The organism is Acinetobacter sp. YH12208, assembly GCF_013418055.1.
Classification (GTDB): domain Bacteria; phylum Pseudomonadota; class Gammaproteobacteria; order Pseudomonadales; family Moraxellaceae; genus Acinetobacter; species Acinetobacter pseudolwoffii.
Map to the genome: position 1 here is coordinate 57,672 of NZ_VPCT01000008.1, position 57,671 is coordinate 115,342.

The window sequence follows — 57,671 nt, forward strand, 5'->3', positions numbered from 1 at the left end:
AAGATTTCTGCATCAAGCTGGCTTTGAAATACTTTCTTGTATTCCCCGACCTGCTGAACAGAATGAGGTGTATATTGAATCGAGATTTCAAGTAAGCCATTTTCAGGATTCTTGCTGACATGTACGGCAATAATATGCTGGCTATTTAAATAAAAACCATCTTCAATTTTCACTAACATATCTTAAATGACCTCCAGTAAGTGGATCTCTAAGATCCTTTTACCCTGCTTACAGCTTAATAAATCAGTACTCTTGTCCGTATAGCAATACTGTACACGCTTTGGTTGCCACATAGTGCATCAGCGTATTTCAAATGTATCTAAACCGGCCATTTAAAATCAAAACAGATAAAAAACCGGATCTTGATGATCCGGTTTTTTGATAGAGACTGAATTTTATATACTTAGCATACTATTTAATGTCTCAGACACATTTTTAGATTTGACCAGTGGCTTCAATACTTCAAGTTGCGCCTTGACTTCACTGCGTTGCGGCTCAGCAAGGGTGTACCAGCGTGACAATACTTGCAGCAGACGTGAGCCCACAATTGGGTTTTTCTGATCTAGATATTTCGCCAGACCAATAAAATGCTGCACACCAAAGCTCCAGGTATTCACCGGATTGGCATTCAGACCGCCGCTCACAGCACGGATCCGGTTTGGTACAGCCAGATCATAATCAGGATGCTGGGTCAGATAGGCAATGGTTGCATCGGTTGCTTTTGGATGCGCTGCCTGCACCATAAACCATTGATCTAAAGACAGAGCCTCGTCTTCAAAGCGGCTATAAAAGTCTGCCAAAGCTTCTTCTGCTTGTGGTGCATCGTTCCAGACCAGAACTTTCAGGGCGCCCAAACGTTCAGACATATTACCTGTGTGATATTGCTCATAAGCCAAATCAAAGGCAGATGTATCTCCCTGACGGGCGATCATCGTCAACATGATGTTTCTTAAAGCACGTACACCCATCGCTTGCGAGAATTCAGATTGCAGATCAGGATCCAGATCAAGATACGTCTCTTTGGCTGTTTCACCAAAGGCACGTGCCAGCGTATGCAGCAAAGCCTCACGCTTTTCCTGAATCATGACCGGATTATAGTCCTGATCAATACGGCTGCCCAAATAACCTTCAGACGGCACATCAAACAGACGTGATGCCAACAGCGGATCTTTTTCAATCACACCCGGCAAGGTATTCAACATCGCCGCGATATAAATATCCGCAGGCTGATCATCCAGCAAGATACGCTCTAATAACGTTTGAGTGGCTTGCCACTGGTTAAAACCATTGGTCTCATATTGCAGCAGGAAGGCCAATTCTTGTTCTGAATAGTCAAAGTCCAGATTGACTGGCGCAGAAAAATTACGCAGCAAGGATACCACCGGTTTTGCTGTTACCCCACTAAATTCAATCGTGGCTTGTTCCTGATCAAACAGATACACCCCATCTTTCACGCCATTTTCAAAGAGTGCTTCAGAGTTTAGCTTCAACTGCTCACCGGTTTCGGCATCAAACAGCGCCAAAGCCACTGGAATAGGTACCGCTTTCAGATTCGGATATTTGGCATGGGTTTTCAGGCTTTGCTTCAAGCTGAGACGATAAATTTGTGTCTCTATATCATATTCAGCTTTTGCTTCAAGTTTAGGCGTACCCGGCTGGTTATACCAGGTCAGGAAGTTGGATAGATCCACCCCTGAACCTGCGGTGAGTGCAGATACCCAGTCTTCCACCGTTACCGCCTGACCATCATGACGGCGGAAATACTCATCGGTTCCTTGACGGAATTTTTCCTTACCGAGCAAGGTCGCCATCATGCGGTTAATTTCAGCCCCTTTTTCATAAACAGTGGCAGTATAGAAGTTGTTAATTTCTACAAAATGATCTGGACGCGGCGGATGTGATAGCGGCCCTGAATCTTCCGGGAACTGATGTGCTTTCAGAACTGCTACATCATCAATACGTTGTACCGCAGCCGACTGTAAATCTTCCGAGAAAGATTGGTCACGGAATACAGTCAGGCCTTCTTTCAAACACAGCTGGAACCAGTCACGACAGGTAATCCGGTTACCGGTCCAGTTATGAAAATATTCATGCGCAATGACTGACTGCACCCGCATGATGGCGGCATCAGTGGTGTACTCTTCATCGGCTAGCACGCATGAAGTATTGAAGATATTCAGACCTTTATTTTCCATGGCACCCATGTTGAATGCACTGGTTGCCACAATCATGTAATTATCCAGATCATAAGGCAGACCATAATGCTCTTCATCCCAGCGCATAGAATGTTTGAGCGCTTCCATGGCGATCTTGCATTTTGGAATATCTTTTTCTTCTGCGTAGATTTCCAGAGCTACATTGCGGCCTTCCGATGTGACATAGGAATCTTTCATCACTGCCAAGTCACCAATGACACAGGCGAACAAATAGCTCGGTTTCTTGGTCGGATCCTGCCACACGGCATAGTGACGATTTTCATCCACTTCACCGGTTTCTAGCAGGTTACCATTTGCGAGCAAGACCGGATATTTCTTGTCTGCCTCTACACGTGTGGTAAAGACCGACAACACATCCGGACGGTCTGGATAGAAAGTAATTTTACGGAACCCTTCTGGTTCATTTTGGGTCACAAACAGATCTGAACTGGCCTGATATAAACCTTCCAGCATAGTATTACTTTCAGGATGGATTTTAACCACAATTTCAAGCGACACTTGATCAGGCGCATTGGCAATGACCAGTTGTTCAGCATCAAGACTGTAGTCAGTTGCATTCAGGGTTTGACCATTTAACCGGATCGATTGCAGTTCCAGATCGCGGCCAAGCAAAACCAGATCGCCAGCAGTCTGACGCTGCATCTCCAGCTTGCTGCTGACCAGACTGTGGTCACTGTAGACTTGAATATTCAGGTCGATGGAATCAACAACAAAGGAAGGTTTTTGATAGTCTTTTAAATAAATGGTTTGATCCGCTTCGATCACCGGGTTTGCCGCAATATTCATGTCCTGTCCTAATCTTTTATCGTGTTCGACATTGTTCATGTCAAAATCATACGCCAAGTTTGAAACGCTGTCTGTGCATTTGTATTGTTAGATCTAATATGGGCATTTCGTGCACCACTTTCAATGCATTCTGCCTAATTGAGCAGCACCCGGCTCTACATAAGAAATATCTATGCCATAAAAATAGTCAGGATCATAATTTCTTACATTTTAATAAATTACTGATTTAAAAATATATAATTTTATTTGCAGAGTACCGCATAAATGCTGATTAAAAAATGAGCACACTTCTTGCTAGAGTTAAACTGTGTTTTTCCACACTTCCAATGAAAGAATAATGATAACGATGATGAGGTGAGCCATGTATTTAAAACAGCATGTTGTACGGATCGAAAATATCAAAACTTTGCAAACACTGGATCAGGCCAATATTGACCATAAAGTGATTGCACTGTTGATGAGCTGTGAAGGAATTCCACTTCAGGCCCATGAAGTAACTGCCATTCTCAACAGCTACGATGCACTCGGTGCCAAAAAAGTGCCCTCTAAAAAAGTTCAGGCCTTAATTCATGCTAAACATCGCGGCGAGGAGGACGACACATTACCCTGCCCGGTTTAAAAAGCATCATTTCATGTTTTAAAATCAGAGCTACTTCGGTAGCTCTTCTCCTGTTTGGATGACTATTTTTGATTTAGAAAAATTGCACCCGTCCACTACGTTTGCATCTCATCAGCCGTGTATAATCAAATGCCCGTCCATTCTAGAGTTGCCCGCGACCATGGTATTCAGTGTTCTGCAAAAACAGCTTGATGAAAGCACCCACTGCCCGCTATGTAAGGCATCGATGTATTGGATTGAGGCGGAACAGTATGATCAGGAGATGAGTTACCATGAATGCAGCCATTGCCAGCATCAGCTTCATCCGGATCAAAAAAATAATTGTTATTGCGCACAGTGTCTGGCCCAACGTAAACGCATGCTCAAGGAAGTCCGTTTACAGGAAAATCGTCTCTATCATAAAAAACAGGACCGGCCGGTTCCTGAGCTCAATCAGCTCAGTTTTATCAATAAACTGTTTCTACTTTCGATTTTAGATGAACAAGTACAGGAATATAGCCAGCACCGCGAATATATCGACTGGCATCAAATTCGCTATTTTTCCATCAGTCCGAACTATCTGTTTCAACATGGTCTGGTCAAAAATATGCTCAGAGAACAGATTTTAATTCCCAAAGATGTGCAACAGGAAAATCAGCACTATTATATTAATGTACGTCTGGATGGCTATTCTGAACCGAGCCTGTTCAGCATTACCCAGCAACTACGCAACTGGTTTTATCAGAACCTGAGTCAAGGTGTGCCCTTTAAAAGTGCAGATGAAGTCAAAGATGCCCTGTATTGTCTGCTATATGAGGAGATCATTCAGTTTGCGCAATTTTACTGTCGTAGCTGGAATGTGCAGATTGCCGGAAATCAGAGCTTTCAGACCTTTTGCTATCGCCTTTTAGATGTCTTGGCAGTGGGGCAGATTTATTATCTGGTACAGACCGCACTGGAATATCTATATAAGCAAAAAGCGCTTAAGCCACGCAATGAAAATTTTATTAATACCAATCTGCTGAAAAAAACCTTACAACAGTATCGGGAACGTTCTGTCACGGAAAAATGGGAAACCTCTACCCTGCCACGCCCGCCACAACTGGCCTTCAGCAAGATGAGTGAAATCCTGTTTTATCGCTTCCTGGGTTATGATGAGAATATTTTCTTTCAGCCGGTCTGGCGCTCATGGCATAAAATTGAACCGCGCCTGAAATTTTATTCGCAGAAACGTTGTATGCACTGCGGTTCACAGGAGCTTTCGGTGGATTATGATGCCAGTGACTATGTCAGCCTGTTCTGCCGTAGCTGTAAGCATCAGGACCATTATTTTACCCGCTGAGCGAAGATACGACTTAGATTACTTTTTGACAGATGATCATTATGAATACTTCTACGCAAGCACTACAGCACACGCTTCTGGATCAAATCTGCGAGGCATGGTTAAAGTTACAGCAACATCAGCCATTGGTGCATATCATGACCAATGCCGTGGCCAGTAATTATGTGGCCAATGTGGTGTTGGCTGCCAATGCTTCCCCCGCCATGATCGATAATCCTTTTGAGGCCGAAAGCTTTGCCAAAATTGCAGCTGCGATCAATCTCAATCTGGGTACACCGACCACCGAACAAGTACAGGCCATGCACATTGCTGCGGAAACGGCACATCGTCTGAAAAAACCATGGGTACTGGATCCGGTTGGTTATGGAACGGTACTGCATTGGCGCTCGAATACGGTAGATCAGTTACTCAATTCCCATCCGACAATTTTACGGGGCAATGCCTCTGAAATTGGTGCTTTGGCCGGCAAGCGGATCGAATCCAAAGGTGTGGACAGTACCATCAATAGTGCCGATGTTTATTTACAGGCACAAAGCTTATTGGCGCATTGTGACTGTGTCGCGATTTCCGGTGAATCTGATTACATCATTTCCAGAGATTATCCGGTAATACAAGTATCAGGCGGATCATATTTACAACCGCGAGTCACGGCCACCGGTTGTGCACTTGGTGCACTGATTGCAGCCTATAGTGCTGTAAGTTCTCCCGCAATCGCGGCACTCGCTGCACATGTGCATTTTGCAATTGCAGGTCAACGGGCTTTTGAACGTGCGCCACAGCTTGGCCGTTTTAATGTGGCTTTTCTGGATGAAGTCCATCAACTTAATACTGAAAGCATTCGACAATACGCCAACTTTCAAATTTTGCCGGGAGCAGTTTAGTTTGCTAGCAGCTTTAAGGGGTGTTTGCAGGTTTGCATAGACCTGACACCCCACTTTTAGCTGTACATCGCTCACATCTTCTACTAATTTCTGAAGAGATAGGTTGCTTCTGAATCCTACGCTGAAACTATTTTGAGCATGATCGGTGGTTAACTGAGTAGGCTTCATATAACTTAATGTAACTTAACTACCGATTTCCACCAAAGGAATCAAACTTTTGTTTGATCTGTTTTCACATGATCCCAGCTGAAATCATGTGAATTATAATTTAATTATTCAGCAGGATTTGAATGTTACTTTTAAGCTTTAATTAACAGGCTCTCTTGATCAATATCCAGTATGTGATTCTGCTTATGCTGCATTACGAATCTGGCTTTTAGACTTAAAACTCTAGTGCAATATCAAGCCATTCAGCTCAATATCCAACTTGAGTGATAGTCTGCATCGAATGATAAAAAATCTGTCTGAACAATGACCTCACTTTGTTTTAATAAGGACAATTGAGAAAAGATGCATTAAAAAAAGTCAGCTGCCACTAGAGCAACTGACCTTCAAGATTTGAACAAAGCAAGTGTTTAAGCCGCGTAATGAATACTGACTGATTTGATACGATTGCTTTCAATTTCAGTGACTTTGAACTGTACACCTTGATAATCCAATTCAGTACCGACTTCGACCACACTGTTGGTTTTATCCAGAATCAGACCCGCAACACTGATATAACCAGCATCTTCATCAATCAGATCAATCATGCCGAGTTCAAGCTCAAGCTGATACAGATCCAGCATACCTGAAGCGATCCAGTGGGAATCGTCAATTCTGACCAAATCAAGTTGTTCGTCTGCATCCGGGAACTCACCGGCAATGGCTTCAAATACATCTAGTGGTGAGATCAAACCCTGTACATTACCAAACTCGTCGCTCACCAAGACCAAAGAGCCTTTAGAGGTACGCAAAGTATTGATCGCATCAATAACTTTCATCTTTTCAAAGATATAAATTGGACGATGGCGTTTGATCAGGGCTTTTAACTCTTCCGGTTCTTCCAGCACATCCAGTAATTCCTTGGCACGTACGATGCTAATCACCTTATCCAGGCTGCCACGACATACCGGAAACAGGCTGTGGGGAACAGATAGAATTCTTTCACGGATCTGTTCCGGGCTATCCTCTAGATCGACCCATGAAATCTGACTGCGCGGTGTCATGATCGAAGCGACTGAACGCTCTGCAAGGGTCAATACCCCGCCAATCATGTAACGTTCTTCATCTGCAAAGGCTTCTTGAGCTTCATTTTTGTCAGTATCAGTGGTTTCCAGCTTGCCGCCCATTAACTTCAAAATAGAATCAGCCGTACGATGACGCAAAGGAATCTTAGATTCATGCTTTGCTGCATTACGCTGGCCGAACTGGTTGAACGCTTCGATCAAGATCGCGACACCAATACCTGAATAGATATAGCCTTTTGGAATATGGAAACCAAAACCTTCTGCAATCAGACTGATACCAATCAAAAGCAGGAAGCTTAGACACAGAATCACCACAGTTGGATGACGGTTTACAAAACTGGTCAATGGTTTCGATGCCAGTAGCATTACACCCATCGCAACAATCATTGCAGCCATCATGACGTAAATATTGTCGACCATACCAATTGCAGTAATCACTGAATCTAAAGAAAATACAGCATCTAAAACCACAATTTGGGCAACAACAGCAGTGAAACTTGCATAAACCACCTTAGTGGTCAATTTGACTTCAGGCTTACCTTCTATCTTTTCATGTAACTCTGTGACGGCTTTATACACCAAGAACAAGCCACCAAATAACAAGATCAAGTCCCGACCAGAGAAGGTCCAGTCAAACAGGGTGATCAGCGGCTGAGTCAAAGTGACCAGCCAAGCAATGGCAAACAACAGGCCCAGACGCATCAATAATGCGAGTGAAAGACCGATGACACGAGCTTTATCACGTTGTTCAGGAGGAAGTTTTTCAGCCAGAATGGCAATAAAGACTAGGTTATCAATACCTAAAACGATTTCAAGAATAATAAGAGTAATTAAACCTACCCAAATTCCGGGATCTAATAAAAATTCCATTAGAGAACTACCCCGTTCGAGTAAGCTAGAAATAGAGATGGAAGATCAACGCACGGCGAGGGATCCATTAAATTTAACCTATGTAACTTAAGACCATTCCATTATGCATAAACTGAGTATTTTGTAATGTATTAATTTATAAAAAAATTACATGATTATGATTTTCCTTAGACTTTTTTCATTAATCAGTGTGTATAAAACGCATTAAACTTAATTTTTTCTTCACAAATTATTTTACTTTAATTAAAAATATGCATAATTACCATTCATTAGCTCAACCACTTTTAAAGTGAACTAAAAATTCAGCCATCAAATATATACCGATTAAAAAAGCAATCAGTTAAAATAGGGCTTGAATTTTTTGATGGGGAAATTCCTCCGCATAACTGCATAGATCCATCAGCAAAATTGTCTGGTTGATTAAAATCAGAGTGATTGCATTTTGGCCGATAAGCGAATCATGCTGTCGAATGACAAACGATTGCGGAAAATGATTCCGCCTCAGAAATATACAATTAAGTATTAATTTTACACAAAATATTATTGCCTTTCATCCGATTTAAAATGGCCATTCTCTGTCCTGAATCAGCGCATATGCAGAACTGCTCGACTTCTGGGGCTATTAAGAAAAACTAAAAAGTGCAATCTCTTTAACATTTTTAAAATAAAGGTTGAAACATGCATAAACTTTTTCATAAAATGGACGGGCCCTAGAAAAATAAATACAAGGAACATTTCATGACTAAGAAATATGCAAAATTTTTACCGTGTACGGAAGAATTTAATTTAGAAAACTTTCCCTATTATTGGGTTACTCAGGTTCATGCTCAATATGTACTTAATGTCGATCACGCACTTAAAAAATATGGTGTCGACAATTCGCGCCGCCGTATCCTTCTTGCCTTAAAATCCAAACCGCGTGCGAGTGTATCCGACTTATCAGAGATGGTCGTATCTAAAATGTCGACCACCACTAAAATTGTTTATCGCTTAAAAGATGAGGGTCTGGTTGAGACTTATTCATGTGAAGATGATGCACGAATTACCCGGGTATTTTTGACCGAAAAAGGCATGCAAATGACACATAAGATCAATGATCTGACCAATATAGTACTAGAGCAGTCATTTGAAGGCTTGACGCCTTTGCAAATTGAAAAAACCATGGAAAGTTTACGTCATATTTTTAAAAACCTGGCTCGTTAAAAGTCCTACTTTTTATTTTTAAATAGACGCTGGCGAATTGGCATACTTTCAATAATAAATAATTCACCGGAGCTTTCTAAGAATCAAAAAAGTTCAGTTGTGGGCTGGCTTTTTTGATTTTTTCTTTGGGAACATGTGAACATTCAAACTCTTCTTCCGGAAAGCCGTGTACAAAACTTCGAATATCCGGATGACTCAGTGTCAGCCATTCTTGTAGTCGCTCATGCGGAATCACGATCACCGAACGTTTGATATTTCCAGGCTCATGAAATTCTTTCATCATCGGATGGTCAATGGCATCCATCGTAATCATGCTGGCAGATCGTACAATTTCCCCTTGTACTCGTGTAATCTCATATACTGCCGCAATAAAAGTCGCCTGACCATCTTGACGTCTTACACCCCAACGCTGTGGTTTATTGTCAAAATATTTGGACTCATAAAACTCGGCAACAGGAATGACCCCAAAATGACATTTGGCAGTGGCTTCAGCAAAGGTTGGCTTTTGCAATAAAGTTTCATTTCTGGCGTTATAGGTCTTGGTAGCTATACTTTTATCTTCTGCCCATTTTGGAATCAGGCCAAAATTTACCGACCGCCATTCCAGTCCTTGAGCTGAATGAAATAACAGCGGTGTAGCATAATTGGGATAGACCTCTTCCGGATATTCAAAGGGAATTTCGGGCAACCCCAGATTATGCAATTGTTCTAAGCTTAAAGGTTTAAAGTTGGCACACATGGCGGATTAATGTAAATCATTCGACCACTCGATTATAACCTGATGTCTGAGCCAAACCTGTAATATTGATATAGATTTGAGTATCATGAATTCGGTATGGTCAACCAGTGTGTCCGGGTAAACTCCTCAAAAATCCAGCGACCATTAAAACGTCCGAGTCCTGAGTTTTTCTCGCCGCCAAAGGGTGCATTCGACTGATCTGCAACACTGATCCCGTTAATATGGGTCATGCCAATATCCAGTTGTGCCGCAAAAGTGCTGCCGCGTTCGATATTTGATGTACAGACTGCACTGGACAAACCGAACTCTGTTGCATTGGCCAGATTTAAAGCATGGGCCTCATCACGTGCTTTTAAGATCGGTAAAATCGGACCGAAGCTTTCTTGTTGTGCTAAATCAGAATCGGCTGTGACGTTAATGAAAATATGCGGATAGACCAGATTTCCTTCAATTCCGCCCTCATATACCAGCTGTGCGCCCTGCTCGCTGCCTGTCTGAATGATCTGTTGATGCTTTTTGACCTGACTCCGATTAATGATCGGCCCGATGATGGTATCTTCCAGATTCGGATCGCCCACTGGAATCATTTTGACTCGATCCAGAAGCTTATCCACATAAGCATCATGAATAGATGCATCGATAACAACCCGATTGGTGCTCATGCAAATTTGTCCCTGATGCATAAAACGCCCCATCAAGGTCAGTTCAACCGCCAGATCAAGGTCGGCATCATCCAGAATCACCAAGGGTGCATTGCCGCCCAGTTCCAGTGCCAAACGTTTGATTCTGGAACTGGCCAGAGCTTTACTGCCGACACTTTTCCCCACTTCAGTCGAGCCGGTAAATGAAATCATTTTTGGCACTGAATGCTCGACAAAATAATCCCCGATTTCACTGCCAGCACCGGCAATAATATTCAATGCACCCGGAGGCAAACCGGCTTCTTCAAATAATTTCCCGATTAATGTACCGCCAGTCACCGGCGTATCACTGGCTGGTTTCAAGACAACCGTATTGCCACAGGCAATCGCTGTCGCCACTGAACGCAAGGACAGATGAAATGGAAAGTTCCATGGGCTGATGACTGCAATCACGCCTAAAGGTTTACGCAAGACCAAACTTTTCCGTACTGGATCTTTGCTTTCGAGCTGTTCAGTTTTCAGCTGATCTGGAAATGCCAGACTTTCGTGAATAATCCCCAAGGCAGCATCTACCTCAAGGCCGGCTTTAATGCGCGTACTGCCTGATTCAATAATCAGCCAGTCAATGATTTCTGCACGGCGCTGCTGAATAATATTAATTAAATTTTGCAATACTGTTTTACGGACTTCAATGGAATTCAAAACACCCTGTTGAAAAGCCTGTTCTGCTGCCGTATACGCACTGTCTACATCGACAGAGCTGGCAGCTGCAAGACTCATAATTTCGGTTTGGGTAAAAGGATTGATATTTTTTATGATTTTGGTTGAAGTTCCATGTTGCCACTGACCATGAATAAACTGCTGGTCTAAGTCCTGATATACCGTCATCATTTTATTGTTCCTCGCAAGCTTTGCTCCACTTTAAGAGTTCAACTGAAAAATTTCTAGTCAGAAAGACAGCCGCTTACCATTAGACAATAAAAAAGCCTCCGAAGAGGCTTTTTTAAGTTAGACGGGATTAGTCACCTGTATAACCTTTTAACTTTAAACGTGCTGCATGTAAAAGTGGCTCGGTATAACCTGATGGCTGTTCACCACCTTTAAAGATCAGGTCAGACGCTGCCTGGAATGCAATATTGTTGGCAAAGTCTGCAGACATTGGCGTATACAACGGATCATTGGCATTTTGCTGATCTACAATTTTCGCCATACGCTGCATCACTTCTTCTACTTGCTCACGGCTTACCACACCATGACGCAACCAGTTCGCCACGTGCTGTGAAGAAATACGTAGAGTCGCACGGTCTTCCATTAACCCGACATCGTTGATATCGAGTACTTTAGAACAACCTACACCTAAGTCTACCCAGCGAACCACATAACCCAAGATCCCCTGACAGTTATTTTCAAGTTCTTTGGTTTTCTCTTCTTCAGACCAGTTAGTGTCTGTTGCTAATGGTGGCGTTAACAAGTCATCTAGTGACAAGGCTTCAGTTGCCAATAACTCTTGCTGACGATCCGCAACATTAATCTGATGATAGTGAATCGCGTGAATTACCGCACCTGTTGGTGATGGCACCCATGCACAGCTCGCACCTGCTTCCGGATGTTCAGTTTTGGTTTTATACATGTCGAGCAACATATCTGGTTTTGGCCACATGCCTTTACCGATTTGCGCTTTGCCACGTAAACCTGCTTGCAGACCGATCATCACGTTACGGTTTTCATAAGCCGGGAACCAGATCTGACCTTTGACTTCGCCTTTACGTACGAATGGGCCTGCTTCCATAAAGGTATGGATTTCGTCACCGGTACGGTCCATGAAGCCTGTATTGATGAAAATAGTACGGTCTTTGGCTTGTGCAATACAGTTCTTCAGGTTTACAGAAGTACGGCGCTCTTCATCCATAATCCCGATTTTTAAAGTTTTTGCAGGCAAACCCAGTACCTGTTCCGCACGTTCAAACAATTCAACGGCAAATGCCACTTCTTCAGGACCATGCATTTTTGGTTTAACGATATACATTGAACCTTGACGCGAGTTCTTGATGGTATTTTCACCTTTGATGTCGGCAAAAGACAACAATGGTGTAATCAAGGCATCCATGATGCCCTCAAAAATCTCTGCACCATCGACCAAAATGGCAGGGTTTGTCATCAAATGACCGACATTACGCAGCAACATCAATGAACGACCATGAACCTTGGTTTCACCACCTTCCACATTTTTGAAAGTACGGTCTGCATTCAGTGTACGGGTAACTGTTTTACCATTCTTCTGAATGGACTCTTCTAAAGTGCCTTTCATCAGACCTAACCAGTTACGGTAGCCTTCCACTTTTTCTTCAGCATCAACCGCTGCAATCGAGTCTTCCAAATCCTGAATGGTGGTAACCGCAGCTTCAAGAACTACGTCTTTTACGCCAGCGGCATCAGTCTGGCCAATCGGGCTCGTTGCATCAATTTGCACAATAACGTGCAGACCGTTATTTTTAAATACGATTTCAGTCGGTGCTGACGCTTCGCCATTGAAGCCAACAAATTTAGCGCTATCCGCAACAGTCGTTGTAGAACCATCTTTTAATTTTACAACCAGTGCGTTGCGATCAACTGCATATTGAGTTGCGTCTGCGTGCGAACCTTGTGCCAATGGGAAAGTTTCGTCAAGGAAGTTTTTCGCAAATGCGACAACTTTCTCACCACGTTTCGGGTTATAGCCTTTGCCTTTTTCCGCGCCATCTTCTTCAGAGATCACGTCGAAACCATAAAGTGCATCGTAGAGAGAACCCCAACGTGCGTTGGCTGCGTTGAGGCAGTAACGTGCATTACGTACCGGTACCACCAGCTGTGGGCCGGCCAATACGGCAATTTCTTCGTCTACATTTTCAGTGCTGATTTGAAAATCTTCTACTTCTGGTAACAAGTAGCCAATTTCAGTCAAGAAAGCTTTGTAAGCTTGTAATTCAAATGTGTTATTGCGGTGCCATTCATCGATTTTCGCTTGAATGTCATCACGCTTAGCCAAAAGTGCTTTATTTTTAGGGCTAAGATCAACAACGACTTGTTCAAAGTTTTTCCAGTAAGTTTCACTATCCAAACCAGAACCTGGTAGTGCTTCATTTTCGATAAAATCGTAAAGTTCTTTAGCAATCGCTAACTTGCCTTTTTGAATACGTGCAGTCATTGTCTTTCCTGATATTGCTACTTTTTATACAAGAGATTCTAGTATACCGATTAAAATCTAGCTGAATAGTATTATCAAATTGCTAAATACTGAGCATTTTTCATAATATGAGTACCCTCATAAACATATCAGACGTCGCTCAGCCGCATTGAGATATCATTCTGCTAAATACCCTAATGACAGTGTATAAAGTTTTCGAAATGTAGAAATTAGACTTAAGTTCAGATTTTCGAGTAAAAATTATGCATTCTAGTTATACACGATCATATTTAGATCAAGATTAAGCCATGTTTGGCCCTAGTTGTCGATCAATTACCTGCTTATTTTTATAAAAAAGCGCCAGTCAATGACCAGCGCTTTTATTCTGCTTCCTACTCACTCGAGATAGTTTTCTGAATCTGACGATGTTCAGAATTCAGATATTCATCCGACTGCATTTCCAGTAAACGTGAACGCGTCCGTTCAATTTCAAAGACCAGTTTTTCACCTTGGTAAATATCAATAATATTGTCTTCCGAGGTCAATAACAGTTTGACACCACGGTCATAGAACTCATCGACCAGATAAATAAAACGGCGCGTCCCATCATTGAGGAAATCGGTCAGGTGCGGCACATTACTGACTAAAACCGTATTATAAATATTGGCAATTTCAATAAAGTCAGCCGGGCTACGTGGTTTTAGACACAGCTCAGAAAACTCGCACCACAATACATCTTCGGTATGTGACACAGTTTCCACAATACGGTTATTGATGATAATCGGCTCTTCAGAGCAGGTTTGCGTCTGAGTCAAAGCGCTGAAACGTTGCGCAATCCAGTTTTTATGATCATGGGTTAATGGGAATTTGAATAACTGCGCCTGTTTTAATACGCGTAAACGGTAATCGACGCCGGCATCGACGTTTAACACCACACAGTTTTTCTTGACCAGTTCAATCGTCGGCAGGAAACGGTCACGATGAATCCCGTTTTTATACAAACCATCTGGGGCAATGTTCGAAGTTGCAACCAAAGTAATCCCGCGTTCAAATAGTTTCTGGAACAGATCACTCAGAATCATGGCATCGGTGACATTGGATACAAAGAACTCATCGAAACAGATAATCACCGCGTCTTTATAAATCTGATCCGCGACCAGATCCAGCGGATTACGCTGCCCAGAGAGCTTATTTAATTCACGATGCACATGCTGCATAAAGTGGTGAAAATGCATCCGGGTTTTACGGCGAAATGGAATCGAATCATAAAACTGATCCATTAACCAGGTTTTGCCACGACCCACACCACCCCACATATACACGCCATTGGGAGAAGTCTGACGGCGAAAACGGCGAAAGGCTTTTTTCGAGGCCTTAAAACGCTGAATCAATTCCAGCCAGACACGATTCAGTTCATGTACTGCCATTGCCTGTGCATCATCAGGCATAAACTGTCCCGAAGATATCGCTTGTGCATAACGTTCTGCAGGAGAAATCGGACTAAAGGCGGTGCTGTGCTGTGAATTAAAATCGGACATAGAGTTTCGTACTATTTGGGATCAATTTAATTATAGCGGAGTTTAATCAACACACTATAACACTTTGGCATAAACAAGCTTAGGCTATTTCACATATTGCCGAGGGCTTTGCCCAAACCAGCGTTTAAAGGCATGGTTAAAAGCAGCCGGCTCGGAATAGCCCAACAACTCTGCAATCATTTCAATTGAATACTGTTTATATTCAATCAATCGCAAAGCCTTATCTTTAATAATGTCTTCGCGAATCTGTTTATAACTGGTATCGCACTGCTGTAACTGATGCCGCAAGGTTCGCTCCGGAATATTTAGCGCCTGCGCAGTTTCGGCCATGCTCGGCATCAAACCACTTTGTATTTCCAGATAATCCTGAACGCGCTGCACCACTGTCGGTGTCTGCTCATCCTGTTGCAAACGTTGCAATTCAGCAAAACACTTGGCTTCATACAGCGCAAAGGTCACCGTATCCGCAGACGGAATTTTAATATCCAGAACTGCTTCATCAAACCAGAATGCCGCACTTGGTGCATCGAACTGAACCTGTGTCCCATAATAATCATGATAGACTTTTAAGATATTCGGCTCTTGCGGATGGGCAAATGGTAACTCGATCCGTAAATCAGGTTTGGACAGGCCCATCATTTTGTAGATATCACGGATAAACTTGAAAGTTCCCGAAATCTCCGCCTGTGCCAGCAACACACCCAGACCATCTTCCAGATTTTTCGGTCGATAACACAGCGCGCTATGATGCTCGCTTTGTTGCAAACCCAATTGTCCTGTCAAATGCGTCAACTGTTGAAAGCGGATCACCTGATGCAGCGCATCACGTACCGTCGGACTGGTAACCAGTAACATCAACAACGGACCATAACCTGCCAATGCATAATGCTGGCCAATCAATAATCCCTGCTCAGCTTCGATTTCCTGCCCTACCACCTTAAGTACATCATGTTCCAAACTCGGATGAATAATCGAGCCAGGATCAAAGGCATCGACACGCAGTCCAATGTTTTGCAGCTTCTGATCGACGTCTATGCCCGCCTTGCGCATCCCTTGAATCAAATACATTAGACTGAGAACAGAACGTTTCATAACCATACAAATACAATGTGATAGTCTTAGTTGTACTATAAAAATAAGTGTACTGCTATTGCCGTTTAGATCAATTTTAGGTCTAATCTTTTATCAGTGAATGATGATAATAATCTCTTATTAAAATAAGCAAGGAATGCAATGATGCTGGAAAATACAAGTGCCACCCGCTCGCCACCCTTTACCAAAGTCGCCATTATTGGCGCCGGTTTTGGCGGTATTGCCATGGCAATACGTTTACAGCAGCAAGGCATCCATGATTTTATTCTGCTGGAAAAAGGCCATGAATTTGGTGGAACCTGGCGAGACAACCAGTACCCTGGCGCAGCCTGTGATGTGCAGTCACATTTATATTCCCTCTCATTCGCTCCGAAAAGTAACTGGTCAAAACGCTATGCCGAAGCACCCGAGATATTTTCCTATATTCAGGATCTGGTAAACGATTATAAGCTGCGTGCGTTCTGCCGCTTAAATACTGAAGTCCTTTCAGCGCATTACCAGGCAGAGCGCTGTCTGTGGCAATTGCAGTTACAAGATCAAAGTATCCTGGAAGCCCAATTTGTCATATTTGCTTCAGGGCCTTTACATATTCCCCAGATTCCACCTATCCCCGGTATTGAGAAGTTTCAAGGGAAAGTCTTTCATTCTGCACAATGGGATCATGCTTATGATTTAAATGGCAAAAATGTCGCATCGATTGGCACAGGTGGCAGCGCCATTCAATATGTTCCGGAAATTGCCCCACAATGCAAACAACTCTATGTCATGCAACGTACTGCAGCCTGGATCATTCCTCGCGATGAACGTGTCTATCACCCTCTCGAAAAGACACTATTTGAAAAATATGACTGGTTCCGAAAACTGCACCGTGCCCGCTTATATTGGTCAAATGAATCGCGGGTCATCCCCATCGTTAAACCCGGAATCATGAAATACACCCAGAAACTGGCAGAACTGTTCATCAAATACCAGATTAAAGATCCTGAGTTAGCTCAAAAACTCACTCCGGATTACATCATGGGTTGTAAACGTATTCTGGTTTCCAATAGCTATTTCCCGACTTTTAACCGCAGGAATGTAGAACTGGTGACTGAAAAGATTCAGGAACTTACTGAAAATAGCATCATTACCCAAGATGGTCAGGAGCGGCCAATTGACTGTCTGATTTATGGCACCGGGTTCATTACCGATCCACGCATCTATATGAAGAATTTTCAATGTACTGGGCTGGATAATCTACAGCTCAATGAGGTCTGGAAACAGGGGGCTGAAAGTTATTATGGAATTTGCATGAAAGGTTTCCCAAACCTGTTTCAATTACTGGGCCCAAATACCCTATTGGCACACAACTCTGTGATTTTTATGATTGAGGCACAAGTTGACTATATCTTGCAGCTCATGCAGCGGGTCGATCAATCACATAGCGATGCCATTATGGTCAAAGAGCAGGCGCAAGATACATTTAATCAGCAGGTGCAACATATGTTTGAACAGACCGTATGGCAATCTGGCTGTGTCAGCTGGTATCAGCAGGAAGGTGGCAAGAATTTTGCCCTATGGCCGACTTATACCTGGAAATACTGGCTGAAAACCAAGAAACCCAATACCGCAGATTATAGATTATTCAATAAAGTTAGCTAAAAGCTTTTCACCATCTAGCATCAAGCGATGGCATAATTTAAAGATAATTTTTTCAATCTATTAAACTTATGCAATCGCTTTGGCTCATCTTTCAGCTTCTTCTCTGTTTGGCACTCGGTTTTGCTTTGGCGAAACGGATTCCAGTATCGATGATTAAAATCTGTTTCAAGCTCTTACCTTATTTTAGCTATGTGTTACTGATTGCGATTTCCTTTGAATTCTCACAGCTTGTGGATGAATTACAGCATCCCCTACAGATTCTGAGTACATCCATCAGCATTGCCTTTCTGACATCACTCGGTGCTTTTGCTATTTGCTATTTGCTGTTCAAGTGGGCTGGTTTTCTTCCCAGTTCAGGCAGAGCATCCCTTGATCTGGTAATTAAATCCTTACTGAATATGAGTTATGCTTTTTTGGCACTCGCAGGCGGATACTTTTTACATGCTGGCTTGAGTCTGTTTGATTTATCCTTGCACATTAGCACCTGGCATTTGTTACTGATATTTATGTTTTTCATTGGTTTAGATCTGGCTTATTCGCCACTGGATCGTTCTTGGTTAAATATCAAAATTCTTCTGGTTCCAATCGGTTGTATCTTCGGTTCATTATTCGCAGTTATGCTCTATTCATTCTGGAACACACAGATTGGCCTGAAAGATTTGATCATGCTGTCACAAGGCTATGGATTTTACTCAATGTCAGGCGTTGTCGTGACCGAGCTTCGAAATGCAGAACTCGGCAGCATTGCACTAATGAATGACCTGTTTAGAGAAATTTTTGCCATCTTACTGATGTATTGTATGGGCTGGAGATATCCAAGATCGGCCATTTCCGCAGCAGGTGCAACTGCAATGGATGTGACTTTACCGATGGTTAAGCAGGCATGCGGGCATGACTTTATTCCACATGCTATGGTCAGTGGATTTATTTTGTCACTGTTAGCACCAGTCATGGTGAGTGTACTGGCAGCGATTTAATTGCTTTATTGCTTTCTCAATCTCCCTAAATCTCTCTTTTCTAAAGAGGAACTCTCCTTCCTGACTAAGTTTTAAAGCAGGATTTTAAAACGAAGCACAAGCAAGAAGGCAGGGAGGGCTGACTAAAAACTTAAATCAATATCACTTAAGGCATCGCCTACTGTTTCAATAACATCCGAAGCAAGGCTGATGGCATCAGATGCCAAACTGACCACATCGATCCCCGCTGTCCAATCTGCTGAACTTGCCTGCTGTTGTTGCTGTTCTTGTTGCTTAAGCTGTTCCGCCTTTTGAACATTTGGAATCACGTCATTCTGTTCTTTTCTAATTGTGGTTCAGATGAAGTCATCATTTTTCCTTTTTATTTTATAACCATTTTTTTCAATATATAAAAAAAGCCTTTCGACTGAAAGGCTTTTTGTCATTCAAACCATATTAAAGCGTTGCCAAAATATCTTTTAAAGTCTGACGCATATTCTTAGACTGGGTAATAGGACGGCCAATCACCAAATGAGTCGAGCCGTCCAGCATCGCCTGTTTCGGTGTCACAATACGCTTCTGATCATCGGCATTTGAGCCTTCAGGACGAATACCGGGTGTTACCAAAGCAAAGTCTTGGCCTAATGTTTCACGTAACATTTTTGCTTCTTGAGCTGAACACACCACCCCGTCCAGGCCACTGTTTTTGGTCAGTTGAGCCAGACGCTTGACATGCTCATTTGGCTCAATATCCAGACCAATATCTTTGAGGTCTTCACGACCCATTGAAGTCAGCACTGTCACAGCAATGAGTTGAGTTTTATAGTTGCCTGCTTGTAAACGCTCCACACAGGTTTCCATCATTTTTCGGCCACCAGATGCATGTACATTCACCATCCATACACCCAAATCAGCTGCCGCGCAGACTGCCTGTGCAGTCGTATTTGGAATATCATGAAATTTCAGATCCAGAAATACATCAAAACCTTTGTCTTGAAGTGCTCTGACAATGATTGGACCTTCATGGGTAAATAACTCTTTGCCCACTTTTAGTCGACACAAGGCAGGATCTAGCTGTTCTGCAATGGCTAAGGCATCAAATTGGCTTTTGGCATCTAGTGCAACAATGATACTCAAGAGATTATCCCTTCAAATAGGCAAAAAATAAGCCCATTATAATGGGCTTTGATTTTCATTGGTAATATCTAATACAGTTTTTTCATGCCGGGTATGGGCTGCTGCTTCAGCGGCCATTAACTTGGCTGTATTCAACTGTTCCTTACGCAGATGTTCAATGTCTTTACGTAATCGCTTGATTTCCCAATTGGTCTGGAAAACCCGGAAGATTTGAACGCCCAATAACAGGCCTAACACGACGCCTAGAGATAGGGTAAGGAGCAGCAATAATCCTAGACGCATTGCAGGAACTTGAGTAAATAACAAGTCCACGGACAATTCGGTACCATTTTGCAAAACCAAAGCCAATGAATAGCCAAACAGCACCAATAAAAGAACGACCAGAACGTAACGCATGAACACCCCGTAAATATTTACAATTATTTATTTGCAGATTCGTTTACAGCATCCCGAAGGGCCTTACCTGGCTTAAAGTGCGGAACTGCTTTTGCAGCCACTTCTACAGATTTACCAGTTTTAGGGTTACGACCCACGCGTGGCTCACGATGATGCAATGCAAAACTACCAAATCCGCGAATCTCGATACGATTGTCAGATGATAAAGCTTCTATCATTTGATCAATCATAATTTTAACCGCTTCTTCCACTAAAGGCTCGGCCAAATGCGGATTTTTTAATGCAATGCGCTCTATTAAGTCAGACTTATTAAGTGCTTCAGTAGTCATCTGCGACCTCTTTAATTATCAAGCTACTTGGGATCTATTTCCCGATAATAACCTGTTTAAATACAAAACGGTAGCGCAATAATTAAATACTACGCTACCGTTTACAGTATTTGTATAAAAAGTATTAGTTAACTTACATTAACAATACAATTCAAACGTCTACTTAGTTGCCCATTTGAGCTTTGATCAGGTCACCAATCGTCTTAGGACCATTGTCTTGACCAGCAGCTGGCGCTGTTTTCAAGTTAGCAACTGCTTCTTTCTCTTCAGCTTCGTCTTTCGCTTTGATAGACAAGTTGATTGCGCGAGATTTACGATCAACGTTGATGATCTTCGCTTCCACTTCTTGACCAACTTCAAGGAACTTAGTTGCATCTTCAACGCGATCGCGGTTGATTTCAGATGCTTTCAGAGTCGCTTCAACTTCGTCAGCCAACTTAACAGTCGCGCCTTTCGCATCAACTGCAGTTACAGTACCTTTAACCAACGCACCGCGTTCGTTAGCAGCAAGGAAGTCATTGAACGGATCGTTGTTCATTTGCTTGATGCCAAGGCTGATACGGTTGCCTTCAGCGTCTACAGAAAGGATAACCGCTTCAACAGTGTCGCCTTTCTTGTAACGACGAATCGCTTCTTCGCCTTGTTCGTTCCAAGAAATATCAGACAAGTGAACTAGACCGTCGATACCGCCTGGTAAACCGATGAAGATACCAAAGTCAGTGATAGATTTGATCGTACCAGAAACTTTTTCGCCTTTGTCGTGGTCTTTAGCAAACTCTTCCCATGGGTTAGCACGAGTTTGTTTGATACCAAGAGAAATACGACGACGCTCTTCATCAACTTCAAGAACCATAACATCAACTTCATCACCGATCTGAACAACTTTAGATGGGTGGATGTTTTTGTTCGTGTGATCCATTTCTGAAACGTGTACTAAACCTTCAACGCCTTCAGCAATTTCAGCGAAACAACCGTAGTCAGTCAGGTTAGTTACGCGCGCTTTAACGATTGAACCTTTAGGGTAACGGTTCATGATCGCTAACCATGGATCTTCGCCAAGTTGTTTAAGACCTAGAGAAACACGGTTACGCTCGCGGTCGAACTTAAGTACTTTAACAGTAACTTCTTGACCCACTTCAACAACTTCTGAAGGATGCTTGATGCGTTTCCAAGCCATATCAGTGATGTGAAGAAGACCGTCAATACCGCCAAGGTCAACGAATGCACCGTAGTCAGTAAGGTTTTTGATCGTACCAGTAACAGTTTGACCTTCTTCAAGCTGAGCAAGAAGAGCTTCACGGTCAGCTGAAGATTCAGCTTCCATAACAGCACGACGTGAAACAACAACGTTGTTACGTTTAGCGTCAAGTTTGATTACTTTAAATTCTAACTCTTTGCCTTCTAGGTGAGTCGTATCACGAATAGGACGAGTATCAACTAAAGAACCTGGAAGGAACGCACGTACTGGACCGATGTCAACAGTGAAACCGCCTTTAACTTTACCAGAGATAACACCAGTAACGATTTCGCCGTCTTCAAAGATTTTTTCAAGTTTAGTCCAAGTCTCAGCGCGTTTAGCTTTTTCGCGAGAAAGAACAGTTTGACCCATACCGTTGTCAAGCGCTTCAACAACTACGTCTACAGTGTCGCCAACTTGAACTTCAAGTTCGCGCTGTTCATTTAAGAACTCAGCACGGTCAACAACGCCTTCAGATTTAAGGCCAGTGTCAACAGTTACCCAATCAGAGTCAATGCTTACTACAACGCCCTGGATAACTGCACCCTTTTCAACGTTGAGGTTTAATTCACTTGCTTCAAAGAGGGCTGCAAAAGATTCGGTCATGATATTTCCGATAAAGTCAGCGGTCTTGGATCAGACAAGGCCGGTTTAATTAAGCATCTACATAGTCCATATAAAACTGATCAAGCTATGCGTTTGCTGATAAAATCAGGTTAATTGGCTAACTGCTGGTCCACATAAGTGGTCATCAACTGGAATACCTCATCAATGTTCAAATTTGAACTATCGATAATGTAAGCATCGTCGGCAGGCTTGAGTGGAGCGACAGTGCGTTCCATATCTCGTTTATCACGCGCGATGATATTAGCTAAAATATCGTTTATTTTAACATCCAGCCCCATACCCTGCAACTGCTTTACACGTCTTTGCGCGCGCGATTCAGCCGATGCAGTCAAATATATTTTAGCCTGAGCTTGCGGGAAGATACTTGTGGCCATATCGCGGCCATCTGCCACCAGACCAGGTGCCTGTGCAAAAGCATGTTGACGTGAAACCATTGCCATTCTAAGCTCAGGAATTGCAGCAACTTTTGAAGCAAATTCTCCGACGCGTTCAGTTCGAATGGTCTGGGAAACATCTTCGCCATCCAAGTATACCTGCACCCCGGTTTCGCTACTGACAAACTGGATATCCAGATTTGTTGCGATTTGTACGCATTCTGGCAACTTAATATCCATTAAATCCAGTAAATCATGGTGATGCAATGACAAACCCAAAAGTCGGTAGAGCGCGCCAGAATCCAATAAGTGAAACTGATAATGTGCAGCCAGTTTTGCTGCCAACGTGCCTTTGCCAGACCCACTTGGACCATCAATGGTAATAATTTGAACTGTCATTGCTTTCCCGTTGTTGTTTAAACAGATTTTGCGAGTTTCGTCAGGCCTAGTTTAATCGCTGCCTGTAACTGTGCAAGAATTAATTTACTCACAAAAGGCGCACGCGCCTGTAATTCAATCGTATAGGTGACCAGGGTTTTATCATCGGCCAGCGCTTCAAATTCGATAATCCCCAGATGATGCTTGATCAATGGATTTTTAATAATCTGATATTCAATACGAGCATTCGGCTCAAACAATGTAATCTGTTCTTTCAGCGGCTTGAGCGGCCCCACCCCCATAGCACGCACCGAACCTAGTCCATCCGGATGTTCAGCATCTGCAGAATCCTTGATTCGTTCAACCTGCATCGGCGCAAAGGCAATATTATAGGTGGCATGCTTAGACATTAAATCAAAGACTTCATCAATCGATGCCGGAAATTCTTTTTTTACTTGAATGCTATGCATTATTTTTCCTGAAATTATAGATTCGAAACTAAGGAATTTTAGCGATAAAGTAGATTTATTTCTGCGTATTTAATAATTTTTCTTGTAACCTGAGTTGCCGCTTCTGCTCACGACGCAACTTGAAAAATGCACTAAGCTGTTCGGAGCATTGCTGCTGCATGCAGCCTGCTTCAAAGGAAAATACATGATTATAATAGCCCGTTTCAAATAATTGACGTGCACTGACCAGTGAACCCGCTTTCGCTTCAAATGCGCCAAATACTACCCGTGAAACCCGTGAATGTACCAAAGCACCAACACACATGGTGCACGGCTCAAGGGTTACATACAGCACTGCATCGTCAGGTAGTCGATAATTCTGGATATTTTGACAGGCATCACGCAGCGCCACAATCTCGGCATGCGCGGTCGGATCATTTAAGGAAATCGGCGCATTAAAGCCCTGACCAATGATCTGATTCTGACTAACAATAATCGCACCCACCGGAATTTCGCCCTGTGCGGCAGCAAGTGCAGCCTGCGCATAGGCAAGCTGCATCCAGTATTCATGACTCAATTGTGTTTCGGACATGTAAGACTTAAATCACACCATACTGTTTTAACAAGGCATTCCAGCTTTCAATATTGGTCACCGGAGGGTTTGCAGACAAAATACCTTTTAAGCTCATATCTGCACCCTTTTTCCATGCAGGAGAAAGGTCTTTATCCACCAGACGCGCGCGTACCCCCTCAACGAAATCATGATGACGGATTTTCCAGTCAGAAATCTGGGTTTCCAGTTCAAAAATTTCATTCCAGGAATGTACCTGTTTACCCCATTGCCAGAGCAACCAGGTCAATGCAGCTGTAGTTGGTGAACCTTTTTGCAGATTTTCACTGGCTTGACGCAACCAGTCACTGCGCGCATCACTCAGACCGATAATCGATTCATAATCATGCTCGAAGTTGACACCACGACAAACACTATGAATCACATCCAGAGAGTTTTGCAGTGGTCCTGGCCCTACCGGACGATGCATACTATTTAAAGTGTCATCAATGGCACGGAAGTCACCGGCAGGATAATGATCCCAGTCAATATTAATCACTTTATCTAAAACTGAATCACGCTGTGCATCACAAATATGTGTTGCCCAGCCAATCCCATAAGCGCCTGCAGCGGTCATGATTGAACCGGTCAAGCCGGTAAATAAACCAATCGCGCCCCGATCGGCCAGGAAGCGAGTTGCACCCACATCGGGATATAAACCGATATTGATTTCAGGCATCGCCAAACGCGAATACGGCGTCACTAAACGGAAAGGTGCCGCCATAAACAGACCAAGGCCCCCACCCATCACATAACCTTCACCCCAGACCAAAACCGGTTTGGCATAATTATGCAATAACAGATCCAGCGCATATTCCTGTTCAAAAAACTTATTGGCAGCCGCCACTTCATCGTTAATGACCAGTTGACGTAATTTACGCACATCGCCGCCGGCACAGAATGCTTTCGGTGTGGTTGAATCTAACCAGATCGCTTTTACGCTGTCATCCGTATGAAAATCCTGAAATACTTCCAAAAGTGCAGAAGCAATCGATTCATCCAGAGCATGCAAAGACTTTGGACGATTTAAACGAACGATACGCCAGCCATTATGCGCTTCTTCAACGATCAAATCCGGATGATAAGTTTTATTAAGGGGAGAATATGTCATGCGTCCAGCTGCCAATCTATAGGCTCAATGCCATGTTGTTTGAGATAGTTATTCGATTTTGAAAATACTTTACAACCAAAAAAACCACCACGGTTTGCGGCCAAAGGCGATGGATGTGCGGCCTTTAACACAAGATGCTTGTCCTGATTGATGCGCTGTCCTTTACGCTGTGCGTATGCGCCCCAAAGAATAAAGACAATATGTTCACGCTGCTCATTTAAAACATCAATGACGTGATCGGTGAATTCTTCCCAACCGCGCTTTTGATGCGAAGTCGGCTGACCTGCTTCTACGGTCAGTACTGCATTTAACAGAAGCACACCCTGCTCCGCCCAATGCGTCAAGTCACCATGCTTTGGTCGTTCAACCCCGACATCCGCATGTAACTCGTGAAAAATATTACGCAAAGATGGCGGCAATGCAACCCCTTTTTGCACCGAAAAGCTTAATCCATGCGCCTGATTCGGGCCATGATAAGGATCTTGCCCTAAAATGACCACTTTAACCCGATCGAGCGGCGTGGTATTCAAGGCATTAAAAATCAGATGATTGGGAGGATAAATTGTTTTATCTGCTTTTTTTTCTTCAATCAGAAAAGCTTTTAATTCGTCCATTTTCGGACTGAGTAAAAACTCACTCAATCCATATTTCCAGCTTTCATCCAACTGAACCTTATTCAGTTTGGCCAGTTGCTGTTCATTTAAAGACATTCTTCAATCCTAAATCTATGTCAATGGATTTCAAGTCACGCAGACTTTAAATCTGTACCTGTAAATCTACAGTCGGGTTATGAAATGCTGTGCCCTGTTTCAGCTTGTTCAACATGTCCGGATCGGTCCATTCAGCTTGCACCTGTTCAGAAAACTCAATTTGATCCAGACTCAGAATGCCCATCTGTTCATTTTGAATATCTTCTAAAAAGCTTTGTGCATAACCGGTATCGGTTTCATGCATAATCACAGAATAGACTTCGACATCACCTTCGCCATTTTGAGTCACGGTCGATGCCAGCACTTGTTGCGCCAGAAAGAAAAAGATACGTGAAAACTGCTCTGCCGATGGTGATACCGGTAACGACACCCATCGCGCACTGAAAGTTTTGCAAGCCTGAATATATTCCGGGTCGTCATTTTGCCAGAAACAGATCGCATGATCGAAAGAATCAAAGAAATCCTTAATCACACCTTTAAGCAGACCAAAGTCATAGACCATTTGCCCATGATCTAATTTCGAGGCTTTTAACAGTAGCTCGACTTTATAACTATGGCCATGGATCGAACGCTTACAGCGATCTGACGTGCAGTTACGCACAATATGAGCATTCTCAAACTTAAATAACTTACGAATTAACATATGCCGTAATGTCGTCAAAAAATAGGTGAATTGATTTTGATTATAAAGCAAAACTACAGCTTTGAGGATTAATTTTGCTGTTCAGCCTGATAGGGAAAAGGGATCAAGCTGCTGTTCAGATTTAGACTGACAGTATAACTGAATAAGCCCTGACTAAAAGGGTGCCATACTGCGATAAGCCACATATACCTGTTTGTCCTGACGAACCAGATCACTACTGAACTGGCGCTTGCGTTCACTCAAGACCACTTCGATCTGAGCTTTAAAATAATTGGATTGCACTCCGAGCAAGCTATTAAACAGATTACGCTTGGCAGCATCGACTTGCGCAAACGGTTCGAGTGACCATAACTCAGACACATTAGAAAAGTGTTCCAAATTGGCCTGTCGCTGATCCAGCAATTGTTGTATTGCATTCACATCCAGTTTTTCATCCATACTGGCCAACAGAAAAGCAGATGCTGTATTAATATTGACCGGACTTTCCTGCATCGGTGCAGCACTCAGATAAGGTGCTATCCGTTTGTACTTATTTTCTTCAAAACCACGTACCAGCTTTAATTCCTCTACGCTATGAAATTTTGCATTCGGTGGTAAAGCGGCATTCGGTAAGCCTTGATAATAATTAGATTCGGCACCCATACCTCCACTCACCAGCTCGTTTTCATCCTGCCAGTCAATTACGGCTTCACTGAGCTGCGCTGGCAAACCTGCACGTTTTAAAATCAGCTCGAACCATGCTTTGGCATTTTCATTGACGCTATCTTCAGCAGTGATCAGGCTATTTAAATTAAACTTGCCCGATTCATCCTGGATGATTCCGGAAACATAGCCGTCATCGACCGGAAAAGCCGGCATCGGCTGCGCCCAGGTTTCCTGTAGATGATCAACCTCTGCGGCATTTTCAGCATCATCCACCAGTAATTCAGAAAAAAAGGCTTCGGCACTTTTGGCATACATCAGCGACTGATTTTGCCGCATCAGATAGGCGGTACTTTCAGCAGTTGCAGCCTGACGCTGGGCAATCGTGGCTGCCAGAATAGTCGCCAATGCCACCATCACCAGAATGGTAATCAGTGCAATGCCCTGCTGCTGCTTCAGCCTCTGTTTATTCATTTTCATTTTTTATGATTCTTAGCCGGGTTGACCTGTATTCTGATTATCAAGCAAAAAGTCCGTATTTAATAAACTAAACAGCCACTCATAGCTGACGCCATTCACGGTTAAATTGATTTTAATGCCTTTGGGCAAGCGCTGTTTCTGCTCTAGCTGATTTAAATCCATAGAAGAATCAGGCCACTGTGTGAGTTCATTTGGATTCAGCACCACAACCTGAAATTGCTCAACGTCCGATAATAAAATACTGGATTCAGGTTGATCACGACCGGTCTGATTCAGGTTGCGATATTTCAGTCGATACAGTTTTTGTTCATCGGCCCGATACTGATATTCAATGCGTTCATCTGGCGAAATACCCTCCTCCAGAGGATCAGTCACGCCAGTTTTACTAAAATTAAAACGGCCATTTTGCAAAACCAGAGCCGGTTGAATATCACTATTGATATTGGCCGTTAAAGGGACTGCCTGTACCGTATCCCGTAAAATTTGCTGATAGGTTTCCTGTAGCTGACCTAGACGCTGTTCATGTACTGCATTTTGATCTTTGGTTTTGACAATATAATCAAAAACTTTCCAGCCCAAAGCAGACAGTACCGCAAAGATTGCAATGGCAACCAATAATTCGACCAGGGTAAATCCTTTAGGCTTCATGGCGTATTGTTCATGCGATGATTAAAGAACATCAAGCTGCTGATCCCGGATGCAACTTGACCAGTCTCCTGATTGACCAGACTGACCTGTAGTTCAATACGCTGCACATTGGGACTGATCGTCGGTTCACTGCGCTTGTCAATTTGCCAGGTTTCGCCTTGCTGGGTCAGCTGTTTGGAGGCCGTACCATCCATCCATTGCTGATTGATTTCCATTTGAGCCACTTCGTTCAGGGCAACAAACTGTGCTTTGGTGCGCAGAATGGCATTCGAGGTTGACTGGGTATATTGCATCGCGACTTTGGTCAGCGTCATGGCTGCGGTGGCGAAAATTGCCAGTGCAACCATAACTTCCAGCAAGGTAAAGCCTGAGCTGCGATGAGTGAAATGCTGTTTCACCGCTGCGCAAGACGAAGAGCTCTGCTCGAAGTGCCCACAATGCAATCGATCAGCACTCGATTTAAATGGTTTGATCAGCCTGGAGCACACACTTTGCTTGAAAGATCTAGATTTCATTGATTTTACCCAGATGATCCACCTCAATCGCAGAGCCGACTTCGCGATCTTCTAAAAAGAACTGAATCCGTACCGGCTTGACCTCACCATTCCCCAGCCAGATCAATTGAGGAGAATTCACCTGCGTCAGATCACGATTTTGCGCACGGGCATAACGCTGTTGTTCTAGCCCCTGAATCCGAAAAGACACATGATCCGGCAGCTTACGTAATTTAAATTCTGTATAACTCTGCCATTTTTCATTTTGCAGGTTCTGTTCAGTCTGCGCTGCTGAACGATATTCTACAATCCCATAACGAAATGGCGAGACATCGGTCGCGGGTTGCATATCAAGCGCCAGTATTCTGGACTGGTCATTCGCCTCACGCATGACCCGCTGCAAGTCTAATAACAAAATCTCGCGTGCCTGCATGGCCTTACGCTGATCGACACCACTGGTATTCAGCAATACCAGTGAGGCCATGATTCCCATAATCACAATCACCACCATCAATTCGATGAGGGTAAAGCCACGAACTGCGCTGTGAGATGATCTGATCATACTAAGCTCTAACCTTAGGCAAACTGCTCGGCAGAATGCACCTGCTTTGGCAAAGCCAGTGCTTGATCGATATAGGCCACGCGCAAGGTATCGCGTGAACCCAGATAACGCTGATAAAAACTGGAATTGAGAATTGCAGCGGCGCCATGGGTCAGTGACCAGATCGACGCCAGATAGTCACGCACCGACATGCGGCTATGAATTGAAACCAGATAAGTTTCTGTCATGCGGATGATCAGGCGTAAACGCTGTTTGCGTACCTGATACAGTTCACTGAATAGATGCTGAATTCCCACGCCAGTCGTTGACAGACGTTCTTCAATCTGATGGAACAGCACCGTACGTTCTGGATGATGTAAATGGTGCAACATAAAGAAGGCCAGATGTTCAGGAAAAGCTTTATCACTATCCTGAATCATTTCCAGCAACATGCGCTCATTACGGATAATCAGCAACATATACAGTTCATCTTTACTCTGAAAATGTTTATAGAGTGTCCCTTTGGCCAGATCAAGTTCAGCAGCAAGCGCATCTAGCGTCATTCCTGCTTCACCATTTTCCAGCAGGAGCTGCTCTGCGACTTGAAAAATCAAGGTTTCTCTTGCTCGAAACTGAGCCTGACGATCCATCTTCACCCTATAAACTCTCTTGTACTTTATATAACTTTATTTACTTTAAATTTAGAAGATTTTCAAAGTTCTGCTTTGTGATAGAAGCCATTTCTTCTAGCGACTTATCATATACATCACAAAGCGCTTTGGCTACATAAGGAACGTATTTAGGTTCGTTAGATTTACCACGATATGGCATCGGCGCAAGATAAGGACTATCGGTTTCAATCAGTACACGATCCAGCGGAACCTGTTTGGCCACATCACGCAGATCCTGGGCATTTTTAAACGAGATAATCCCGGAAAATGAGACATAATAACCGCAGTCTAAAACCGATTTGGCAGTTTCCCAATCTTCAGTAAAGCAATGCAAGATGCCATGCGTGGATTTTTCCGCACGGATAATATCCACGGTATCATGCTTGGCAGCACGGGTATGTACCACCACCGGTTTCTTAGTGATTTGCGAAGCATGGATATGACGGGCAAAGCAGGCTTTTTGTTCTTCGACAAAATCTGTACTGTGATAATAATCCAGACCGGTTTCACCGAGCGCCCAGACTTTTTCTGGTTGTGCCAGCTCGACCAGATATTCAGTCGTGGCACGCGCCATAGTTGCAGCATCTTCGCAAGGATGTACCCCGACGGTATAACCGACATCCGGGTGACGCGCGGCAATTTTCGCCAGCGCGATATGATCATCCAGATCGACCGAGATACTCATGAATCTGGATACACCCGCTTCACGGGCCTGTGCGAGTGCCTGATCCAGATCACCGTTATACGGCGTTAAATCCAGCATCGTTAAATGACAATGAGTATCTACAAACACAATGCGTTCCTACCACAGCTAAATGAACTACATAGTGTAACTTTTACGCCCTTCAGATTTAAGACCTGCAACCAGACGATCTGCTTCATTTTTGAAATAAACACCCTTTTCACCGCTTAACTGGATGCCAAAGCCTTGTGGCTTGATGCCATTCTGCTTTTGCGAGACCCAGATGACTTTACCAGTTAAAGGAATTTTCTGGGTCTGGTCAGGCAAAGTGGTCAATACAAAAACTTCTTCGCCCAGTTTGACCGGCTGCTTGGAAGGAATAAAAAGCCCACCACCCACAACATAAGGCATATAGCTGGCAAACAGTGTTTCAATGTCAGGAATATTGGCCTGAATAATACCGCCCATACGTGGTTGCATGTGATTTCCCCTTAATTAAAGATTCATCAGCTTGATAAACAGCTCATCGATCACCAGATTGCTTTGAACATTCTGCTCGAGATATTGCTTGGAACGCTGAAAATCTTCATAAATTTTAAAAAGTGCTGCTAATGAATATTGTTCGGCAAGCACATTAAACTCAAGATCAATGTTTTTCACCGTTTGATTGAGCTTGACACAAATTAAATCGGACAACAAGTATTCAAACATGGGAGCAAATTCACCAAAGCTCAGGCTTTTGTTCCATTTGGTCGCAATTGCAAGCGGCATATTTTTTTGCATCACCAGTTTTTGCCAGTCTTGCAGGAATTCCTGACGCAGTGGCAGCCAGGCACTTTGTGCAACCTCGAGTGCTTGTAAGGGCATCTGATTGGACAGGTTCATCAATAACTGTTGCTGGCTAGAACCTGCATCCGGCAACTGTGCCTGAACATAATCACTAAATTGTTCTGCAGAAATCCGGTCTAAGGCAAAATGCTGCAAGCGACTCCGTATCGTTGCAGGCAATTTTAAATAATGATCTGCCAGCAAAATAATGACCGTATTGTCACCGGGTTCTTCTAGCGTTTTCAATAATGCATTAGCAGAGGAGATATTTAAGGCTTCCGCAGGTTCAATTACAATCACTCGCCAGCCATCGACGGTCTGCTGCACAAAAGGCAACAGATCACGAATCTTTTCAATCTTGATTTTGGCATTCTGTTTTTTATTGTCTTCGTCGGTGCTGATATGCACATAATTGGGATGCGTATCAGCCTTGAGCCATTGGCAACTGCCACATTCGCCACATGCACCAGAAGACTGCCGATTCAGACACAAGACCCAAGCCAGAAACTGCTGGCTAAATGCCTCCTTGCCACAGCCTTTTTTGCCATAAAACAATAAACCATGCCCAAGCTTGGGAAAACGTCCGGTCAGCGTTTCCCAAACCTGTTGCTGCCATGGATAAATCTGTGCATTGACATCAAAAGGCATGTATTCAACTCTTCTTAAGCAAAATGAGAAAGATCCATTTGATTCAATCGATCCAGATCTTCTTGAGTATCCACACCCGGTGGCAAATTGGCTTCAGCCACGGCAATCGCAATACGGTGACCATTTTCCAGTACCCGCAATTGCTCTAGGGATTCCAGTTTTTCCAGACCCCCCATCTCCCAAGTGACATATTCTTGAAGCAGTTTTACACGGTAAGCATATAAACCTAAATGACGATAGGCCTGATTATGCAGTTTTGCTTCAGCCAGTTTCGCGCCATCACGGTCATAAGGAATGGTGGCACGGCTAAAATACAAAGCTTGATTATGTTTGGACATCACCACTTTAACAATGCTGTCACGCTTAAATTCGTCTAGTTGATGAATCGGCTCACATAGCGTCGACATCGAAGAATCCGGTTGATCTTCTAGAAGTTGTGCCACCTGTTTCACCAGTTGTGCCGGCAATAAAGGCTCATCACCCTGCACATTGACAATAATATCGTGACTGTCCCAGCCTTTGATCCGCGCTACTTCACTGAGGCGGTCTGTCCCAGAAGGATGATCCACCGAAGTAATCACCACATCAACACCTTCGGCACGACAAACCTCAGCAATACGCTGATCATCGGTCGCCACACACAAATCATCAAAACCTTGTACTTTTTTGGCTTGATCCACCACACGCAGAATCATGGGACGACCATGAATGTCCAGCAAGGGTTTACCCGGCAAACGTGAACTGGCAAAACGTGCAGGAATAACAATGTGTTTCATACTGAATAAGCCTTAAGAAATTTGAATACCGTATTGTTGTAACTGTTGCTGCAAGACCGTATAGCAGGCTGGCGATAATACTGCATCGACTGGCACCACCCAGATATCCTGCTTAAAATCGGGATATTGTTTCAGTAATGCCATAATCTTGACTGCGTCTTTTTCCGTGGTAATGATCGGATTGGCATCATCAAACTGTAGATCTTCAATGTCATAATCATGATGATCGGGAAATTCATGACACTGGAATTGTTCTATGCCCAGATTTTTCAGGGTCTGGTAAAAGCGCTGCGGAAAACCGATTCCCACCACTGCATAAAAAGCCGACTGAGGGTCGAAGATTTTATTGTTGTCTTGATTGAGCAGATAGGGCTGTGATGCAGCCAGATGCATATGCAGCTCAGAACTTGGACTTGCCGAATGCTCAATTACCGTTCCAGTTTCCAAGCGTGTCACCGGTTCACGCAGATAGCCTTCCGGAAGCAGTTTTTGGTTGCCCAGACCGCGATTATTGTCCAGTACAATCCATTCAATCTGACGATTTAAAGCCCAGTGCTGCAAACCATCATCACAAATAATCAGATCCAGCTGATGTCTTTGCAGTAACAGTTCAATACTTTTTTGCCGGTTTGGCCCTACGGCCATCGGCACGCCCGTCGCCTGTACAATCAAGGCAGGCTCATCACCGACGACCTCAGGCAAGGTATTAAAATCCACATAAGCCGGAAATGGACCTTTGCCGCCATAACCACGACTAATAACCCCAACTTTTACACCTTGTTGAGTTAAATAATCAACCAGATGAATCAGTAAAGGGGTTTTACCACTACCACCGACAGTGATATTGCCAATCACCATGACCGGAACCGGAGCACTATAGCTTGTCTTGATCCCTTTGTGGTACAGCCAGCGATTGCTGACAAAACCTAAACGATACAAGCATGACAAAGGACGCAGCACCATCAGCCACTTTGCCTGTGCATTCCAAGCATCCTGAATGATTTGCGCCAATGCCATAACTTATTGTTCCTCAAAATTACGTTGATGCAGCTGATAATAAGCCCCATGCAATGCAATCAGTTCTGCATGAGTCCCTTGCTCGACAATACACCCCTGATCCATGACCACAATACGATCCGCATTTTCAATCGTCGATAAACGGTGTGCAATCACAATGGTTGTACGATCTTGCATGGCCTGATCAAAGGCACGCTGAATAAAGTATTCGGATTCATTATCCAGGGCACTGGTTGCTTCATCCAGAATCAGAATAGAGGCATTTTTCAAAATCGCACGTGCAATCGCGATGCGCTGACGCTGACCACCAGATAGATTTAAACCTTGAGCACCCAGTTGGGTATCATAACCTTTTGGCAGAGCCATAATAAAATCATGTGCATAAGCGGCTTTTGCTGCTGCAATAATGTCTTCATCAGTCGCACCTTCGAGCTGACCATAGGCAATATTTTCCCGCACAGTCCGATTAAACAGCACCACTTGCTGATTCACCATCGCAATCTGGGTACGCAAGGCAGTCAGCTCAAAGTCCTCAATCGGTTTCTGATCCAGTAGAAGCTGACCTGAACTTGTATCCTGATAACGTACCAGCAGGTTCACCAGTGAGCTTTTACCGGCACCGGAACGCCCAACCAGAGCAACCGTTTCACCAGCTTTTACCTCTAAATTAAAATCACGAATGGCATGATGACCATCATCATAAAACAGGTTGACATCTTTAAACTGAATATTACCTTTTAAGCTATCGCTTAAAGTCCCGGTATTTTTTTCTTCGGGCATGTCCAGCAATTCAAATACCGAATGCGCTGCGGCCATACCCCGTTGAATTTTTTCATTGATATCTGTTAAAGCTTTGATCGGTCTTGCCAACATGCCCGCAGCCGTAATATAAGCCACAAATTCACCGGCAGAGGTATCGCCAAGGATCTGTGGACGCAAGGCAATAAACATGACAATACTGAGTGAAATAGACATGATCAGCTGAACCACAGGACTGTTCAACTGCTGCACAGCGACCATTTTCAAGCCACGACGCAAGTTTTCCAGCGAGTTCTGTTTAAAGCGTTCCTGCTCATAACTTTGGCCGCCAAAACCCTTGACGATCAGGTTGGCATTGACCGTTTCCTGAACCACATGGTTGACATCCCCCATGGTGTCTTGCACTTGCTGTGACAGTTTACGCATCCGTCTAGCCGCCTTACTGATCACAAAGCCAATAACGGGTGCAAAAATCAGGATACACATGGTCAGACGCCAGTTGCTATATAGCAGATAGCCTAATAGCGCAATCGTAATCAAACCTTGTTGCAACAGGGTTCTTAACGCTTCTGTTGAGGCAGCGGTCAGTTGTTCCACGTTATACATGATCTTGGCAGTAATATGCCCGCTGGTATTGTCCAGATAATACTGAGACGGTAAACGCAGCAGTTTTGCAAAAACTTCCTGACGGATATTGAACACCAGATTACGGGAAATCACCGCAGTAAAATACCCCCCCATGAATAATCCCAGCCCACGAAAGAACATCAGGACAACCACTAAAAACGGGAAAAGCGAAGTGAAACTCTGGTCTTTGTCTTGAATGGCCTCAATAATATATTCCAGTAATTTAGCCACAGAAACTTCTGTAGCCGCATTAATAGAAAAACCGAGCAGGACAAGCAATCCGATGCCCCAAAAGGGTTTTAAATAACTTAAAAGGCGAAGATAGACCTTAAAATCGTGCTTCACTAATAACCTCGGGTAGGTACTTTGGTACTGATATTAATATTGACAAAGCCGAGCTGCCCGGCCACATCCATAACGCGAATCACGTCCTGATGGCTGGCTTTCGCGTCAGCGGCAATGACGAACATTAAATCACGGCGTTCATTAGAAATCTGTTTAATTGCAGTATTTAAATCTGCGACTTCTTTACTGGCCAAGGATTGACCATTGACTGCATAATGACCATTGGCATCCACAATCACTTCAACTTTCTGATCATAACTTTTAGGCGGAACACCCTGCGCATCTGGTAAGGTCAAGTTCATACGGCTCATTTGGCTAAATGTTGTCGATAACAGTAAAAAGACCAGAATAAACAGCAGACAATCAATCATAGGGGTCAGATTAATATGCACATCTTCAACCTGGTTGCGTTTGAATTTCATCATCCGCCTCCTAGCTGGCTTTTTGCATATCTTGGTCTATATCTGCAATATTGCGATAAAAAAGATCCGCATGAAACAAGGTCGCCTGCTGTTCAAGCTCCGCCACATATTCCTGAACCAGTCGCTGGAAGTAACGATGGGCAAAAAGTGCCGGAATCGCAATCAGCATCCCGGCTGCTGTGGTAATCAAGGCTTTGGAAATACCTGGCATCATCAATACCGGATCACTCCCAGTCCCCACATCGATCATCAGAAAAGATTCGATAATCCCAAGCACAGTCCCCAACAAACCCAGCAATGGCGCCACAGCACTTAAGGTTCCCAGAAAGTTAATATTCTTTTCCAGATAACCAATTTCCTGCGATGCCATCACTTCCATTTGTGCACGGGCATACTGTTCGCCCTGAGGCTTGCTGGCATAGCCTGCTGCAAATACCCGGCCTAAAGTACTGTGCTTCAATTCTGTACTTTGTTGAATTTTTTGCATGACTTGTGATGCATTTTGCACTGGACTCATCAGAAGTGTAGACGGAAGTACCGCTTTCTTTTTCAGGCGAATCAGGCGCTCGATCGAAATCGCCAGCATAAAGATAGAACACAAGACCAGTGGCAGCATGAGCCAGCCACCCGCTTTAACCAATTCCCACATCTAATTTATTCCCCAATAAAAAAAATATATAAATTATTCATCTTCTAAAATAGAAAGAATGCCATCCAGCTCTTCTAAAGAATGATAACTAATGACTAATTTTCCTTTACCTTGTTTGTTATAGTCAATTTTCACATCAGCACTGAAACGCTCTGAAAGGCGCTGGGTCAATTGCTGAATATCCGGTGCAAGCGCTTGTTTTACTTTTTCTTGTTTAGGTGCATTAAAATCACGGACTAACTGCTCGGTTTGACGAACAGATAGACTTTTTTCAATCACGATATCAGCGACTTTGAGCTGGTCTTTTGCCTTCAGCGTTAGAATCGCACGTGCATGCCCCATATCCAGCAGGCCTTGCTGCATAAAGTCTTTCACTTCTTCAGCCAGACTGAGCAGGCGAAGTAAGTTACTGACCGTAGTACGTGCCTTGCCGACTGTGTCTGCAATTTCCTGATGGCTTAAACCAAATTCTTCATGGAAACGTTGCAGAGCCATGGCCTGATCAATCGGATTCAGATCCTGACGTTGGATGTTTTCAATCAGAGCCAATGCAATCGCGACCTGATCCTGAAGTTCGCGCACAATCGCAGGAATTTCAGTCAGACCCGCCAACTGCGCTGCACGCCAACGACGTTCACCGGCAATAATTTCATAAGGATAGCGTTCGTCATCGACCGGACGAATCACAATCGGCTGCATAATGCCGTGTTTTTCAATCGATGCCGCCAGCTCTTGCAAGTCTTGCTCGTTGATATAACGGCGCGGCTGGTATTCACCACGCTTGAGCAGGTTCACATCGATCTGTTTGAGCTGACCATGATCAAGACCTTGAGCTTCCATCTGTAATTTTTCTTTTTGAATTGAACCTAGCAAGGCATCCAAGCCACGACCTTTGGCGAGTCCACGTTTCTTGACGGTCATGCTTTACTTCCTTTTTTCACTTTGCTTTTCTTTAATACTTCAGCTGCCAGATTTAAGTAAGCAACTGCACCCTTTGAACTTTTCTCAAAATAAATCACCGGCAAACCATGTGCTGGCGCTTCGGCCAAACGAATATTGCGTGGAATCACGGTGTCATACAGTTTTTTACCGAAATATTGTTCTAATTCTTCAGAGACATCACGGGTCAAGGCATTACGCGCATCATACATGGTACGTAATACACCAACAATTTGCAGGTCTGGATTCAATGCTTGCTGAATCCGATCAATGGTCTGGGTCAAATCAGCCAGACCTTCCAGTGCATAATATTCACACTGCATCGGAATCAGCACACCATCAACCGCTGCCAAAGCATTCACTGTAATCAGGCTCAGACTTGGCGCACAATCAACAATAATATAATCAAATGACTTTTCGACTTCTTGCAATGCATCACGCAAGATGAATTCACGTCCTTCTTGATCTGCAATTGCCAGCTCAACCCCAGCCAGATCACGGTTGGCACCCAGAACCTTATAACCGACTTCTGCCTTGGCGATCGCCGTTTCAATCGGCACTTCACCCAGCAATACATCGGTGACCGAATAGAGCAAGTCATTCTTTTGAATGCCCGACCCCATGGTTGCATTGCCTTGCGAATCCATATCGACCAGCAAAACGCGTTTTTTTAACACAGCTAAAGATGCTGCCAAATTTACTGCGGTTGTGGTTTTACCAACACCACCTTTTTGGTTTGCAATCGCAATAATTTGTGCCATGTTGCCCCCAATCCCTTTAAAATTCTTAAATACGTTTTAATAGCAGTAAATGACGCTGTTCGTCTAAGCGCGGAACTTTAAGTTCAATAATCTCACAACTAAATTCATTTTTTAAAGCAGTGACTTCATCTTCAGGAATTAAGCCTTTCATCGAGGCAATAATGGTCTGTTCATGCATATACGGTTTAGAGGCATCCACAAAGTCAGTCAGAGATGCAAATGCACGACTGGTAATCACATCGAATTGACCCAGCTCGTTAATGCTGTCTTCATTTTCTACACGCGTTTGCACCGCAATGACATTTTTAAGTTTCAGATCGGCAATAAACTGCTTCAGGAAACGAATTTTTTTACCGTTTGAATCGAGTAATACACATTCACGCTCAGGCTGACATAAAGCAATGATCATACCTGGCATACCGCCACCCGTACCGATATCGAGCAGACGGCCCGCTGGCAGATCTTTTAGAATGCTGAGACTGTCCAGCAGATGCTTGACCAGCATTTCTTTCGGATCACGGATTGCAGTTAAATTATATGCTTTGTTCCACAGCACCAAAGCGTCCTGATACTTGAGTAATAAATTTAAAGCTTCATCAGATAGCTCTAAACCCAAAGCCTGGCTACCCTGCTTTAGTTCTTGAAAAAACATGTGCATAAACAATCTACGCTCGAAAAAGTTAGGTGGAAGTATACCGTTTTCTCTATATTGGCACAGTAGGCAGTGCTTAGCGAATATTCACTTAAGCAAACTTCCCTTCACGGATCGCCGTATCCAGTGCCGTTAAACGCTCTGGGGTTCCTACGTCAACCCAAATGCCTGCCAGTTTAGAAGCTGCAACCTGCTGATTCTGCATTGCTGCTTTTAGCAACGGAGCCAAAGGACGTTTGCCAGTCTCTAAGACTTGGAACATCTTCGGATCAAGTACGGATACACCACTAAAAGTCAGGTTCTCACCTCCGACTTGCTGATCAAAGGTATAAGCTTTACCTTCTGCAAGCGTGAAATCACCCTCTGGGTGTTGTTCAGGGTTCTGCACAAGTACGAGATGCGCCAAATTATCCTTTAGATCAATATCCAGTAAAGGTGCAAAATCCATCGTGGTCCAGACATCACCATTTAACAGAATAAAAGGTTCATCACCGAGTAGCGGCAAGGCATTAATGATTCCACCAGCGGTTTCCAGACCTTCACCCTCATGTGACCAAAGGATCTTAATGCCAAATCGTGAACCATCGCCCAAAGCTTCTGCGAGTTTTTCACCGAGCCAAGCCGTATTGATGACAATTTCAGTAACACCGATCGCAGCCAGTTTCTCTATATGCCAGACAATTAAGGGCTTGCCCCCAACTTCCAGCAAAGGCTTTGGCGTATGCAGCGTTAGCGGCCGCATACGATTACCGAGTCCTGCGGCCAAAATCATCGCTTTCATTCAGGCAGCCACCTCATATGAGCCATATTTAGCTTCAAATGCAGGCATCACTCTGTCACGCATAAACTGCATGAATGGCTCTAGTTCTGCATAAGCCTTAGATTCTTCAAGCAGATACCACATCACACGTGGTAAGTCCTTGAGATAACCTGACTTGCCATCACGTTCAAACAGACGCACAAAAATACCTAAAATCTTGATATGACGCTGAATCGCCATCATGTCGGCGTCTTTTTTAAACTGTTCAAAGTCACGCTCTTCTTTAGCAGATGCTGGCAACAAGTCATAAAAGTTTTTGAACCAGCGATACACACGATCGGCATTCCACTGTACATAGGCATCACGGGTAATCGAGATCAAGTCATAAGTATCCGCACCAATCACAGCATCCTGAAAATCAATCACACCGAGTTCGGTTTCATTGTCGATTTTCATCAAGTTACGACTATGGAAATCCCGATGCACGATCACCTGTGGCTGTGCCAATGCGGCATTCGCCAAAATCGCAAAAGTGCGTTTGATCAAGGCGCTTTCTGATTCAGTCAGTTGAACCTTTAACGCTGGTAACATCCAGTCAGTCAGCAGCTGCATTTCCGAGATCAGTTTTTCATAAGAGTATTCCGGAAAATGTCCTTCTCCAGCAATTGATTGCAGTTGAATCAGCTGCTTAAAGCTTTGCTCATAATAAGCATCCACCGTCTCTTCATTCAGCAGATTGGAAAGCAGGACATCGCCAAAATCTTCGAGCAGCAAAAAACCATTTTCCAGATCTTTGGCGACAATATGCGGAACACGCACGCCATGCGCATCAAAAAATTCATCAATCGTCACAAAAGGCACACAATCTTCTTTTTCTGGTGGTGCATCCATCAGCATAAATGTTTTATTATTCAGTTTGATTCGTGCATAACGACGGAAGCTGGCATCACCTGCTAAAAAATGAGTTTCAAATTGATCTGAACCGAGTACAGAGGCAATCCAAGATTGTATCAATTGTTCGCGTTGTGTATTCATTTGCAATTAATTCTAATACAGGCTGAGTTTTTAAAGTGCTAAGTGTAGCTACTTATCAACTTTTTCTCTATGATGCGACAATAATTAATTGCGATAAAAGCATGATTGGTTAATGAGACAAATGAAGCATCACTTTAAAATCAACCCTCTAGCGACTGCGATCTTAACCCTTTTATGTGGCAGCTCAGCCTCCGGCTATGCTGCATCAAATGTCTCGTCCGATGTAAATGCAGAACAACTCAAACAGCGCATAAATGAGACCTATCCAGGTGAAGCATTCTTTTCGCAATACTATGTCGACAAATCCTCAGCTGAGGCACAGCAGCGGCAGGAAAAATACTTAAGTTCAACTTATTGTGAAGGCACCTGGGTGACCCCGATTGCTCCAGATGCAGCAACCGTTGCGCCAGATCAGGCTACATCCACCATTACTGCAGATTATGGTCACTACAATCCAGCAGGTGACTCTTATTTAGAAGGCAATGTCATCATTGACCAGCAAGGTCGCCAGATTCGTGCTGAACGCGTAACGATTGATCAAACCCAGACCTATGCCAAAGCAGAAGGTCGGGTACAGTTAGCACAAGGCGGTCTGATCTCACAAAGTGATGATATTAATTATAATTTAAAAACCCAACAGGGCGATTTAAACAACAGTTTCTATATTGCAGAGCAGCAACATGCGCATGGTCGGGCAGAAAAGATCGCCAGAACCTCGACCGAGACGGTAGAACTGGAAAATGCCACTTACTCTACCTGCCCGCCTGAGCAAAAGCCGACCTGGAAAATACAGGCAGAAAAGATCAAGCTGAATCAGGAAACCGGACGCGGTGAAACCCGCAATACCAAACTGTATGTCAAAGACGTTCCGGTATTGGCAATCCCTTATTTCAACTTCCCGATTGATGACCGCCGTACTACTGGCATTCTGACGCCAACTTTTGGTTTTACCAATGATGGCGGACTTGAACTCGGTGTTCCTGTTTATCTGAATTTGGCTCCACAGTACGATGCTACCCTCACTCCGCGCTATATTGGTGATCGTGGTGCCATGCTAGATGGCGAGTTCCGTTATTTGACAGAAAATTATGGTGAAGGTCGTATCTGGGGTGGCTATCTACCTTCGGATGAAAGTTATGATAATGAGGATCGTAAAAGCTTACATTACTTGCATAATTGGCAGATCAACGATCAGTTCTCGACCAATCTGGAATATAATTACGCCTCAGACAAAGATTACTTTGCCGACCTGGACAATAACCCGAACTCAAAAACTGACTTGAACCTGCGCCGCGCCTGGGAAGTCAATTATAAAAATGGTATTCCCGGCTTAAAGGCACAATTCAAAGTCGAAGATTTCCAGACACTCGATCCCACTGTACTGGATGAAGATCGTCCTTATGCACGTTTACCGCAGCTTTTAGTCAATTATAAAACTGGCAATCCACTCGGATTACAGCTTGAGTTTAATAACGATACTGCTTATTTCCAGAAGGACCTGAGAAATTTTGCTGATATCCCTCAAAATAATGACAAGATTTATCAACCAAGTGGCACCCGCATCTATAACGACTTTTCGGTGCGTTATAATCACTATAACCCGTGGTCGTTTTTTATTCCGGAAGCATCTGTACGCAACATCAATACCTTCTATGATGAGAAAACCCGAGACCGTGGTGGTTCTAGTGAAAGCCAGTCCATTGTGGTGCCACAATTCACGCTGGACACCGGCTTAATTTTCGAAAAAGAAGGCACCTATTTACAGACCTTAACGCCTCGTCTGTTCTATGCCTATTCACCTTATGAAAACCAGCAGAATCAACCTAACTTTGACTCAGTCGTCGCTTCGATTAATTATGATCAGCTTTTCAGTGCACGTCGCTTCTATGGCAACGACCGCCTGGAAGACAACAACTTTGCCTCTTTAGGCCTGAGTTATAGCCTGTTTAATGAAGAAGGTCTGGAACGCCTACGTGCGAGTGTCGGTCAAAGTTTCTTCTTTGAAGATCGCCGTGTCACACTGGAACAGGATGCAGACAAATATGACCGTGAAAGCCATACAGGGCCTGTCATTCAGCTCACCAGTCAGCTATCGAATAATGTCCATGTCAATTTAAACTCCAGCTGGATGTCGAATGGTCAAAATGCGCAGCGTGATGTGCAGGTTTATTATACTGGCGATCAGGGCAATCTATACAACGTCGGCTATTTCTATCGTAAAGACATTCCGAACCGTCAAGACCGTTATGATCATATCGTCGGCTCCTTTATTCAGCCGCTTGCCAACAACTGGCGTCTGGTAGGACATGCGCAGTTTGACCTCGACAATAGTGTCGCACGAGAATATTTACTTGGGGTCAACTATGAGTCATGCTGTTGGGGAGTTTCTGTATATGGTCGTTCATATTACAATGACTTAGACGACGTTAATGATTCAAACGTCAAAGCCAAACGCGCAATTATGGCCGAGGTCAGCCTGAAAGGCTTAGGTGGGTTAAGCAGCAAACTCACCTCATTACTAGAAAATCGCATTCTAGGTTTTAACAATATCAATCAAACTTGGACAGAACGTTAATGAAGACAAAACAGTTAAAACAAATTTTTAAAGCGACTGCACTTGCGCTATGCCTTTCTTCAGCGATGACGACGTTTGCTGTTGCCCAACCTAAAGATGAAGTTGTAGCTGTGGTCGACAATAGTATCATTCTGCGTAGTGATCTGGCTCAAGGTGTGGCCGAGATTTCTCATCAGCTGCAAAAGCAAAATCAGACAGTTCCACCCCAACAATTTCTTGAGCAACAAGCCTTAGAGCAGCTCATTATTCGTCAGGCACAACTTGAACAAGTTAAACGCTACAATATTCGTCCCGATGAAAAATCCCTGAATGACGCAGTACTGAAAGTTGCACGCGATTCGGGCTCAACCAGTCTGGAAGCTTTTCAGCAAAAACTGGATGCCATGGCGCCCAATACCTATGCTTCTTTACGCAACCGTATTGCGGAAGATTTAGCGCTGAATCGTTTACGTCAACAAGTCGTGACTTCAAGGATTCAAATCACAGACCAGGATGTTAAAAACTTCCTAAATACCCCGCAAGGTCAGGCTTTACTCGGCAGTCAGGTACATGTGCTGCATTTACGTGTAAGCGGCGAAAATGCTGAACAGATTGCTACACAGGTAAAGCAAGAGCTGAATAACAGCAATGATATTCAGGCGATCAGCAAAAAATACAGCACTGGCGGCGTTAAAGTCGAAGCTGCTGACATGGGCGTGAGAAGCCTGTCAGAAATTCCGGCAGAACTGGCTGCACGTGTCACGACCCTACAGCCAGGTCAAACCTCTGAACTCATTCCGGTTGCTGATGGGGTACATGTACTCAAGCTACTAGAACGTAAAGGTGGCGAACAAAAAGCCCTGGTTCCTCAATACTTGACCCGTCACATCCTGATTCAACCCTCTGAAGTAGTCAGTCCGGAAAATGCCAAACAGATGATTGACAGTTTATATAGCCGCCTGCAACAAGGCGAAGATTTTACTGTTTTAGCTTCAACCTTCTCCAATGATACCGGTTCAGCACGTGATGGTGGCAGTCTTGGCTGGGTAAGCCCTGGGGTAATGGTGCCTGAGTTTGAACAGCAAATGAAAAGCACCCCAGTGGGGCAGTTCAGTAAACCGTTTCAATCCCAGTTTGGCTGGCATATCCTGCAAGTCAGCGAAACACGTCAACAGGATATGACAGAGGAATATCAAGAACGTATGGCCCGTCAATTACTTGGTGAACGTCAGTTTGATGCTGAGCTGGACAGCTGGTTACGTGAAACACGTAGCAATGCCTATGTAGAAATCAAAGATCCACAACTGGATCCTAAACGTAATCGTTAAGCCCAGATCCATTTTAAAAAGCCAGCGCTAGATTGCTGGCTTTTTAATTTTTATCCATGCAAAACTTACAGGCATAAAAAAACCTCTCGATGAGAGGTTTTTTTAATTTTCAGACTCGATTAACGATTATTTTCGTCGTCTTGAGTATCTTCAAATTTAGTATCGTTGTCAAAGCCAGCGCCTTGACCACCAAAGCCACCTTGACCACCGAAGCCAGCACCTTGACCGCCACCGAAGCCGCCTTGACCACCAAAGCCACCACCTTGACCACCAAAGCCAGCGCCTTGACCGCCACCGAAGCCACCTTGACCACCAAAACCAGCACCTTGACCGCCACCGAAGCCACCTTGACCACCGAAGCCAGCGCCTTGACCGCCACCGAAACCACCAGTAGCACCTTGACCGCCAAAGCCAGCACCTTGTGGACCAGCAGGCGCACCAGCAGGACGAGGATTACGTGCAGGCACTACAGTTGAAATTGCATGCTTATAAACCATTTGGCTTACTGTATTTTTTAATAAAACCACGTATTGGTCGAAAGACTCGATATGACCTTGTAATTTAATACCGTTTACCAGGAAGATAGATACTGGGATACGTTCCTTACGGAGAGAATTCAAGAATGGATCTTGTAAAGTTTGACCTTTAGACATGTTATAACTCCAAAAAAAAATTAAAAATCAGCGCAAAAACTATCTCTATTTTTCAATTAAAAATTATAAAAAAGATAGTCCCTAAATTTTGCTTTATCCGTGACAGTTTCGCAAGTCTTGTTGAGCCTGCTGTAGCGTAAAATATGTTGTAAATTTATGCTTTTCTTGCAAAGACCTCAGCCACGTATATTGACGTTTTGCAAGTTGTCGTGTCGCAAATAAAGCTTTATCCTCCATTTCCTGTTGCTTTTCATTGGTTTTGTCAACATTTTTTAAGAATTCTATAGCTTGACGGTAACCTACCGAACGCATAGAAGGTAGATTTTCATTAAAATCGTATTTTTCAATTAAACTAACAACTTCATTTAAAAAACCGTTTTTCCACATCATTTGCAGACGTTGTTCAATACGCCCGTGTAATTCTAACCGATCTGGCATAAGTGCATAGTTATAAAAACTGTAACGATATGGTAAGTTTTTAGGTTGCTCTGCCTGTAGTTTTGTAATCGGCTCACCGGTCAGTTTAAACACTTCTAAGGCACGAATAATACGCTGCTTGTCACTAACCTTGAATTTCTCCGCAGCAACGGGATCTACGGCACTTAATTCTGCATAAACAGCCTCCCAACCTTCTCGCTCGCCTTTGGCTTCAATTTCAGCACGAATCGTATAGTCGGCACTGGGCAGATTATCTGACAACCCCTCAAGTAAGGCTTTAAAATACAGCATGGTTCCACCCACCAATATCGGTGTTTTACCACGTGCATGAATATCATCAATTAACCGGCAAGCATCTTCAACAAAGTTTGCCGCAGAATAGACTTCGAGTGGACTGATAATATCGATCAGATGGTGCGGATAGCGCGCCAGTTCCTCTTTAGAAGGCTTGGCTGTACCAATATCCATTTCCCGATAAACCAGCGCAGAATCGACCGAAATCAGCTCGAATTTCCCCTGCTCATACAGTTCACATGCCAAAGCGGTTTTACCACTTGCAGTTGGCCCCATTAAATTGATGACCGGCAATTGATTGGACATGTAAAACTACTCTCCTCGAGCAAAAAGTTTGTCTAGTTGATTCAATGGAAAAGCGCGCCAAGTCGGACGGCCATGATTACATTGACTGGCAAATTCAGTGTGTTCCATCTGACGCAGTAAAGCATTCATTTCAGACAGGCTTAAAATGCGATGCGCACGTACTGCACCATGACAGGCCATACCTGCCAGAATCTGGTCACGTTTCTGCAATAGACCCTGTATCTGATCATTCGGATCCAGATCATTTAACAGCTCGGGAATCAGTGCATCAAAATCTGCTTTGTGCAAAATGGCAGGTACGCCACGCACAATCACCTGTTCATCACCATACTGGTCAATTTCAAGCCCCAAACGCATTAACTGCTCTTTGAGTTCTTCGACCCGCATCGCCTGCATTCGAGTGATGTTGACCACTTTGGGAATCAGCAATTGCTGTGATGTCCAGAATTCAGGTTTATCCCAAGCCGATTTCATTTGCTGCAAGACAATCCGCTCATGTGCTGCATGCATATCCACAATGATCAGCCCTTCGGTATTTTGTGCCAGAATATAAATCCCATGTAACTGGGCAATCGCAATCCCGAGTGGATGTTCATCGACTTTGGCCTGTATATGACCTTGCAAGGCTTGCTCTGCAACTTGTGGCTCATAGGCAGACGCTTGATCACGCAGCGGTGCCAGATAGCTTTGCAGGGCATTATTCAGCTGCTGCGAGCCTGCATAAGACGCATTATAGTCTCGCGCATAATGTACCGTTTGCGGCCGCGAAGATTCAAAGTCGGTCAGGACATCCGATGCCTCATTTTCATCTTTAGCAGCTACAGGTAGGTTAGAGGATAATTGCTGCTGCGCATGCGCAGTCTGGTGCAGGCTAAACTGTTCCTGATAACGCGGTTGCGGTACAAGTGCAACAGATTCATCATCAACTTTCATCGCAGTTGCTAAATCCGCAGTTGCCGTCTGGAATTGTGCCAGAGTGTCTTTGGCATAATGCCGCACAAACTCATGTACTTCACGCTGATTCAGAAAGCGAATTTCATGCTTAGTGGGATGGACATTGACATCAACATTTTCAGGATCAACTTCTAAAAACAGCAAATAAGCCGCATGTTGATGGCCATGCAAAATGCCATCATAAGCCATCCGCAAGGCATGAGAAATGGTTTTGTCTTTGACAATCCGGCCATTGACATAGACATATTGCAAGTCGGCCTGTGCACGCGCATCTGAGGGATGACCAAGCCAGCCTGATAAACGCATGTTTATACTGTCAGCATCGATCCAATAAGCATTTTCAGTGAACTGACGACCCAATAACTGCTGTACCCGCTGGAAACGTAAAGCACCGCTGTCCGCCACGGGTAAATTCAGCTTGATGCTTTCATTATGTTCCAGCACAAACCGGATATCAAAATGCGTCAGTGCCATACGGCGTACAATTTCTTCAATGTGGCCAAATTCAGTGCCCGGTTTCTTTAAGAATTTACGCCGCGCAGGCACATTAAAAAATAAATCCTGAACCCGGATATGCGTCCCTTTCGAAGCCGCGACCGCTTGAATCTGCTGATGATCAAAAGCCGTACCGTTTACTTCTACCTGATAACCAATGCCATCCTCATTTTGACTGCTGATCATGGTCAGGCGTGAGACTGCTGCAATCGATGCCAGCGCTTCTCCACGAAAGCCTAAACTGCTGATCGCATACAGCTCATCGGCACTCTGGATTTTGCTGGTGGCATGACGCATGACGGCCAATGCCAGATCTTCAGCATGAATACCACGGCCGTTATCCATAATTTCAATTAAGGTACTGCCACCCTGTTCCACCCGGATGATCAGCTCGGTCGCACCCGCATCAATCGAGTTTTCCAGTAATTCCTTGACCACGGATGCCGGACGTTCAATCACCTCACCTGCAGCAATCTGGTTGGCCAGCGCAGGATCAAGGGCACGGATACGGCGTAGGCTTAAATCATTCGACATGTGAAAATTGACGCTCCAAAGCCTCTCGCAAAGCAAGATTAGAGGAAATCAGGCTTGCAGTACGGGTCAGTTCATCTTCAGATTTTAAAATTTCAATAATCAGGTCAGCTTGCGGAATTTCATCGCCACCTTTGGAGGGCCATTCAAATAAAAATAGCGCATTCGGAGTTTCCAGATAATCCCGGATTCCCATCAATTCGAGTTCATAGGGGTCATTCAGACGGTACAGGTCAAAGTGAAAAATATCCTGCCCATTGATCTGATACGGTTCGACCAGCGTATAAGTCGGACTTTTCACCGAACCTTGATGACCCAGCTGTTGCAAATAATAGCGCGTTAAGGTCGTTTTTCCTGCCCCCAAATCACCGATCAGATATACGACTCCCGCAGGGAAATTTTCGGCCAGAACCTTGGCCAGTTTCTGGGTATCGTCTTCATGATTTAAAGTGACATTAAATGAATAAGGCATATTACTCACGACATGATGCAAAAGAATAAATATGATAGCATCGCCACGCTTTAAAAGCCTATTCACCTGTGTGAGAAACTATATTTTTTCACCATTTCTGTTTCTGAGAGGTTGATCTGCCTGCCATGCATCCGACTGTTGAGTTTAATCCGCCCATGTTAAATGGGGTCAGTGCCAGTAAAGTGTTCTTGCAGGATAGTCTAGATGCACCCCCGACAGTTTTTGCTTATTTATGCACGCAATTTGCGCATATCGCAGCAGATGAATGGCAAGCCCGTTTCGCCAAAGGTCTGGTCTATGATGCGCAGGGCCATCAATTAAGCACAGAAAGTCCATTTCAGGCCAATAGTCATTGTTTTTATTATCGATTTTTGGCACATGAAGTGCATGTTCCTTTTCAACATCAGATTTTATTTGAAAATGAGCATTTCATGGTGATCGATAAACCGCACTTTTTGACCATGAGTCCGACCGGTCAGTATGTACAGGAAACCTTGCTGGTTCGTCTCAAAAAACAAACAGGCAATGAACATTTAACACCGATTCACCGGCTAGACCGTGAAACGGCCGGCGTGGTTCTCATTTCAAAATATGTAGAATCTCGTGGCCTGTATCAACAGATGTTTGCCACACGGCAAGTGCAGAAGACCTACCATGCGATTGCAGCATACAAGGCTGATTTAGAATTTCCATTGATCACACGATTAAGAATGGAAAAAGGTCAGCCCTTCTATACCATGCAGGTGGTCAACGGCGAAGCCAATAGCGAAACGGCAATCCAGCTGTTAGAACATAATAAAGAATGGGCCAAATATGAACTGAAACCACACACTGGCAAACAGCACCAATTACGCGTGCACTTGAATCATCTCGGTATTCCAATTCAGAATGATCCGTTTTATCCACGGATAGCGCACAAAGCCGAAGATGATTTTTCTGCCCCTTTAAGCTTATTGGCCCAACATATTCAATTCATCGATCCGATCACGCAGAAAAGCATGAATTTCAGCTCCAGACTTGAATTGACACTGTAAATCGCTTGTCATTACAGATTATTTTCTAAAATCGGTCGCTTTAAGATTGAATTTCAAACGTAATTGATTAGAATAAAGGCGAAAAGTTAAGTAATTTAAAGCTTTAAAAATATTATGAGAAAAACTGAAGTTTATCAAATTCGCTTGGACTCGCAAGAGAAGAAACAAGCCTTTGCGGTATTTAAGCAATTGGGGATTACGCCAGCTCAGGCCGTGCGTCTTTTTTTCAAACAGGTGGTGATTACCAAATCGATCCCCTTCTCGATTGAAAACCAGAATATTAATCTGGAACAACTGATCCGACTGCGCAAACTGAAGCAAAATGAGATCCAGAATGGGCAAAGCAGCTTGCCAAATTCAACACTCAATTCTCTGGATGATCAGGAAATCCAGCTCGATGATGATCATCTGGATTTATTTGAAGAACTGAATGCCATTTTAGGTGAAAGCGACAAAATTTAACATTGTTGCATTTCCGAACAATTTCTAAAGCCGGCCACTGACAAACTTCGCTATGCTTGATGCTGATAATGAATAAAAAATTAGCATGGAGGATGCAATGCTCGTACGACGCGCTCAATCAGCAGACCTGAATCAGCTTGCGATATTATTCGATGAATATCGACAATTTTATGGCACCTCCTCTAACCCCGAACTCTCCTACCAATTTTTAAAACAACGTTTTGAAGATGGACAGACCGTCATTTTCATTAATACCAAAGATGATACTTTTACCGGCTTTATTATCCTGTATCTGGGTTTTTCTTCGGTGGCCTGCTCGACCTATTATATTCTGGATGATGTCTATATCACCCCGATATTTCGGCGTCAGGGTGCAGCCAGACAACTGATTGATACCGCAATTTTATTTGCCAAACATGAACAGGCCTTAAGAATTACCCTGGAAACCCAAAAGAACAATTACCAATCGCATGAATTGTATGAATCTATGGGATTTATTAAGGATAATGAGTTTCAGACCTATCATTGTTTCCTGAGATAAAATCTGATCGTTCAAATAAACTTGAGAAGAATAACTCAATTATTCTTCTGAACGGAATTTTGCCAAAGCCACCTGTTCTGCATTTAAATAGATCCATTCTCCTTCAGCCAGCTCAGGCAGAGCCAAAGCACCAATTTGAGCACGATGCAATTGCTCGACTTTATTTCCGACGGCTGCCAGCATGCGTTTCACCTGATGATATACCCCTTGATGAATGCTCATTTGCAGACGGCTTTCAGACAGACGTATCACTTCAGTGGCTGCAAAAATACCTTTTTCATTGCGTAGCTCAACGCCTTGTTCCAGTTGCTGTAGCTGAGCATCAGTGACTGGATCTGCCGTTTGCATTTGATAAACTTTGGCCACATGTTTTTTCGGATGTGTTAACGCTTGCAGAAACTGGCCATCATCAGTCAACAATAACAGTCCGGTGGTGTCCTGATCCAGACGACCCACGCATTGAATGCCACGATTCAGCAGCATCTCATCAAACAGATCAAACACACTAAAATGATGCGTGGCCTGATGCGAACACTCATAGTCCTGCGGTTTGTTTAAAGCGATATAGACTTTCTCTCGATAGCGATGGGCCTTGCCATAGACCTCGAAGTCTAAATCATTCAAATCCAGTTTATGTTTAGGATGATCAATCACTTCATTCTGGATAGAAACAGCACCATTTTTAATCAATTGCTGACAATGCTTGCGGGAACCGAAACCTTGTGACTGCAACATTTTTTCCAATAGCATCTGCTTAAACCTGTATCGCGTGAAGAGTTGTGCATTCTATCCTGAAACACACCTAAATTGATTGCTTCGCTTATTTTCTTCGTATCACCAGCTGAAACGCTCTACAATGGTGGCATTTTCCATGTTTCCTCTCCCGCCCATGTCACAACTCGATTTAAATTTGATGGTTCTTTTGGTATTACTGGCCTGTGGTATATTCAGTCACAATAGTGCTGTCACCATCGCTGCAGCGGTACTGATTGTTCTTAAAATTACCCCGCTACACGACCTGTTGCCTTATGTACAACAACATGGTTTGAATATTGGAATTATTATTTTAACCATCGGGGTATTGGCACCGATTGCGAGTGGCAAAATTGCCGGAGAAAGTATTCTCAAGTCATTTCTCAGCTGGAAATCTTTACTGGCCATTGCCATTGGTGTTTTTGTGGCTTGGCTCGGTGGCCGCGGTGTGAAACTGATGTCGAATCAACCGGATATTGTCGCGGGCTTATTGATTGGTACTGTAGCAGGTGTGGCGGTGTTACGCGGCGTACCTGTCGGGCCGCTGATTGCAGCCGGGATTTTATCCTTATTGATTGGTACGCAATAGATTCAAATCATCAGCACGCATCACCAGTATGCAAAGATTTCTCAAAAATACATCACATGACCTATAACAAAAATACATCACATGACCTATAACAAAAATACATCACATGACCTATAATATGCAGGTCATCTATTGATTACCTTGCACCAAGCTTTAAAGCAGTGTTTCAAGCTTGCTCAGGATATGTCATCAGATCAACGGAAGATTCATCTTGGTTGTAAGCTTTCCAAGCTAAAATAAAAGCGATACAAAAAAATAGAATGATCTTTAACAAGCTGTGACCTGATAAAAATTTGAAATTTACTGCATGACAAATCCGAGCCTAATCTTTTAAGGCATAAACCAAACTTTCTATCATCTCGCCGTTTTCCAAATATACTTTAACCGGAATCCGTTGATATTCATCACCTTCAAACGCATCCAGCTCTTCCCAATATTGGGGAAGATGCTCAGATATAAATACATAACCCTGAACAGTCTCGCCCGAATCACTGAGCTGAATGCCCGGGCTACCAAATTCAGCCCCCCAGCCACGCTGTTGCAAATGCCCACGGATATAAGCGGCTTTCCAGCTTCCCCCAATCCGCTCCATGACATGGGCATTGGGTTGCTGCGGACGAAGCGTGCCGTATACGAATAAACTATGCATCTTAAAAGTTCTGAAGGATCATTTCGGGGATTACTCTACAAATAACAGTGCCAGACGGACTTGGTCATAGGCCATTTTAGGCGTGGTGAGTTCTACAATCGGGCGCAACTTAATCGAGCCATCATCATTAAAATGCTCAGCACTTTGACGTTTGGTTAAGCGTTTATAAATTTTACGCACCTGCTCCACCACTTCCTCACCCGGATGAGCCACCGAAATATCCAGTCCCTGCTCTTTGTGTAAACGGCCTAGATGATTAATGATTGTCGCTGGCGTCAGACCACGTTCAGTCGCGATATCCGCAACTTCATAGCCTTCTTCAAACAGTGCTCGGGTTTCATCCAGTGTGGCAGTGGCATAACTCTGCTTCGTGCCACTCTTGGAAATTTTCTTTTCATTGCGCTGGATTTCTGCTTCATTCAATGTGCCACCGCAGTGACGAATAAAGGCTTTATGCTGCGCAGTCAAATCGACATTTTCAAAATTCGCTTCGGCTTCATCAGAAAGTTCCTGAAAACGACGATCAGCTTTAATCGCTAAACTGTCAAGTTCCAAAGCCTGCTCATTAAAGCCTTTTAAACGTAAGCCATTTAAGCTTTTCAACCGTGACAGCGCCACATAACCTTGACCTTTCTCGAAAGTATGACTCAGATCAATTTCTGCTGCTTCCAAGGTCATCCCTTGAGATTTATGAATGGTAATCGCCCAGGCCAAGCGTAAAGGAATTTGCTGGAAACTGGCAATAGTCTTACCAGCTTCATTGTCTACCGACCAGGTTTCCGGCTCCACCACCAAGGTCGTGCCATCGGTCAGTTTTACTTTGGGCAGCACACCATATTCATCGTCTTCTTCAAAACTGATCACTTCACCCAGACTGCCGTTGATATAGCCCATATCAAAGTTATTTTTTACAAACATGACTTTGGCATGCTTTTTCAAGGTTAAGGCTTCTGGTGCACGTACTGAAGATTTTAAAGTTTCAATCAGCTTTTCATTGCCATCACACTGGGCATCAAACTGGCGCGGATCATTGTCAATTTCATTCAGATGTTTAAAGTTAAGACTATCCACATCCATATTATGGGTATACAGACGCGTATAGGTATCGCCGATTTCTTGATGTCGGGTTGCCTGTAAAGCCGTGCGATGTTCATGGCTAATCGCCTGCGCACGGATCGCATTCAGGATGTCATTCAGATAATCATTGCCCTGACGATGCTGCTCGGTCAGATAACAGACCCGAAACTTGGCTTCTACCCAGGCTTCCGACATAAAGCAGAATTTATCGCGATTACGCTCGTCATTCTTACCGACTGGCGGCAACTGGAAAAAATCCCCGGCCACAATTACCTGAATACCGCCAAAGGCTTCATCACTGTCCTTAAAATATTTCAGCACCTGATTGACCAGATTCAGCTGCTTGGCATGCAGCATGGAAATTTCATCAATAATCAGAACTTGGGCATTTTCCAGATGTTCTTTTAAGTATTTACGCTCTTTCATGCGCTTTAAGTCATCTTCGGACAAAAAGTCTTTAATCCCAATGCCGGCCCAGGTATGAATGGTCATACCATTCATATGCGTGGCTGCAATACCGGTCGATGCCGTAATCGCGACGGCGACTTTACGCGCTTTTAAATAATTAATATATTGATTCAGCGTATAGGTTTTTCCTGCACCCGCAGAACCGGTTAAAAAGACATTTTCTCCTGCTTTGAGTAACTTAAGGGCAGTTTCCTGTTTCATAAGAGCAATACCGTGAAAGAACGGTTATAGCCTAACGATTTTTGGCAGAAAAGTTAAGCGTCATGGCGGAAAACCACTTAATCTTGCACTTAAGCCTGCAAGTTGAGCCAGTTGATAAAATGCATCGCGATATTGCTATATTCAGCTTCTGCCTTTTGATTGTTCGGATATTCCAACTGATCGAAGATCACTTGCCCATTGACGATTCGACAGCCCAGAATTAAAGGTAAACGCACATCCGGATGCGACATGCGAAAGGCCACATATTGCCCTTCAATAATCTGCTGGGCATAACTGGCAGCCAGACAGTTCCTGAAAACCTTGGATTCTTCCAGAATACGATCCAGATTTTTAAGCTCCTCAAAACGCCAGTTGAAATATAATAAAAATGAGGCCTGCGTCAAAGGTGACCAAGTTACGAGCGCAAACTCTTTTTTCAGCTTGGCCATCATTTCCTGCTTCTGAATCTGATCATGCCAGATCACGGCCTGAGCGAATAATCCACTCCAGCTGAGGTTTTTCGGAATCTCGTTATGACTGGAAAAATATTCCACCAGATAGTCACGCACATAACTGTCAAATACAGACTCACGCACATGTCCACTGTGTAAATAAAACAGCTGTCTAAATTCGACAAAAGGAATCCGATAGCGCTGCAACACATGATAGAAATCCCGATTCTGCTGGCTTTGAGGCTGAATATAGGTCAAGACTTCTTCTGGAAGATGTGTGGTAATTTTATATAGATGCTGCATATATGCCTGCATCACCCGGCTCAGTTGCAAATAGACTTTCTTGGTGATCTGATCATCCATTTTGACCACGTTACGCAGCAGTTCTATCCATTCGTCCAGATACAGAATCGAGGGAGTGATGGCAATCCGCTGATCATCCATCGATTGGCGTGTGCCTTTTAAGACCACCGCCTGATTATGCTGATGTTGAAACCAGTCATGCTGGATTGCATATTCATGCATGCTATGAATAAACAGTCGCGCTGAGACATATTGAAAATATTGTAAGGTCGCCAGAATAATCTGCGGATGAATATGATGGCTGTCTACAAAACTTAAGGCCGTCACTGCCACCCGCACGCTGCTGTGCTGAATATTGCTACTGATCCAGTCCAGTACTTCGGCTGGTTGCCTGAAAATCCAGTTCACTGCACGATGACAGTCAAATAGTGGTAATCGGGCCACCTTTTTTTGCCATAAATAGGGATGATTTTCCAGAAAATTTCGTTTGGCTAATAAGTCATCGCGATGCCAGACCTCACGGTTCATCAAACGGACAAAACCGAGCAGGTGGCTCTGCTCCTCGGCATGTCGATACAACAGCCGAATATCATCGCTGTGATCATTCAGTTCATGTAAATTAAAACGCTCTTCAAAAGACAAGGACATAATCCGAAACGTCGCCGGATGCAAAAACTGTGCGGCACTAAAACAGAATTCATCCAGAGTGTCCATTAAGGACTGGATGGACAGGAACTCATCCTGCTGTAGAAATGCCAAAGAAAAAGCCTGTTGCAAGCTTTCAAGAATTTGCGGGGGAATATCCTGTTCGTCCAGAACAACGTTTTGCATGACTGGTGTTGTATACAACCCGGCCTCTATTAAATGATGATCAATAATCTCAGCTTGAACCACCGACATCTGTTGCAGGAATGCCAATACCCGTGCTGGGCCATTTACCGCCTCATAGACCTGGTTCAGAATCAGTTTGCGTAATTGCTTGGCTTTGTCACGTAAATACAGCGAATGCTGCGGTTTCAAGTCCCCAGTCAGGAAATAGATATCCTGTAAAAAAAATTCTTCTAGCGCTTCTGCTTTGTATTGCTGAAAATAAAAATGACTCTCGACCAAAACGGGTGCAGTTCCGGAGTCCAGTGCATATGCAGTATAAAACTGGATATAGAACAACCCGTCCAGCAATTCAATCCGGTATTGACCCTGCTGAATTTTTAATAGATTTTGTGCAGTCAGATGACCAATCATCGCCATCTGATCCAGATAAAGCTGGTTCAACTCCGGAGAAATCCGCAAACATTGTTGTGCCAGCAATTTTAACGGCGCTACCCAACCACCCTGTTCCATATACGCACCTATTTATTTTATTTTTATATTGAATCATGTTGAGCCCTCGATCATCGACTATTTGACCATACATTATGGCAGTACTCGCACAATAAAACAGCACTGCAGGATGACTTCTAAATATAGCGCATCTCAATATGTCACAACTTGGATTTACAACGAGGATTCGGTTGCCTGCTGATCTTGCTGACGCTGCACAGTGAGCGCCGCCAAACCCGTATAAATATGCTGTTGCAAGCTATGCCGAAACTCAACCAGCTCCTCTTGCGTCTGCACCTGAGCAATCGATAGTCGTGGCATAAACTGAAAATAAAAGGGCAAGCGTTTTGGCAACAGGTGTTTGGGCAGAGAAGGAATCACATCGCCCTGACGTAGTAATTTATTGAGTTGTGGTATTTTAAGTAGTGTTTGGAAATACTTATGCTGGATAATCTTATTGGCATTAAAGCCAATCTCATAGACCTCATCCGCACCGAGAGCGGCAAAAGGGACAAGATCATAGTT

Annotated in this window: 58 protein-coding genes (2 of these 58 cut by a window edge); 12 read left to right on the forward strand and 46 right to left on the reverse strand. The window is 43.8% G+C overall.

All coding sequences use genetic code 11. The features are described 5' to 3' along the window. Together FTU95_RS09495 and pepN are read right to left on the reverse strand one after the other, a co-directional pair. Positions 1 to 179, reverse strand: the 5' portion of a protein-coding gene (locus tag FTU95_RS09495; protein ID WP_005097285.1) for a hypothetical protein. 31 nt of this gene lie to the left of the window's left edge; 179 of the gene's 210 nt are visible here — the first part of the coding sequence; it begins with the start codon at positions 177 to 179; its stop codon lies off the left edge, out of view. A gap of 216 nt (positions 180 to 395) precedes the next feature. Beyond that, positions 396 to 3,002 (reverse strand): aminopeptidase N, encoded by a 2,607-nt coding sequence (gene pepN / locus FTU95_RS09500; RefSeq protein ID WP_180078281.1) that lies wholly within the window; start codon positions 3,000 to 3,002, stop codon positions 396 to 398. 361 nt (positions 3,003 to 3,363) lie between these two features. On the opposite strand from pepN, the gene FTU95_RS09505 reads away from it, so the two are divergent. The 3 genes from FTU95_RS09505 (at position 3,364) to thiM (ending at position 5,823) form a co-directional block, all read left to right on the forward strand. Next, a complete protein-coding gene (locus FTU95_RS09505) occupies positions 3,364 to 3,621 on the forward strand; it encodes a hypothetical protein (protein WP_005263317.1) in 258 nt (85 codons plus the stop codon). Between the two features lie 160 nt (positions 3,622 to 3,781). Then, entirely contained in the window at positions 3,782 to 4,942 is a 1,161-nt protein-coding gene (locus tag FTU95_RS09510) for a hypothetical protein (RefSeq protein WP_005170446.1), read from the forward strand. A 32-nt stretch (positions 4,943 to 4,974) separates the two neighbouring features. Continuing rightward, complete coding sequence (gene thiM / locus FTU95_RS09515) at positions 4,975 to 5,823, forward strand: hydroxyethylthiazole kinase (RefSeq protein WP_171063326.1); 849 nt, start codon at positions 4,975 to 4,977, stop codon at positions 5,821 to 5,823. A gap of 575 nt (positions 5,824 to 6,398) precedes the next feature. On the opposite strand, the gene FTU95_RS09520 is transcribed toward thiM, so the two are convergent. After that, entirely contained in the window at positions 6,399 to 7,922 is a 1,524-nt protein-coding gene (locus FTU95_RS09520; protein ID WP_005097293.1) for a TerC family protein, read from the reverse strand. Positions 7,923 to 8,660: 738 nt separating this feature from the next. On the opposite strand from FTU95_RS09520, the gene FTU95_RS09525 reads away from it, so the two are divergent. Continuing rightward, complete coding sequence (locus tag FTU95_RS09525) at positions 8,661 to 9,125, forward strand: MarR family winged helix-turn-helix transcriptional regulator (RefSeq protein WP_074383241.1); 465 nt, start codon at positions 8,661 to 8,663, stop codon at positions 9,123 to 9,125. 76 nt (positions 9,126 to 9,201) lie between these two features. Here FTU95_RS09525 and FTU95_RS09530 read toward each other — a convergent pair whose 3' ends face one another. The 5 genes from FTU95_RS09530 to FTU95_RS09550 all read right to left on the reverse strand — a co-directional run bounded on the left by FTU95_RS09530 (position 9,202) and on the right by FTU95_RS09550 (position 16,298). Next, entirely contained in the window at positions 9,202 to 9,864 is a 663-nt protein-coding gene (locus tag FTU95_RS09530) for an SOS response-associated peptidase family protein (protein WP_180075012.1), read from the reverse strand. Between the two features lie 83 nt (positions 9,865 to 9,947). Continuing rightward, on the reverse strand, positions 9,948 to 11,396 hold the full coding sequence (locus FTU95_RS09535; protein ID WP_081273087.1) for an aldehyde dehydrogenase family protein: 1,449 nt from the start codon (positions 11,394 to 11,396) through the stop codon (positions 9,948 to 9,950). 127 nt (positions 11,397 to 11,523) lie between these two features. Continuing rightward, a complete protein-coding gene (locus tag FTU95_RS09540) occupies positions 11,524 to 13,689 on the reverse strand; it encodes a malate synthase G (protein ID WP_074383243.1) in 2,166 nt (721 codons plus the stop codon). 371 nt (positions 13,690 to 14,060) lie between these two features. Continuing rightward, complete coding sequence (gene zapE, locus FTU95_RS09545; RefSeq protein WP_005097301.1) at positions 14,061 to 15,206, reverse strand: cell division protein ZapE; 1,146 nt, start codon at positions 15,204 to 15,206, stop codon at positions 14,061 to 14,063. A gap of 84 nt (positions 15,207 to 15,290) precedes the next feature. Then, the gene (locus tag FTU95_RS09550) at positions 15,291 to 16,298 is read right to left on the reverse strand and encodes an AraC family transcriptional regulator (protein ID WP_180078282.1); all 1,008 of its coding nucleotides are present in this window, start codon (positions 16,296 to 16,298) and stop codon (positions 15,291 to 15,293) included. 141 nt (positions 16,299 to 16,439) lie between these two features. Between FTU95_RS09550 and FTU95_RS09555 the strand changes: the two genes are divergently transcribed. Together FTU95_RS09555 and FTU95_RS09560 are read left to right on the forward strand one after the other, a co-directional pair. Beyond that, positions 16,440 to 17,939, forward strand: coding sequence for an NAD(P)/FAD-dependent oxidoreductase (locus FTU95_RS09555; protein WP_005097304.1), 1,500 nt, complete (start codon positions 16,440 to 16,442; stop codon positions 17,937 to 17,939). Between the two features lie 68 nt (positions 17,940 to 18,007). Then, positions 18,008 to 18,916: a lysine exporter LysO family protein gene (locus FTU95_RS09560; RefSeq protein ID WP_180078284.1), complete on the forward strand. Its 909-nt coding sequence runs from the start codon at positions 18,008 to 18,010 to the stop codon at positions 18,914 to 18,916. Between the two features lie 122 nt (positions 18,917 to 19,038). Here the strand turns inward: FTU95_RS09560 and FTU95_RS09565 are convergent, their stop codons facing one another. From FTU95_RS09565 to FTU95_RS09705, 29 genes are all read right to left on the reverse strand, one after another. After that, positions 19,039 to 19,224, reverse strand: coding sequence for a hypothetical protein (locus FTU95_RS09565; protein WP_180078254.1), 186 nt, complete (start codon positions 19,222 to 19,224; stop codon positions 19,039 to 19,041). Between the two features lie 127 nt (positions 19,225 to 19,351). Beyond that, entirely contained in the window at positions 19,352 to 20,032 is a 681-nt protein-coding gene (gene pyrF, locus FTU95_RS09570; RefSeq protein ID WP_005097309.1) for an orotidine-5'-phosphate decarboxylase, read from the reverse strand. 36 nt (positions 20,033 to 20,068) lie between these two features. After that, the gene (locus tag FTU95_RS09575; RefSeq protein ID WP_074383247.1) at positions 20,069 to 20,428 is read right to left on the reverse strand and encodes a lipopolysaccharide assembly protein LapA domain-containing protein; all 360 of its coding nucleotides are present in this window, start codon (positions 20,426 to 20,428) and stop codon (positions 20,069 to 20,071) included. Between the two features lie 23 nt (positions 20,429 to 20,451). Further along, positions 20,452 to 20,757 carry an integration host factor subunit beta gene (locus FTU95_RS09580; RefSeq protein WP_005097312.1) on the reverse strand — a complete coding sequence of 102 codons (306 nt, stop codon included), beginning with the start codon at positions 20,755 to 20,757 and terminating at the stop codon, positions 20,452 to 20,454. A gap of 163 nt (positions 20,758 to 20,920) precedes the next feature. Then, entirely contained in the window at positions 20,921 to 22,600 is a 1,680-nt protein-coding gene (rpsA, locus tag FTU95_RS09585) for a 30S ribosomal protein S1 (RefSeq protein ID WP_005097313.1), read from the reverse strand. A gap of 110 nt (positions 22,601 to 22,710) precedes the next feature. Next, positions 22,711 to 23,394 (reverse strand): (d)CMP kinase, encoded by a 684-nt coding sequence (cmk, locus tag FTU95_RS09590; protein WP_005170422.1) that lies wholly within the window; start codon positions 23,392 to 23,394, stop codon positions 22,711 to 22,713. A 17-nt stretch (positions 23,395 to 23,411) separates the two neighbouring features. Beyond that, complete coding sequence (locus tag FTU95_RS09595; protein WP_005097315.1) at positions 23,412 to 23,843, reverse strand: SRPBCC family protein; 432 nt, start codon at positions 23,841 to 23,843, stop codon at positions 23,412 to 23,414. Positions 23,844 to 23,898: 55 nt separating this feature from the next. Further along, positions 23,899 to 24,414 carry a tRNA adenosine(34) deaminase TadA gene (gene tadA / locus FTU95_RS09600; protein ID WP_100358124.1) on the reverse strand — a complete coding sequence of 172 codons (516 nt, stop codon included), beginning with the start codon at positions 24,412 to 24,414 and terminating at the stop codon, positions 23,899 to 23,901. A 7-nt stretch (positions 24,415 to 24,421) separates the two neighbouring features. Next, on the reverse strand, positions 24,422 to 25,543 hold the full coding sequence (locus tag FTU95_RS09605; protein ID WP_005097318.1) for an enoyl-CoA hydratase/isomerase family protein: 1,122 nt from the start codon (positions 25,541 to 25,543) through the stop codon (positions 24,422 to 24,424). Beyond that, complete coding sequence (gene ung / locus FTU95_RS09610) at positions 25,540 to 26,253, reverse strand: uracil-DNA glycosylase (protein ID WP_074383250.1); 714 nt, start codon at positions 26,251 to 26,253, stop codon at positions 25,540 to 25,542. The genes FTU95_RS09605 and ung overlap by 4 nt, the downstream gene beginning before the upstream one ends. A gap of 46 nt (positions 26,254 to 26,299) precedes the next feature. Then, positions 26,300 to 26,896 (reverse strand): 6-carboxytetrahydropterin synthase, encoded by a 597-nt coding sequence (locus FTU95_RS09615; RefSeq protein ID WP_005097321.1) that lies wholly within the window; start codon positions 26,894 to 26,896, stop codon positions 26,300 to 26,302. A 153-nt stretch (positions 26,897 to 27,049) separates the two neighbouring features. Next, a complete protein-coding gene (gene gspK, locus FTU95_RS09620; RefSeq protein ID WP_100355371.1) occupies positions 27,050 to 28,018 on the reverse strand; it encodes a type II secretion system minor pseudopilin GspK in 969 nt (322 codons plus the stop codon). Between the two features lie 12 nt (positions 28,019 to 28,030). Beyond that, entirely contained in the window at positions 28,031 to 28,666 is a 636-nt protein-coding gene (gene gspJ / locus FTU95_RS09625; protein ID WP_005170411.1) for a type II secretion system minor pseudopilin GspJ, read from the reverse strand. Further along, the gene (gene gspI, locus FTU95_RS09630; protein WP_252721253.1) at positions 28,663 to 29,064 is read right to left on the reverse strand and encodes a type II secretion system minor pseudopilin GspI; all 402 of its coding nucleotides are present in this window, start codon (positions 29,062 to 29,064) and stop codon (positions 28,663 to 28,665) included. Before gspI ends, gspJ begins: the two co-directional genes overlap by 4 nt. A gap of 106 nt (positions 29,065 to 29,170) precedes the next feature. After that, positions 29,171 to 29,722, reverse strand: a complete 552-nt coding sequence (locus FTU95_RS09635; RefSeq protein WP_100329620.1) for a type II secretion system protein — start codon at positions 29,720 to 29,722, stop codon at positions 29,171 to 29,173. A gap of 14 nt (positions 29,723 to 29,736) precedes the next feature. Continuing rightward, positions 29,737 to 30,351, reverse strand: coding sequence for a TetR/AcrR family transcriptional regulator (locus FTU95_RS09640; protein WP_100355372.1), 615 nt, complete (start codon positions 30,349 to 30,351; stop codon positions 29,737 to 29,739). A gap of 40 nt (positions 30,352 to 30,391) precedes the next feature. After that, positions 30,392 to 31,165, reverse strand: a complete 774-nt coding sequence (locus tag FTU95_RS09645; RefSeq protein ID WP_180078286.1) for a TatD family hydrolase — start codon at positions 31,163 to 31,165, stop codon at positions 30,392 to 30,394. Positions 31,166 to 31,192: 27 nt separating this feature from the next. Further along, positions 31,193 to 31,534, reverse strand: a complete 342-nt coding sequence (locus tag FTU95_RS09650) for a PilZ domain-containing protein (RefSeq protein ID WP_004278877.1) — start codon at positions 31,532 to 31,534, stop codon at positions 31,193 to 31,195. A gap of 15 nt (positions 31,535 to 31,549) precedes the next feature. Continuing rightward, positions 31,550 to 32,530, reverse strand: coding sequence for a DNA polymerase III subunit delta' C-terminal domain-containing protein (locus FTU95_RS09655; protein WP_100329621.1), 981 nt, complete (start codon positions 32,528 to 32,530; stop codon positions 31,550 to 31,552). 14 nt (positions 32,531 to 32,544) lie between these two features. Continuing rightward, entirely contained in the window at positions 32,545 to 33,306 is a 762-nt protein-coding gene (kdsB, locus tag FTU95_RS09660; protein WP_100329622.1) for a 3-deoxy-manno-octulosonate cytidylyltransferase, read from the reverse strand. Between the two features lie 12 nt (positions 33,307 to 33,318). Continuing rightward, the gene (gene lpxK, locus FTU95_RS09665) at positions 33,319 to 34,323 is read right to left on the reverse strand and encodes a tetraacyldisaccharide 4'-kinase (RefSeq protein ID WP_180078288.1); all 1,005 of its coding nucleotides are present in this window, start codon (positions 34,321 to 34,323) and stop codon (positions 33,319 to 33,321) included. Positions 34,324 to 34,326: 3 nt separating this feature from the next. Next, positions 34,327 to 36,054 carry a lipid A export permease/ATP-binding protein MsbA gene (msbA, locus tag FTU95_RS09670; RefSeq protein ID WP_159138335.1) on the reverse strand — a complete coding sequence of 576 codons (1,728 nt, stop codon included), beginning with the start codon at positions 36,052 to 36,054 and terminating at the stop codon, positions 34,327 to 34,329. Then, the gene (locus FTU95_RS09675) at positions 36,054 to 36,476 is read right to left on the reverse strand and encodes a biopolymer transporter ExbD (protein ID WP_004278885.1); all 423 of its coding nucleotides are present in this window, start codon (positions 36,474 to 36,476) and stop codon (positions 36,054 to 36,056) included. Before FTU95_RS09675 ends, msbA begins: the two co-directional genes overlap by 1 nt. A gap of 10 nt (positions 36,477 to 36,486) precedes the next feature. After that, entirely contained in the window at positions 36,487 to 37,125 is a 639-nt protein-coding gene (locus FTU95_RS09680) for a MotA/TolQ/ExbB proton channel family protein (protein ID WP_005170379.1), read from the reverse strand. A gap of 33 nt (positions 37,126 to 37,158) precedes the next feature. Further along, entirely contained in the window at positions 37,159 to 38,046 is an 888-nt protein-coding gene (locus FTU95_RS09685; RefSeq protein WP_005097335.1) for a ParB/RepB/Spo0J family partition protein, read from the reverse strand. Further along, complete coding sequence (locus tag FTU95_RS09690; RefSeq protein ID WP_005170377.1) at positions 38,043 to 38,825, reverse strand: ParA family protein; 783 nt, start codon at positions 38,823 to 38,825, stop codon at positions 38,043 to 38,045. Before FTU95_RS09690 ends, FTU95_RS09685 begins: the two co-directional genes overlap by 4 nt. Positions 38,826 to 38,850: 25 nt before the next feature. Then, positions 38,851 to 39,483, reverse strand: a complete 633-nt coding sequence (gene rsmG / locus FTU95_RS09695) for a 16S rRNA (guanine(527)-N(7))-methyltransferase RsmG (RefSeq protein ID WP_180078290.1) — start codon at positions 39,481 to 39,483, stop codon at positions 38,851 to 38,853. 85 nt (positions 39,484 to 39,568) lie between these two features. Continuing rightward, positions 39,569 to 40,258 (reverse strand): N-acetylmuramate alpha-1-phosphate uridylyltransferase MurU, encoded by a 690-nt coding sequence (gene murU / locus FTU95_RS09700; protein ID WP_180078292.1) that lies wholly within the window; start codon positions 40,256 to 40,258, stop codon positions 39,569 to 39,571. Then, positions 40,259 to 41,272 (reverse strand): aminoglycoside phosphotransferase family protein, encoded by a 1,014-nt coding sequence (locus FTU95_RS09705; protein ID WP_180078294.1) that lies wholly within the window; start codon positions 41,270 to 41,272, stop codon positions 40,259 to 40,261. 121 nt (positions 41,273 to 41,393) lie between these two features. Between FTU95_RS09705 and FTU95_RS09710 the strand changes: the two genes are divergently transcribed. Further along, on the forward strand, positions 41,394 to 43,847 hold the full coding sequence (locus FTU95_RS09710; RefSeq protein ID WP_180078297.1) for an LPS-assembly protein LptD: 2,454 nt from the start codon (positions 41,394 to 41,396) through the stop codon (positions 43,845 to 43,847). After that, positions 43,847 to 45,154 carry a peptidylprolyl isomerase gene (locus tag FTU95_RS09715; protein ID WP_180078299.1) on the forward strand — a complete coding sequence of 436 codons (1,308 nt, stop codon included), beginning with the start codon at positions 43,847 to 43,849 and terminating at the stop codon, positions 45,152 to 45,154. Before FTU95_RS09710 ends, FTU95_RS09715 begins: the two co-directional genes overlap by 1 nt. 119 nt (positions 45,155 to 45,273) lie before the next feature. On the opposite strand, the gene hfq is transcribed toward FTU95_RS09715, so the two are convergent. The 4 genes from hfq to tsaE form a co-directional block, all read right to left on the reverse strand. Further along, the gene (gene hfq / locus FTU95_RS09720; RefSeq protein ID WP_074383259.1) at positions 45,274 to 45,807 is read right to left on the reverse strand and encodes an RNA chaperone Hfq; all 534 of its coding nucleotides are present in this window, start codon (positions 45,805 to 45,807) and stop codon (positions 45,274 to 45,276) included. A gap of 93 nt (positions 45,808 to 45,900) precedes the next feature. After that, positions 45,901 to 46,845 carry a tRNA (adenosine(37)-N6)-dimethylallyltransferase MiaA gene (gene miaA, locus FTU95_RS09725; RefSeq protein WP_180078301.1) on the reverse strand — a complete coding sequence of 315 codons (945 nt, stop codon included), beginning with the start codon at positions 46,843 to 46,845 and terminating at the stop codon, positions 45,901 to 45,903. 6 nt (positions 46,846 to 46,851) lie between these two features. Continuing rightward, positions 46,852 to 48,828, reverse strand: a complete 1,977-nt coding sequence (mutL, locus tag FTU95_RS09730) for a DNA mismatch repair endonuclease MutL (RefSeq protein WP_180078303.1) — start codon at positions 48,826 to 48,828, stop codon at positions 46,852 to 46,854. After that, on the reverse strand, positions 48,818 to 49,297 hold the full coding sequence (gene tsaE / locus FTU95_RS09735) for a tRNA (adenosine(37)-N6)-threonylcarbamoyltransferase complex ATPase subunit type 1 TsaE (RefSeq protein WP_005097351.1): 480 nt from the start codon (positions 49,295 to 49,297) through the stop codon (positions 48,818 to 48,820). The genes mutL and tsaE overlap by 11 nt, the downstream gene beginning before the upstream one ends. A 125-nt stretch (positions 49,298 to 49,422) precedes the next feature. Between tsaE and FTU95_RS09740 the strand changes: the two genes are divergently transcribed. From FTU95_RS09740 to FTU95_RS09750, 3 genes are all read left to right on the forward strand, one after another. Beyond that, on the forward strand, positions 49,423 to 50,331 hold the full coding sequence (locus FTU95_RS09740) for a pseudouridine synthase (RefSeq protein ID WP_005097353.1): 909 nt from the start codon (positions 49,423 to 49,425) through the stop codon (positions 50,329 to 50,331). Between the two features lie 114 nt (positions 50,332 to 50,445). Further along, positions 50,446 to 50,793, forward strand: a complete 348-nt coding sequence (locus FTU95_RS09745; protein ID WP_005097354.1) for a type II toxin-antitoxin system RelB/DinJ family antitoxin — start codon at positions 50,446 to 50,448, stop codon at positions 50,791 to 50,793. 97 nt (positions 50,794 to 50,890) lie between these two features. After that, positions 50,891 to 51,334, forward strand: a complete 444-nt coding sequence (locus tag FTU95_RS09750; RefSeq protein WP_005097355.1) for an N-acetyltransferase — start codon at positions 50,891 to 50,893, stop codon at positions 51,332 to 51,334. A gap of 39 nt (positions 51,335 to 51,373) precedes the next feature. Here FTU95_RS09750 and FTU95_RS09755 read toward each other — a convergent pair whose 3' ends face one another. Continuing rightward, positions 51,374 to 52,084: a pseudouridine synthase gene (locus FTU95_RS09755; protein ID WP_005097357.1), complete on the reverse strand. Its 711-nt coding sequence runs from the start codon at positions 52,082 to 52,084 to the stop codon at positions 51,374 to 51,376. A 139-nt stretch (positions 52,085 to 52,223) separates the two neighbouring features. Here FTU95_RS09755 and FTU95_RS09760 point away from each other — a divergent pair, with 139 nt between their 5' ends. Beyond that, the gene (locus FTU95_RS09760; RefSeq protein ID WP_005097358.1) at positions 52,224 to 52,676 is read left to right on the forward strand and encodes a DUF441 domain-containing protein; all 453 of its coding nucleotides are present in this window, start codon (positions 52,224 to 52,226) and stop codon (positions 52,674 to 52,676) included. A gap of 322 nt (positions 52,677 to 52,998) precedes the next feature. Here the strand turns inward: FTU95_RS09760 and FTU95_RS09765 are convergent, their stop codons facing one another. The 4 genes from FTU95_RS09765 to FTU95_RS09780 form a co-directional block, all read right to left on the reverse strand. Next, a complete protein-coding gene (locus tag FTU95_RS09765; RefSeq protein WP_005097359.1) occupies positions 52,999 to 53,325 on the reverse strand; it encodes a gamma-glutamylcyclotransferase family protein in 327 nt (108 codons plus the stop codon). A 30-nt stretch (positions 53,326 to 53,355) separates the two neighbouring features. Beyond that, positions 53,356 to 55,071 carry an AAA family ATPase gene (locus tag FTU95_RS09770; protein ID WP_005097360.1) on the reverse strand — a complete coding sequence of 572 codons (1,716 nt, stop codon included), beginning with the start codon at positions 55,069 to 55,071 and terminating at the stop codon, positions 53,356 to 53,358. Positions 55,072 to 55,160: 89 nt separating this feature from the next. Then, positions 55,161 to 57,167, reverse strand: a complete 2,007-nt coding sequence (locus FTU95_RS09775; RefSeq protein ID WP_180078305.1) for a hypothetical protein — start codon at positions 57,165 to 57,167, stop codon at positions 55,161 to 55,163. A 153-nt stretch (positions 57,168 to 57,320) separates the two neighbouring features. After that, a protein-coding gene (locus FTU95_RS09780; protein ID WP_180078307.1) for a 1-acyl-sn-glycerol-3-phosphate acyltransferase crosses the window boundary here: on the reverse strand, positions 57,321 to 57,671 show its end. Its footprint extends 426 nt past the window's final position; the window shows 351 of its 777 coding nt (coding positions 427–777); its start codon lies beyond the right edge, outside the window; its stop codon occupies positions 57,321 to 57,323.

Excerpts from the sequence above, each read along its gene's own strand:
- ung (WP_074383250.1), bottom strand. The coding sequence starts at position 26,253 with ATGTCTTTAAATGAACAGCAACTGGCCAAACTGAATAAGGTTCAGTTG.
- FTU95_RS09685 (WP_005097335.1), bottom strand. The coding sequence starts at position 38,046 with ATGACCGTCAAGAAACGTGGACTCGCCAAAGGTCGTGGCTTGGATGCC.
- miaA (WP_180078301.1), bottom strand. The coding sequence starts at position 46,845 with ATGTCCAATCAATTGCCGGTCATCAATTTAATGGGGCCAACTGCAAGT.
- FTU95_RS09525 (WP_074383241.1), top strand. The coding sequence starts at position 8,661 with ATGACTAAGAAATATGCAAAATTTTTACCGTGTACGGAAGAATTTAAT.
- FTU95_RS09535 (WP_081273087.1), bottom strand. The coding sequence starts at position 11,396 with ATGATGACGGTATATCAGGACTTAGACCAGCAGTTTATTCATGGTCAG.
- FTU95_RS09640 (WP_100355372.1), bottom strand. The coding sequence starts at position 30,351 with ATGGATCGTCAGGCTCAGTTTCGAGCAAGAGAAACCTTGATTTTTCAA.
- kdsB (WP_100329622.1), bottom strand. The coding sequence starts at position 33,306 with ATGAAACACATTGTTATTCCTGCACGTTTTGCCAGTTCACGTTTGCCG.
- lpxK (WP_180078288.1), bottom strand. The coding sequence starts at position 34,323 with ATGGCATTGGCGCAAATCATTCAGGATGCTTGGAATGCACAGGCAAAG.
- FTU95_RS09655 (WP_100329621.1), bottom strand. The coding sequence starts at position 32,530 with ATGCCTTTTGATGTCAATGCACAGATTTATCCATGGCAGCAACAGGTT.
- FTU95_RS09575 (WP_074383247.1), bottom strand. The coding sequence starts at position 20,428 with ATGCGTTACGTTCTGGTCGTTCTTTTATTGGTGCTGTTTGGCTATTCA.
- rpsA (WP_005097313.1), bottom strand. The coding sequence starts at position 22,600 with ATGACCGAATCTTTTGCAGCCCTCTTTGAAGCAAGTGAATTAAACCTC.
- pepN (WP_180078281.1), bottom strand. The coding sequence starts at position 3,002 with ATGAATATTGCGGCAAACCCGGTGATCGAAGCGGATCAAACCATTTAT.
- tadA (WP_100358124.1), bottom strand. The coding sequence starts at position 24,414 with ATGTCCGAAACACAATTGAGTCATGAATACTGGATGCAGCTTGCCTAT.
- FTU95_RS09760 (WP_005097358.1), top strand. The coding sequence starts at position 52,224 with ATGTCACAACTCGATTTAAATTTGATGGTTCTTTTGGTATTACTGGCC.
- FTU95_RS09605 (WP_005097318.1), bottom strand. The coding sequence starts at position 25,543 with ATGACATATTCTCCCCTTAATAAAACTTATCATCCGGATTTGATCGTT.
- FTU95_RS09555 (WP_005097304.1), top strand. The coding sequence starts at position 16,440 with ATGATGCTGGAAAATACAAGTGCCACCCGCTCGCCACCCTTTACCAAA.
- zapE (WP_005097301.1), bottom strand. The coding sequence starts at position 15,206 with ATGTCCGATTTTAATTCACAGCACAGCACCGCCTTTAGTCCGATTTCT.
- murU (WP_180078292.1), bottom strand. The coding sequence starts at position 40,258 with ATGAAAGCGATGATTTTGGCCGCAGGACTCGGTAATCGTATGCGGCCG.
- FTU95_RS09510 (WP_005170446.1), top strand. The coding sequence starts at position 3,782 with ATGGTATTCAGTGTTCTGCAAAAACAGCTTGATGAAAGCACCCACTGC.
- hfq (WP_074383259.1), bottom strand. The coding sequence starts at position 45,807 with ATGTCTAAAGGTCAAACTTTACAAGATCCATTCTTGAATTCTCTCCGT.
- FTU95_RS09650 (WP_004278877.1), bottom strand. The coding sequence starts at position 31,534 with ATGCAACCACGTATGGGCGGTATTATTCAGGCCAATATTCCTGACATT.
- FTU95_RS09505 (WP_005263317.1), top strand. The coding sequence starts at position 3,364 with ATGTATTTAAAACAGCATGTTGTACGGATCGAAAATATCAAAACTTTG.
- FTU95_RS09770 (WP_005097360.1), bottom strand. The coding sequence starts at position 55,071 with ATGAAACAGGAAACTGCCCTTAAGTTACTCAAAGCAGGAGAAAATGTC.
- FTU95_RS09595 (WP_005097315.1), bottom strand. The coding sequence starts at position 23,843 with ATGCATAGCATTCAAGTAAAAAAAGAATTTCCGGCATCGATTGATGAA.
- cmk (WP_005170422.1), bottom strand. The coding sequence starts at position 23,394 with ATGACAGTTCAAATTATTACCATTGATGGTCCAAGTGGGTCTGGCAAA.
- FTU95_RS09750 (WP_005097355.1), top strand. The coding sequence starts at position 50,891 with ATGCTCGTACGACGCGCTCAATCAGCAGACCTGAATCAGCTTGCGATA.
- FTU95_RS09580 (WP_005097312.1), bottom strand. The coding sequence starts at position 20,757 with ATGACTACTGAAGCACTTAATAAGTCTGACTTAATAGAGCGCATTGCA.
- FTU95_RS09755 (WP_005097357.1), bottom strand. The coding sequence starts at position 52,084 with ATGCTATTGGAAAAAATGTTGCAGTCACAAGGTTTCGGTTCCCGCAAG.
- thiM (WP_171063326.1), top strand. The coding sequence starts at position 4,975 with ATGATCATTATGAATACTTCTACGCAAGCACTACAGCACACGCTTCTG.
- FTU95_RS09765 (WP_005097359.1), bottom strand. The coding sequence starts at position 53,325 with ATGCATAGTTTATTCGTATACGGCACGCTTCGTCCGCAGCAACCCAAT.
- FTU95_RS09690 (WP_005170377.1), bottom strand. The coding sequence starts at position 38,825 with ATGGCACAAATTATTGCGATTGCAAACCAAAAAGGTGGTGTTGGTAAA.
- FTU95_RS09705 (WP_180078294.1), bottom strand. The coding sequence starts at position 41,272 with ATGAATACACAACGCGAACAATTGATACAATCTTGGATTGCCTCTGTA.
- FTU95_RS09530 (WP_180075012.1), bottom strand. The coding sequence starts at position 9,864 with ATGTGTGCCAACTTTAAACCTTTAAGCTTAGAACAATTGCATAATCTG.
- FTU95_RS09710 (WP_180078297.1), top strand. The coding sequence starts at position 41,394 with ATGAAGCATCACTTTAAAATCAACCCTCTAGCGACTGCGATCTTAACC.
- gspK (WP_100355371.1), bottom strand. The coding sequence starts at position 28,018 with ATGAAAATGAATAAACAGAGGCTGAAGCAGCAGCAGGGCATTGCACTG.
- FTU95_RS09675 (WP_004278885.1), bottom strand. The coding sequence starts at position 36,476 with ATGAAATTCAAACGCAACCAGGTTGAAGATGTGCATATTAATCTGACC.
- rsmG (WP_180078290.1), bottom strand. The coding sequence starts at position 39,483 with ATGCACATGTTTTTTCAAGAACTAAAGCAGGGTAGCCAGGCTTTGGGT.
- FTU95_RS09745 (WP_005097354.1), top strand. The coding sequence starts at position 50,446 with ATGAGAAAAACTGAAGTTTATCAAATTCGCTTGGACTCGCAAGAGAAG.
- FTU95_RS09775 (WP_180078305.1), bottom strand. The coding sequence starts at position 57,167 with ATGGAACAGGGTGGTTGGGTAGCGCCGTTAAAATTGCTGGCACAACAA.
- gspJ (WP_005170411.1), bottom strand. The coding sequence starts at position 28,666 with ATGAAGCCTAAAGGATTTACCCTGGTCGAATTATTGGTTGCCATTGCA.
- mutL (WP_180078303.1), bottom strand. The coding sequence starts at position 48,828 with ATGTCGAATGATTTAAGCCTACGCCGTATCCGTGCCCTTGATCCTGCG.
- FTU95_RS09550 (WP_180078282.1), bottom strand. The coding sequence starts at position 16,298 with ATGAAACGTTCTGTTCTCAGTCTAATGTATTTGATTCAAGGGATGCGC.
- FTU95_RS09560 (WP_180078284.1), top strand. The coding sequence starts at position 18,008 with ATGCAATCGCTTTGGCTCATCTTTCAGCTTCTTCTCTGTTTGGCACTC.
- tsaE (WP_005097351.1), bottom strand. The coding sequence starts at position 49,297 with ATGCCTTATTCATTTAATGTCACTTTAAATCATGAAGACGATACCCAG.
- FTU95_RS09680 (WP_005170379.1), bottom strand. The coding sequence starts at position 37,125 with ATGTGGGAATTGGTTAAAGCGGGTGGCTGGCTCATGCTGCCACTGGTC.
- FTU95_RS09715 (WP_180078299.1), top strand. The coding sequence starts at position 43,847 with ATGAAGACAAAACAGTTAAAACAAATTTTTAAAGCGACTGCACTTGCG.
- FTU95_RS09615 (WP_005097321.1), bottom strand. The coding sequence starts at position 26,896 with ATGTTAATTCGTAAGTTATTTAAGTTTGAGAATGCTCATATTGTGCGT.
- FTU95_RS09740 (WP_005097353.1), top strand. The coding sequence starts at position 49,423 with ATGCATCCGACTGTTGAGTTTAATCCGCCCATGTTAAATGGGGTCAGT.
- FTU95_RS09635 (WP_100329620.1), bottom strand. The coding sequence starts at position 29,722 with ATGATCAGATCATCTCACAGCGCAGTTCGTGGCTTTACCCTCATCGAA.
- FTU95_RS09540 (WP_074383243.1), bottom strand. The coding sequence starts at position 13,689 with ATGACTGCACGTATTCAAAAAGGCAAGTTAGCGATTGCTAAAGAACTT.
- FTU95_RS09520 (WP_005097293.1), bottom strand. The coding sequence starts at position 7,922 with ATGGAATTTTTATTAGATCCCGGAATTTGGGTAGGTTTAATTACTCTT.